Source organism: Actinoplanes palleronii, from assembly GCF_016862315.1.
Classification (GTDB): Bacteria; Actinomycetota; Actinomycetes; order Mycobacteriales; family Micromonosporaceae; genus Actinoplanes; species Actinoplanes palleronii.
The window spans coordinates 1-57,671 of sequence record NZ_BOMS01000011.1 but is presented as its reverse complement, the minus strand read 5'-3'; the positions used below and the strand labels follow the sequence as shown (position 1 = coordinate 57,671).

Genomic DNA, 57,671 nt, shown 5'->3' with positions numbered 1-57,671 from the left:
AAGGGGTCGCAGGTTCAAATCCTGTCAGCCCGACCAATCAAAACAGCAGGTCAGGGCCGGTGTCGCGGTAACGCGATCCGGTCCTGAATTGTTTCCGGGGTCCCTTTGGGAGAATTCTGGGAGACGATCTTCTCCCGGAGTAGCCGATCGAGTACCGCGACCGGCGAGCCGGGGGAGAGCAGTCGCCGGGCGTCGAGAGCGTCCTCCCACAGCTGTGTGAGCCCGGTCGTCAGCCGTCCGATCATCTCGGGTGTGACGTGCGCGTAGAGCGCCTGCACGGAGCTGTCGGAGTGCCCCATCTGGGCGTCCATCAGCGGCGACGGGGTGCCCATCAGGATCATGATTGTCTTGTAGGAGTGCCGCAGTCCGTGCGGTGTCAGGCCTGACGCGAGCGGGAGCCAGCAGGCATCCGCCCGGGTGGACGCTGCTCGGCCCCGGACCGGAACACCCGGCCACGGTTCGCCCACGACCGGCACCGGGCGGGCGACCTTCGGAGCTTTGGCCGGGTACCGGCCTGTCGCCGCAGGTTGGAACAGCCAGGTCGCAAACCCGTTCCGCCGGTAGTGCGCCGCTGCCGCACCTGTCGGGGCACTGCGTACGAAGCCCAGCCGGGCGATCACGTCCGTCACGGCGTTGCGGGTCACCTCCGCGACGGTCTCCGGACGGTTCAGCACGTTCGACACCGTCCCGGTCGACACCCCGGCAGCCCGCGCCACGTCGACCAGCTTCGGACCGGTCCGTCGCGCCGCTCCGTTGGCGGTGCCGTAGCCGCCGAACGCGTACCGCAACCCGTGGCAGGCACAGGGCTGCGGCGCAGTTCGAGAGATGAGGTCCGCCTGCAAGTCGCTCAGCCAGGTCGGCACGTGCACCGTCCGGTAGGAGTCGTCCTTGGGCGGGCAGCGGTGCAGCACGCCGTTGTCCAACTCGTAAAGCTGCCACTCGACCTGGACCACGCCCGGCCGCAGGAACCCCGTCTCCAGCCCGACGAGCTCACCCCAGCGCAGCCCGGTGAAACCGAGCGTCACCGCCGCCACGAACTCGTCGTCTCGCCCGGACAGCAGCGCCAACCGCTCCGCCAGCAGCACGATGCCGAGAGCCGTCGTGACCGTCTTCTCCGGCCCACGGCTCGGCGATCTGCCCGCGCGCTTCCCCCGGCCCCGCCGCTGGGCGGCCGGGTTCGACTCCCGCAACCCCTCATCCATGGCATCGGCCAGGATCAGGTGCAGGATCCTGCGCCACAGCCGCACGCTGGACTCCGCGTAGCCGAGCGACCGCTCGTGTTTCTGCCAGCGGGCCACGTCGGCGCTGGTGATGGCCGCCACCGCGTACTCCTGGAACGCTGGCAGGATGTGGTCCTCGATCGCGCGGCGGTAGTTCTGCAGAGTGGAGACGGCCAGGTCGAGCCGGTCGAACCATTCGTTGACGTAGTCGGCGAACAGCGTCCGCCCCGCCGCCCGGGGTGGCCGGCCACCGTTGCGGACGCGAGCCTCCGCGTCGTTCGCGGCCTGTTCGGCGTCGCGTCTGCTCCGGAACTTGACCGTCGCGCCGGTTTCATCGACCACCGTCAGGTAGCTGCCGGGCCCGGCCTTGTAACGGCCGCGCCAGTAGCTTCCGCGGTTCTCTGCGAATCCCATGTCTCTCCTTCCCCCTCGCTGTCTCTAGGCCGCTTCGCCGGACCCGCCGCCCGCGCCCGGCGAGGAACCCGGGCAACCAGGCGGCTGGTGCTCTCCGGTCTGGCTGGGACGGCCGTCCGCCTGGTGCGGCCCACCACGGGCGTCTCTGCTGGCTGAACCTCGGTCAACCGGGCGATCTCGGCGACGTGTTCCTCGGTGAAGCGGCAGCTGCCGCCTATCCAGCAGTACGGGATCCGGCGGTTCCGTGCCTGTTCCTTCACCCACCAGTGGGAGCAGCCCAACCGCTCCGCCACGTCAGCGGCACGGTAGAACGTCAGGCGCTCCGTTGCTCCCCCAGCCATGGGTTCGCCTCTCCTCTCCGGTCCAGTGTCAAGGTGGCCTTGACGGTCGATGGCCGTTCACGCGGCCAGGCTGGTCAGGTAGTGCCTGGCGGCGTTCTGGTGTTCTCGGGCCATCGCGGCGGAGGTGTTGGCGAGCATCGCGTCGGCGGGTGTCTGCCATCCGGCGCCCACGAACTGGAGGAAATTGACGACCAGCGTGGTCGGCGTCTCGCCCACGTCGACGTGTTCCGGCCCGGCAATCCGGGCACGTTGGAAAACGACGCGCCGGTTGCGCAGCAGGGCGAACGTGATCGAGTAGTGGCGGGATTTGGTGAGGAAGTGGCCGCCGAAGCCGAGCATGTGCGCCCACCGTCCGAGCCGCCGGAACGGGCTGCTCTCCGGTACCGGCCACAGTGCCTCCCGGCCGCGCGCGGCGCAGGTCGGGCAGACCCAGCGGTCGCTGTGCTGGCCGCAGCGTTTGCAGGTCCAGCGGGCGTGAGCGAGTCGCCAGCAGGCGTCGACGAGGCGTTCGACATGGGTGCCGCGCTGGTCGGCGTACAGGTCGATGGTGTCGGTGGTGATCCGGCCGGAGGTGTGTCCGGTGACCTCGGTCGACTTGGTGGCGTACTTGGCGAGGTACGCGGCGACCTGAGCGTCGGTGACCTCTCCCAGCGCGGCAACCGTGATGACCTTCGTCAGGACCTGGTCGCCCCAGCCGATGCGCCAGCCGCCCGGCTCGTGCGGGTGCGGGACGGTGGCGAAGACGACCGTGGTGGCGGCATGGTCGACGGCCGCGACGAGGTCGTCGGCGTCGAGGGCCGCCGGTGGCGCGACGGTGGAGTCGGGCCGGTCGGGGTCGAAGCCGTCGAGGCGGATGATGGCGTGGAAGTGCGCGACGCCGCGCCGTTGCATCTCGGCTGCTTTGCCGAACGACAGCCGCACCGGCAGCACCCAGCGGGTGCGGATCGTGCCGTTGCGCTCGTAGGTCATCGAGACTTTCGCCACGCCGCGTTCCCGGCACAGCTGCTCGATGTAGCGGCGGATCGTGATGGTCGTGCGCCGCCACAGTTCGCCCGCGTACAGGTTCCAGACGACCTGCCCGGCATGGTCGTAGCAGTCCAGGCACAGCGGCGTGCCGAGCCGGGGGTCGGCGAGGTCGTGGCGGGCGAAGCAGGCCAGCCGTGCCCCGTGCGGGCAGACGGTCAGGTCGCGGCGGGCGTGGCACGGCTCGGCCCGGCAGTCGCACTCGGTGCGGCGGGCGCAGGTGTGCTTCTTGACCCGCCGGGTGTGGACCTCACCGAACGATGGCGCGGTGAAGGTCGGGAACACCGCCGGGTGGCGCGCTACTTCGGCCGGTACGCCTTTGCCGCCGACGAGTCCGGCGCGGACCAGCTGGTAGGCGTCGTTCTGGTAGCGCTTGGAGCAGGCGGGGCAGACGCTGGCGCGGCGGTTGCCGCAGGGCTTGTAGATGGTCCCGTCCGGCATGTCTGCGGTGTGGCGCAGGTCGAGGATCCGGCCGGTCGCGGCTTCGATGGTGGTGAGGGTTCCGGCCAGCCGGACCGGCCGCGTGCACGCGGCGGCGGGTTGCACGTGCGAGAGCCAGGCGGGGAAGTCATCGCGGGCAGCGCGGGCGACCGCTTGCAGGCGCAGTTCGGGGGAGCGGCGGTACAGGACGAGGGTGGCCAGGTCGGCGCAGGCCGCAGCAGGTGCACATTCCGGGTGCGCCCTCATATGTCAACGACACGACCCCTGGCGACAACGACACGAGTGGGCCGGACTACGCCACGGAGGCGACCCGATGATGAGACGAGTAATGACCGGCGTCGCCGTCGCGCTTCTGCTGGCGGCCTGCGACTCACCAACCGAACCCGGCCCCGGCGCCTCGACGTCGCCACCGCAGTCGCCACTCCCTCCAGCGTCCACTGTCCAGCGTGCGACAGAGGCCGAACTCGCCGCGGTCTGTGACGCGCTGGACAAGGCGCTGACGATGCCGGACGACGAGGCTGTCCAATACGGTGCCAAGTTCAAGAACATGGCGCCGCCAAACTGAACCTGTTGACCAGCAACAACCCCAATGAGATGCGGTCTAAAAGACCGGCGAGCGTTCAGGCTCATCGTCGCTGGAGGGCCAACTGTCGGCTCCGGCAGGGGATCGCGGGTATCGGTGCGCCTGGCCCGGACGATCTGGCCGCTATCGGGCCTCAGTTACTAGCTGGTTCGACGGGTAGCGGCAGTGCAGTATCTAAGGGCTCTGGGCGAAGCTGCTGGGGTGAAACTGCGGACCCTTAGCTGCTTGCTGACTCGTCAGTTCAATCACGTAGAGGTCTACTCAGCTGGAGAGGGTTGATGCCGATCATGGCGACGTCGCGCAGCGTAGCGACTTGATGCCGTACGAGTGTTCCAGCGCGTCGTGTTCCATCCCTAATTCTCTTGCGCGCCTAAGTTCGGTAGGGTTGCGTGACTCAGAACAGAGAAACTACGACTTTGCTGTAGAGCCGGGTGGCGTAGTTTCTGTATGGAAGGCGGATGAAGCGCATGTCTGATGCGAAGCGGAAGGCGGTGGTCCTGCTCAGTGGTGGCCTTGACTCCGCGACTGTGCTCGCGATGGCCCAGCACGAGGGGTACGAGGCCTATGCGCTGAGTTTCCGGTACGGCCAGCGTCATACCGTCGAGTTGGACGCCGCTGCTGCGGTCGCGAAGCAGTTCGGTGTCCGTAACCACGTCATCGCCGATATCGACCTGCGGGCCTTCGGCGGTTCCGCCCTGACCGATGACAGGATCGAGGTGCCGCACTATGGCAGCGCCGATGACCTAGGTCAGGACATCCCGGTCACCTACGTGCCGGCGCGTAACACCATCTTCCTGTCCTTCGCTCTTGCCTGGGCGGAAACTCTCGACGCTTCCGACGTGTTCATCGGTGTGAACGCGCTCGACTACAGCGGATACCCGGACTGCCGGCCGGAGTTCATCGCCGCTTACGAGACGATGGCGAACCTCGCCACGAAGGCGGGTGTGGAAGGCCGCCAGCGGCTCCGGATCCACACACCGCTCATCACACTGACCAAGGCAGAGACGATCCGCCGCGGGCTCGAGTTGGGCGTCGACTATTCCCTGACGCACAGCTGCTACGACCCGGTCGATGGGCGGGCGTGCGGGACGTGTGACTCGTGCCTGCTTCGGGGCCGCGGGTTCGCCGAGCTTGGTCTCACAGACCCGGCCCTGGCGCCCGCTGCAGAGTGATCAGTGGTGTACCGGGTCAAGGAGATCTTCTACACCCTGCAGGGTGAGGGTACTCACGCCGGACGACCGGCTGTGTTTTGCCGGTTCACGAGTTGCAACCTGTGGACCGGTAGGGAGAAGGACCGGCGTCGGGCTATCTGCCAGTTCTGTGACACCGACTTCGTCGGCACGGATGGTCCCGGTGGGGGACGTTTCCGCACCGCGGCGGATCTGGCCGCCGCGGTGGCACGGGCTTGGGAGGGCGAGCCGCACGAGCGGAGTAAGCCCTATGTCGTCTGCACCGGTGGCGAGCCGCTGCTGCAACTCGACGATGATGCCGTGCGTGCTCTCCATAACGTCGGGTTCGAGGTGGCGGTGGAGACCAACGGAACGCAACCGGCGCCGGCCGGTCTCGACTGGATCTGCGTCAGCCCGAAAGCCGGGGCACCGCTTGTGCTGACTCGCGGGCATGACCTGAAGCTGGTCTTTCCGCAGGTGGGTGCCGAGCCTGAACTGTTCGAGAGCCTGGAATTCGAGCATTTCATGCTTCAACCGATGGACGGGCCTGACCGGGTGGCGAACACCGAGGCGGCCGTCCGTTACTGCATGAAGCATCCGCAATGGCGTTTGAGCCTGCAAACGCACAAGTACATAGGAATCGCCTGATGGAAATTTTCCGGGAATTTACCTTCGAAGCCGCACACCGGCTGCCTAACGTGCCGGAAGGCCACAAATGTGCCCGGTTGCACGGCCATTCCTACAGGGTTCAGTTACACGTCACGGGCGAGGTTGACCCGCAAGCCGGCTGGCTGATGGACTTCGGTGACGTCAAAAAGGCGTTCAAGCCGTTGCACGCCCAACTTGACCACTATTACCTCAACGAGGTGCCGGGGCTGGAAAACCCGACCAGCGAGGTGCTCGCCCGCTGGATCTGGGACCGGCTCATCGGCCAGTTGCCGCTGTCCGCCGTGATGGTTCGCGAGACGTGCACCTCCGGCTGCGTCTACCGGGGAGAGCAGTGATGTTGCCGGACGTGCAGGGGCTACCTGACGAGCGGGGTGTAGCCCTGGACGAGGTCGGCATCGAAGGGCTGCGGTACCCGATGCTGATCGCCGACGGGCAGGGGGTTAAAAGGGAGACGGTCGCCACGGTCGATATGTCAGTCAGTGTCGGGGCGGAAGTCAAAGGCGCGCATCTGAGCCGTTTCGTCGAGGTGCTGCACGCCTGGCGGGATCAACTCGATCAGGCAAGTGCGCTGAGCCTGGCCGAGGATGTCCGGAACCGGCTCGGCTCAAGCAGCGCCCGGGTCCAGATGTCGTTCGCCTACTTCGTCGAGCGTCAGGCGCCGGTGACCGGGGCCCGATCGTTCTCCGAGTATCAGTGCACCCTCTCGGTCGGCGCGAGTGATAAGGGCACATCGTTCCTGCTGAAGGTTCGGGTCCCGGTGACCAGCGTCTGTCCCTGCAGCAAGGCGATTAGCGACCGGGGAGCACACAACCAGCGGGGCTACGTCACCATCGAGGTCGAGCCCGAGCCCGGTGCGCAGATCTGGTTCGACGAACTCATCGATGTCGCGGAGGCGTCCGGCTCGTCGCCGGTGTACGCACTTCTAAAACGACCCGACGAACGGCACGTCACGATGGCGGGATACGACAACCCGGTCTTTGTCGAGGACATGGCACGCCATGTTGCAGTCGTACTGCGGAGCGACGTACGTGTCACCCGCTTCCGCGTGCGCGTCATCAACGAGGAGAGCATTCACAACCACGCCGCCTACGCGCAGTTGGGGTGGACGGCGACCACCGACCACAGGGACGTGTGATGTCCGAAGTGGCGCCGGCCGCCTCACCGATCCACCTTATTGTCACCTGCGCCAACCGAAAGAAAGTAGTGATACCGGAAGGCCTCCGGCTCGGAGATCTGCGGGAGTACCCGCCGGCAGAACGCTTCCCGGTGTGGGCGGAACGCCTCGCCACTACCACCACATTGGGCATTCCTGCGTTCGACCTTTACGCCGGAGAGCACTGGCAGGCCGTTCGAACCCTCCAGCAGACTGTGAACGACACCGCCAGTCTCTGGGTCTGCTCCGCGGGATACGGCTTGGTGCCGATGGACGCCGACCTCGCTCCGTATGCGGCTACTTTCGCGCCTGGTGAGCGTGACTCCGCAGGCTCGTCGCTGTTCGCGATGCGGGAATGGTGGCGACAGTTGACCCGATGGCAATGGCCAGCCGAGTATGCGCCACGGTCGTTCGCTGATCTGGCCAGGCAGGATCCGCGGGCCACCATCATCGCAGTGCTGTCCGAGTCATACATGCGGGCATGTGCCGACGATCTCCGGGAAGCGGCCACCTGCTTGGCTGATCCGGAGCAGTTCGCAATTCTGGGCCCGCCCAATCGGTGCGCGGAACTTGATAAGTTCGTCGTGCCGGTCACCGCCACGCTACGCCCTGTGGTCGGCGGCAGCATGCAAGCGCTCAACGTCCGCGCTGCCACGCACCTGCTGACCTTAGCGGGCAGCAACCTGGGATTCAGCGCTCTGCGCAAACTTGCCCAGGAGAGCACTGAGTCGGCTCCGCCGGATCCTGGTCGGCGGCCGGCGGGGAAGAAGTTGAACGACCACGAGGTGCGTAACTACATTCGTCAAGCCCTTGGTGACGGTGACGGGGTTGGGACAGCCACTCAATTACTCCGTCGGCTGCGTTCCTCAGGGCAATCCTGCGAACAGGCTCGTTTCCATGCGCTGTTCGCCGAGATCCGAGCGGAGGCAGTGTGACCGCGGATCCCTCGGCCAAGAAACTGGTCCGACGCGCGCTCCGGATCGAGCAGACCGGTAAATATCCGATGTTCATGTTCGCGTTGCGGGCTGACGAGGTTCTGCAGATCGCCGAGATATCCCGTGTGAGCCGGGACGAGGCCGGCAACCTTATTGGGTATCAGCGGCCGGAAGTACGCCGGCACGTTGCCGAGATCATCGAATACCTCAACACCGAAGGCTCTCTGTTTCCCAACCCCATAATTCTCGCGTTGTCGTCACGAAGCCGTTTCGAGTCGAGCCGGGGCCCAGGGGCCAGCGACGGACTTTCCACCTCCGGCAGACTGACGATCCCGTTGTCAGCGGAGGGAAAGCCCAAGCCCGCTTGGATCGTGGACGGTCAGCAGCGCGCTCTAGCTCTATCGCGTACCGACCGCAGCGACTTTCCGGTTCCGGTGACCGCCTTCGTGGCCGACAGCGTCAGCTTACAGCGCGATCAGTTCCTGCGGGTCAACAACACCCGCCCACTGCCCCGCGGGCTGGTCACCGAACTGCTTCCCGAGGTCGACAGTCCACTTCCGCCACGGCTGGCGATTCGAAAAGCGCCCGCGGCACTGTGTGACGTGCTCAACACGGATCCTAGTTCGCCGATGCACGGGTTGATCAAACGGGCTTCAACGGCACGGGATCAAGCGCCCCACGCAGTCATAGCCGACACCGTGGTCGTCAATATGCTGAACGAGAGTCTGGTCTCGCCGTCCGGTTGCCTATTTCCCTACCGAGATGTCAGCCGAAACGAGACCGACTTCGACGGCATTCTGCAGGCTCTCTTCACCTACTGGTCGGCCGTCCGGGACACTTTTCCGGACGCCTGGGGTAAGCCGCCGAGTAAGAGCAGGCTGATGCACGGTGCCGGAATTCGTGCGATGGGTCGGCTCATGGACCGCATTCTCGGGGTAGTCGATCCGCGTAGTCCTAAAGCTCCCGAGACTATTCGTCAACACCTTGCGCTTATCGCACCGTATTGCCATTGGACTGAGGGTAAGTGGGATGAACTCAACATGCACTGGAACGAGATAGAAAACATGCACCGGCATATTCAAGAGTTGTCCAGTTACCTGATTAGAATCCACCGGAATTCTCGGGTGGAATTGGCATGAGGTTCTTCTTTCCTGACAGTCAAGACCAAGTCAATCCCAGCTTTAACTTCCTCACCGAGGAGCATGATCCGTTCCGCGTTCGACAGCGCGACGATCTCTATGCTCACGAGGTACTGACCGGTGCCCCCTTTGATGGCCTGCTCGTCTCCAAGGCCATCGTCGATGGCCGGGTCGGCAGTAGCGCCGGCAAGTACACCGTTGCCCAGAGGCACCGCCTCTATCGGGAGGGCGCACGTCGATTCTTCCGGCTCGACCACGGCCACACCCCCCTCAAGATCATGGGGGACTGTGGGGCGTTCTCCTACGTTTCCGAGGTGGAGCCGCCGTACACGGTGGACGAGGTGATCGACTTCTATCACGGGTGCGGGTTTGACTACGGGATCTCCGTTGACCACGTCATCTTCCAGTACGACCCAGCCGCTAGCAGCGAAGCGGCCAAGAAACAAGGCTGGGTGGATCGCCAGCGGATCACGCTCGAACTCGCGGAAAAGTTTCGTGACCGCTCTGATGCGCGCGGAGTCAAGTTCACCGCGTACGGAGTGGCACAAGGCTGGAGTCCGGAGTCGTACGCCGCAGCGGTGGAGAAGCTGCAGGACCTCGGTTACCAACACGTCGCGCTCGGCGGGATGGTGCCGCTCAAGTCACGGGACATCCTGGCGTGCCTGGATGTCGTGAAGCCGGTACTCAAGGACGGTACGGAGGTCCATCTGCTCGGCGTGAGCCGATGCGACGATGTGCCGAAGTTTGCCGAGGGTGGCGTTACCAGCTTCGACAGCACCTCGCCGTTCCGGCAGGCGTTCAAGGATGACCGGGACAACTTCTACACGCCGTGGCGTACCTATGTCGCCCTGCGGGTGCCGCAGGTGGACGGCAACGCCAAGCTGAAGGCACGCATCAGGTCCGGTGAAATCAGCCAGGGCAAGGCGATCGACCTGGAACGCAAGGCGCTGGACCAACTCCGCCGCTTCGACAAAGACGATACGGACGTGGAATCTGTCGTGGAGGCGCTGCGAGAGTACAGCGACCTTTGGGACGGCAAGTCCGACCGCAGCAGCCAATACCGTGAGACACTCACCGACCGTCCCTGGCGAGACTGCTCCTGCGACCTCTGCAAGCAGCACGGCATCGAGATCGCGATCTTCCGTGGATCGGAACGCAACAAGCGACGTGGGTTCCATAACCTTTACGTCTTCGAACAGCAACTCCGCGCACGACAAGCAAGGAAGGACCCCGCGTGACCGAGACCTCCGAGCGTGACACCACCGGTACGGTGACCGAACTCCGGCTTCCCACGCTGAAGATCGACCAGGGACGCGGGCGTAGCCTTTTCACCTTCGCCGTCGACGGCAAGCTGGTGCCGCAGATCGCCACGGTCTCCCGAATCCGTCGTGACGCGAACACTGATCTGCACGGCTACCAGCGGCCCGAAGTGCTCAGCCATGTGGCGGCGATCCGCCGGTACATCGAGACCGACGAGAGCCCTCTGCTACCCAACGCCATCGTGATCGCGTTTGACGAGCGGGTCCGTTTCGAGCCGGCCGCCGGCGACAGCGCCGGCGTGCCGACCTATGTCCAGGCCGGCACGCTGGTTATCCCGCTGACCGACGGCCCCGACCACGAACGGCCCGGCTTCATCGTGGACGGACAGCAGCGCTGTGCGGCGATCCGGGACGCCCGGGTGGACCGATTTCCGGTCAGCGTCAACGCGTTCATCACTAGCGAGACCGCCGACCAGCGTTCCCAGTTCATTTTGGTCAACTCAACGAAGGCGCTACCCAAGGGCCTGATCCACGAGCTGCTGCCGGGCGCATCCGGCGCCCTGCCCACCTCGCTGCGGGTTCGGCAACTGCCAGCCACCCTGCTTGAGCGGCTCAACTTCGACCAGGTGCGTTCCCCGCTTTACCGCATGATCCAGACACCCACCAACCCCGGCGGGTACATCAAAGACAACTCCATGCTGCGGATGCTGGAGAACAGCCTCTCCGACGGTGCGCTGTACCGCTACCGCAACGACGATGGCCTACCCCGCACCGGTGAGATGCTCTCGCTGCTGTGCAATTTCTGGGCCGCGGTGGAGCAAGTCTTCCCCGATGCATGGAAGCTACCGTCCCGAAAGTCCCGCCTGATGCACGGCGCTGGCATCATCAGCATGGGCTACCTGATGGACGCGATCAGTCACGTCCGGGACAACGGCCACGAGCTCGTCAGCACCGAGGAGTTCGCCGCAGACCTCAAGACTGTGGTCGAGGACTGTCACTGGACCGAGGGTGAGTGGACCTTCCTCGACGGTGTCGTCCGCAAGTGGAACGACATCCAGAACACCCCGCGCGACATTCAGCGGGTAGCAGATCTGCTGCAGAATCGCTATCGCGTACCCCAGCTGCGCTGAAACCACACCGCGGGGGCCGCACTGCGAGCCCCCGCCGTGCGGTGTGGTTTCAGCGCGCTGCTCCGGCCCGAAGCAGCGACAACGAGTCCACGCCCGCCACCATGCGGATGACTGCGGTCGCCGGCGCCTCGGCACGGATAAGAGCGACCGCCAATAGGTGTCCAAGATCCGGACAGGGTAGGCAGTCTGGGATAGCAAACAGGCACGGGAATCGATCATCAGAGTTCCTATGCTCAGTGATCGATGGAGTCCCGTGCCTGCTCTGCCATCTTCGTTGCTTGAGGCGATCTTCGTCCAGTTCGCCGCGCTGTGCCCGGAGCGACCCGGGTGCGACCCGGGCCATCCTCTCGGTTGTCACCGCCGGGCGATCCCGGACCGGGTCGTGTTCGAGCTGGTCATCGCCGCTCTGATCCACGGGTCCGGCTACGAACGGGTAGCCACCGCCCAGTGCTCGGACCGTACGATCCGCCGCCGCCTGCACCGGTGGGCGCAGGCCGGGCTGGGCGAACAACTGCATGAACTGGCCCTGGATGCCTACGACCGGATGATCGGCCTGGACCTGTCCGACGTCAGCGCCGACGGCGCGATCACGAAGGCGCCGTGTGGCGGGGACCGGGCCGGCCGGTCCCCGGTCGACCGCGGCAAAGGTGGGATGAAACGCTCGACCGGCGTCGACGGCCACGGCATCCCCTCGGGATCGTCGGCGCCCCGGCCAACCGGCACGACTCGCCGCTACTGCGTGACACCTTCGAGCGATGCAGCGCCCGACTGCGCCATCACTGGCCTGATCAGGTCACCGCGCACCTGGACCGCGGGTATGACAGCAAACGCACCCGGGACCTGCTCGACGAGATCGGCTACGACGCGCAGATCGCCCGCAAGGGCATACCCGCACCGATCCAGATCGGCTATAGGTGGGTGGTAGAGCGCACGAACTCGTGGATGAACGGTTTCGGCAAGATCCGCCGCTGCACCGACCACAACGCCCAGGTCATCGACTTCTACCTCTACCTGGCTGCCGCCATCGTCACCGTACGTCAACTCATCCAACGAGCACGCACCCTCTACCGCTGGGACACCCGGCCCACCACCCGCCGCCTCAGATGACGCCTATTGCCGGTCGCTCTTAGCTCTGCTGTGTCCGTGTGGGTGACACAGCAAGTGGCCATGTGCCTTTACAGAATCATGATCACCAACGGTTCGCGCCGGTCCGGCATAGGCTTCCGAATCTCGCCTCTGAGGCATCCAAGATCCCAGCTCAACAGCACTTCAAGTGACTACGCACAGCCCCGGTGCGGGTGCTCGTCCTGACCATTAGTGGCGACGAGTGGGTTCGCCCATGGGATCATTCGCCGGATCGGCCCGATGTGCGCTTTGCACCATTTGAATTTTTTGTCATGATCGACAACCTCGCGAGGTGCAGTTGAGGCGAACTATCACCGAGACGGCCGACGAAAACTGTCAGACCTCCTGCGTAGCATTCATCGCCTCAGGAGGTGGCATGCAAGCAGGAGCACAGTGGACACCGCCCGGCGTCGTATTCGTCGAGGTGGGAGGCTGGCGTGTCTAGGGCGTCGGCAAGCAGGGGAGTGTATGACTTTCCGAAGAACCGGTTCACCACGTTCGCCCGGGATGCGGAGTTGGGGTGGGGCCGGCTCTCTCGGGACGGCTCTTGGATCCACTTCTTTGATTCCCCAACCCGCCCTGAGCTAGCACACCCGGCGGAGGGCCGTCAGTGGTTCGTTGAACCACTGACGGCCCAGCAGCGGGTCTGGTGGTTCGACGGAACAAGGTGGCTGGTCGGTCGCATCTTCGCACCCGCCGACGCGAGTCGGTCGGCTTACGTAGTGGAGTTCCCGAACCACACCAACATCGCCGTTCCGTCTGACGAGTTGCGAGTGCGATGGAACCGCCCATTAAAGCACCCGCTGGATCTACTGGTCGCAGGCACGGTGGAGACACGCTTCTTCCATGCGCATCGGACGGCTTTCCTGAGCCAGGTTACTTGGCAGCGAACCGCAAGTATGTCCTTAGGTGGACTACTTTCGTCTGCGGTCGAACTGCATGATCACCAACTCGGTGCCGCGAGACGAATCCTTGCCGATCCCATACCGCGATATATCCTGGCTGACGAGGTGGGTCTGGGTAAGACCGTAGAAGCTGGAATGGTTCTCCGGCAGCTACTGCTTCATGGCACAGAGGGCGACCATGAAGCACTCGTGCTTGTACCCGACAGCCTGGAAGAGCAATGGCGTGTCGAACTGAAGTCGAAGTTCCGGGCTCATCGCTTGCCGGCCAAGGTGAGGGTTATGCCCCACTCGCGGATAGCTGAGGTTCCGATCATCGAACGCAGTCTAACAATTGTTGATGAAGCCCATCGATTGACTTACGGAGTGCTGAAGGAAAGAGACGACGAACGCCGTCTAGACTATGAAATTTTGGTGCGGGTAGCAAAAGCTTCGCGGGCGTTGCTGCTTCTCAGCGCGACTCCGGTCCGGAGCAACGAAGACGGCTTCCTTGGCTTGCTGCACCTGCTAGATCCTGTTACCTATAAACTCGAAGATATTGAAGGTTTTCGGCGCCGGGTGGAAATGCGTGACGTACTGGCCGAGACCATGTCGGCGGTCGACCCCGAGGAGTCGCCGAGGTATCTCCGTGAGCCGCTTATGGAACTTCGGGAGCTTCTTGCGGGAGACGAGACAGTGGCGGCGTACGTTGCACGTTCGCTAAAGGCAATCGCGGGTGAGGACCGTTCCGAGCTAAGGCGTTCAGTCGCCTCTTTACGTTTCCATGTTTCCGAGGCTTACCGCATTCACAGGCGTATGATCCGAAATCGGCGGCCGCAGGCAATCAAGGCCGGTTACCCGGCCCGCGGGCGGGAACACTCCCCGCAATGGCGTTTGTTGGATACAGATGCACGGCGCAGGCTTGTCTTCGAGGCTTTGGAGGACTTTCGGCTTGAGTTGGAGGCTGATTGTACAAACGAAGAGGAGCAACTGGCAGCGGCTAATGCACTGCAGTGCGTCCTTGGCCGTGCGTTAGCACCCGCCGAAGCACTACGCGACATCGCGATCGTTGCGCGAGGCCTTACCGGGCATGACCTGTCAACTGCAGAGCTTGATGCCATGCTGCCTGTCCTTCAGTCTGCTGCTGGGCAGCGACTGGCGACGTCAGTTGAGCGTATTCTTGAGTTGTCCACCACCGACACCATCGTTGACCTGACCGCCGACTGGGCAGTGCTGCGTATAGGGTCAAACAAGAAGTTCGCCATCGCTTGCTCCTTTCCTCGTACGGCGGCAATTTTGTCCGAATCACTAGCGAAGCGCTTCGGAGCACATCGCATCTCATCATTGCTCGAGGGCCAAACGTACGATGATCGGGCGTCGTTGATTCGGGGTTTTGCTAGAAGCGGCGAGAAAAATCTATTGGTGATGGACCGCTCCGCGGAAGAAGGAACAAATCTCCAGTTCATCCACGAAGTGCTCCACGTTAATCTACCTACTTCTATTTCTCAAATCGAACAGCGGCTCGGCAGATTTGATCGGTGGGACGAGTATGGCGTCCCGATCCTCTCGACGGTCGTCACCGGTTCTGATGACCTGATCGGTCAGCACCTTGGGGCTTGGCTTCAGTTGGTCGACGAGGCCTTCGCGGTCTTCACCGAGTCGACAGCCACCCTCCAGTACATCCTCGCGGATTTAGAGCGCGACTTCTTCCGATCAGCGTTGACAGATTCCTTCGCCGAAGCATCGAATTCGATCTCGGACAGAGCGAAGAATCTTGAAAAACAGCGCAAACGCATTATTGGCCAAGAGGCGCTTGATAGCATCGAAGACCGATCCCACGACAGGAAGTTGGGCGACTTACTCGGTAATGTCGACAAGCAATCCGCGAAATTTCAGGCCGCAGTCCACGGGTACATTGTCACCATGTTGGGGTTCACCGAAGTATCGGAAGAGCCCGGAACCATGAAGTTCGGAATATCGCGGAGACATCCCCCACTGCTGCCTGAGGAGGAAGCAGTGCAGATGCGAGACAAACTTTTCGACCTTCCTTACGTGGCAGACCGGATCGAAGCTGCCGAGGCATCTTCCCCCCGCGGACTTCTGCGATGGGGCGAGCCGCTAATCGACACCTTCGCCCAGTACGCAGAAGTTGATGACCGCGGTCGAGCCTTCGCGGTGGAACTGGTTCGGCAACACCCACGTCCTGAATCAGATCCCCTCATCCTGCTTTGTTTTGACTTCGTCGTCTCCGCCCGTCAGTCATTCAATCTTTCGCCTCACCTCACCCGCGCTGCTACCACCCGGATTACATCGTTGCTACCGACAACGATAGAGCGAATTTGGTGGATGCCAGGCTATGGTGAGTGCCCAGCGTCGATGATCGCCAACGTTGAGCGCACCAGACGTGACGGTATGCCCGAAGGTGTCAACCTCGGGAGTCGCCCTGAGCGATTCCGTGAGCTCACCGGCGGTCTTGACTGGCAGGAGACTTGTGAGCGAAGTCTTGCTGAGGCGTTGGCTGCGGTCCGCAACCGAGACAACGTAGTACAGCGATCCGCGGTTGCGGCTGACGCGGCTTGTACCAACGCTGAACGAGAACATGCCATCCGCGTGGCGCGCAACGAGCGGCAAGGAGATGGTGCCGAGGAACAGGAACTTTCGGCCGCAGTAATGGCGGCAGTGCGAAACCCGGAAATCGAGCTAGACAGTTGCGGCACAGTGATTATTACATGGGTCCCAAAGGTATGAATCATTTCACCCTTCGTGAACTTGCTGCTGATGACAGGCGCTTAGCACGCCGATTGACGGGTGCCGGCGTTACGCACGCTGAACTGCTTGTCCTCGTGCGTAGCGCGCTCGTGGCTAAAGACTACGGCGCGGTTCGGAGGAACGAACTGCCGGCCGTGACCGACGAGGAGTGGCGTGTCCACGGCTTCAGGCGAAGGGACGACGGAGCCTGGCAGGTCGAACATTGGTTGCCGACCTGGCTCGATCATTGCGGAACGCCACCGGACGAGGCTCCCTCCCGCTCCCTCCCGCGGAGGGTTGCCACCAAAGTCAGTGCAGACGAGTTCTACCGCCAGTCAGTAAAGTTCGATGAGTACACAACTGTGGGCCAACGTGACTGCGTTCGGGCCGTAGCCGTAGCCGGCCCGGGTGAATCGGTGATCTGTGTCCTGCCGACAGGATCAGGAAAGACTGAGGTGGTGCTCAGCAGAGCTGTCAGGAATCGCCCCAGGCAGACCGTGCTCGTGACACCGACCGTATCCCTCGCGATTGATCTTGAGCGTCGCGTGCGAGACCTCACCGGCGAGCAGTTGACCTTCGCATACCACGGCAGCCTGCCGGCGGTTGAAAAGACTGCTGTCGCCCGTGCGTTCGGGGACGGGGACCAGTGGCTGATCATCACTTCCCCTGAGGCCGCGTGCACGGTGCTTGCACCGCATATCGAGCGATCCGCAGCCGAGGGCAGGCTGGATCTCATCGCGATCGACGAGGCACACATGGTGGCGGAGTGGGGCGACGACTTCCGCCCGGCATTTCAGATGGTCGCCGGCTTGCGAAATCAGTTGCTCTCTACCGCGCCACCGAGTCGCATGCCCAGGACGGTGATGTTGACCGGCACGCTGGACAAATACGCCGCAGACGCCCTTTTCCGATTGTTTCCAGGTCCGAAAGGAACCACGCTAATCACCGCTCAGGCCACCCGGCCTGAACCTGCTTGGTGGGTGGCCTTCTGTACTAGCGAGGAGATCAAAAGGCAGCGTTTCATTGAGGCATGCCGACATCTTCCGCGTCCGATTATCGTGTATACGACGTTGCACTCGTCCACGAGGTCCACGACCGTTCGTGATGCCGAGCGATGGCTTAGTGAGGCTGGAATACGGGTTTCCACGGTCACGGGCTCGTCCTCCCTCCGGCAAAGAGCCGCTGCAGCAGATGCACTAGCGTTGCGAGGGGATCCTGATCAAGACCGGGACGTAGTGATCGCGACGTCGGCATTTGGGCTTGGCATTGACATCCCATCCGTCCGCTCTGTAGTACATCTGTGTTTGCCCGAGTCTGTAGACCGTCTCTACCAGGAAGTAGGGCGAGCAGGACGAGACGGTAGGGCATCAGCATCGGTCGTCCTGTGGACTCGTGCGGACGAAGAGGTTGCCGCAGATATGGCTGACGCGCGGCTTATTGGCGCGGAGAAAGCCTGGCTGCGGTGGCGGCAGCTACGTCTGGGAAGCGCGGTGGGCGACCGCCTACATATCGATCTTTCGGCAGCGCACGATGCTGTAAATCACCCGTTTAGTGACGCCAATATCTACTGGAACACGCAGACGTTGAGCCTCATGGAGCGATCGGGCATGCTAGAACTCGATCGTTCCTCTCTACCGACAGTGCCGCCGGACGCGAGCGAGGAAGAGGTAGATCAAATCTTCGCTCAGTACCGAAGGACGGCAACCGTGCGCCTCCACGACGGGTCGCTGACAGACGAGGCGCACTTCAAACGCCGAATCGTCGAAACCCGCGCCGAGAGCAAGCAAGCCGGAATGGCCTCGTTCGCTACCGCGGCTGCCCTGTTGCGCGAGTCTTCGTTGTGCTTGAATTCCACACTAGCCGATTACTACGGAATTAACATTGGCGGGGACCTTCTTGCAGTTGCCACACAGTGCGGGGGCTGCCAAAAGTGCCGACTGTCGGGCCGGAGTCCGCGGCAAAGCAAGACCGTATCTGTCATGAAACTCGGTAACTCAAGGCGTGAGGCCTCGCCCGCTTTGCGGCGGTTGGCCTCCACAGGGCGCCTGGCAGTTAGAGTGAAGGGGTACTCGCCAGCCTCGGAAACGGAACTGTTGACGAGGCTCGTCGGGCACGGCATTGTAAGACTGATCTTAGATACGGGAACTGTCACACGGCCTAGACCTGCGATCAATGATATTTGGTGGCATCTAACCCCACAGGAGTTCCTTCATGACTGGCAACAATTCACCCTGCCAACGGTACTTCGCGTTACGCCGCAGATGGGCCGATGGGCAGGCCTGACACTCCTGCTCGACCGGCTCGCCAAATCTCCGTTTGCCGTGGTCGTGACGCCTGAGGAGCAACTTTCGCCACACGATGACCGGCTACTTCTCCATGAGAATTGGGGCGTCACTTACGAGATCGATCACATTTTGAGGATGCTGTAGATGGCCCTATTAAACCCACCGGACATCGTGCCTGAGGCGATGCGCTACTTGATCCGTGCCTTGTTCGTGGTCCCAGGTCAGACGCTAACCGAGTCTGAACTGAAAGACCTTGTAGCTCCACCAGGGCTGCTTGAGGCGATGGCTGCCGTCGCGGTTCAGGACGATGAAGCGTCAGACGATGAAGACAGCCGCGGGACGAAAACAACAGGCGCAACCATTGTCGAGGCATCGCTCGGAGCGTTGAAAACTCTCGACATGGTAAGTGGAGGACGTGAACGTTTGGGACTCGGCCCCGACGCCTCCTCGCGCTGGAAGCAGGCCCAAGACGTCGCCGCTAGCGAGTTCGCTAGTGGAGTTCTTTCGAGTCTGCTTACTCGCTATGAATTGACAGGATCTCCTACCGCCGGCGCGGGTGACCTCGTCCATGGGCTTTCCCTGCTGTACGCGGCACCGGATCCACTTGAACCGTTCAACTCATTCGACTCTAACCGAGGACGAAGGTTCGTCGAATGGCAGAAAGAAAAGCTAGGTGACGACAATAGTCGATGGCCACTCTACAACCGTGAGCGCTGGATTCCCCTTCGTCGGTGGGCGGTATACCTTGGTGTCGGACGGCTCCTAGGATCTGCGCTTCTCCCGGACGCGAGCACAGCGGTTGAGCGATTCTTGCCGTTACAGATCCGCGAGTATACCATCGAAGAATTCGTGCAGCAGTGTCAGACGATGTTGCCATTTATCGATGCGAGTGGCTCAGTCTTTGGTCACGACGCCGAGGAAGGCGCAGATCACGCTGTTTTATCGCCAGGATTCTCGCTGACCTTGATGGCACTCAAAGCGAAGGGCATCGTAAAGCTTTTTGGCCGGAGTGACGTCGGTGGCCGAACGCTCAGGATTCGCTCGGACCGTGCCCTCGACCAACGAGTGACGCATGTGTTATGGGAAGGTGTCCAGACCGACACTCGGAGGTCTTCGTGAACAATATTGTCTGCTGGAAGCGTGACCGGATCCAGTACGCTACGGCTATCGATGTTGGTGGCCTTGAGGTTGACGATGCGCTCGGCGATGCAGTCTTCGCCGCGATTCATCAGGAGATCCCGGTGTTGCACTACCGCGACGTCGGCGTTGGCGGCAGCACGTCAAGTGCCACAGAAGATGATGTCTTGAATACTTTCACGGCGCCGCTCTCATCGAACGAACCACGACTGGTATTCATCCGTGGCGGTCGAGGTACTGGAAAGAGTCATTTGGTCCGGTGGCTGAAGTCGCAGACTGGAAACCCTGCCTCCTGGCACATCGTCTATATCGAGAAGCGTAACACCTCACTCAAGCGTGTCACCGAGAAGATTCTGGCCGGAATCACTGGCGAACGAGCAGAAAAACTCCGCAGGCAATTGGCTCAGGCGTCGTCCGAAGTCTCGAGTAACGAGGAGGCTGTAAGTGCTCTAATTGCGCGGCTCCATCATCTCGTTAAGTTCGACACGGATCAGTCAATCAAGGGCTTGAACGGGCTATCTTCGGCTGAGCTTGAAGATCTGCGTGCCACGAGTGATCGTCTTCTGGGTGATTACACCTTTCGAGCAGTGTTAAGTGATTCGAGCGGCCCTCTTCTCCGTCTGGTCAAACTTGCACTCGGCGGCGCAGACCCGGGACAGAACATCGACGAGGAGGACCTACATCTTACGGAACGGGATCTGTATATAGATCCGGCAGATTTCGAAGACCTGGGTTCACAACTATACGAACTCGTCCGCAGAGTTCGGTCGGTAAGGCAATTGCGAACCGAGCTGGCCGCACTTTGGGATCACTATCTGCCTCGGGCAAAGGCTGAGGTCTTCACCGGTGCTAGCACCGACCTCCTAGAGGTCTTTGAGGACGTGCGGCGCGAAATCGCGTCGCGAGGGCTCGAATTGTGCGTCTTCATCGAAGACCTCGTGTTGCTCCACGGTATCGACAAACAGTTGGCCCAGGCTCTGACCATCCCCGCGAGCCGCGAACTATGCAAACTCAGAGCGGCTATCGCGGTCACAGATGGCTATCTCAGTTCTATGGATACCTTCACGGACAGGGGTATCCATTTCACGCTCGATCTAGGTTTGACGATGGTCGGAGAGCAAAGGCTGCGGGATTTCGTAGGCCGGTACCTCAACGCCGGCCGTCTCGACCATACAACGTTGGTAGAAAAACACCAGACTGGCAAAAGTACTCCCAACGGTTGTGCCGGCTGTCCGGTCCAAGAGTCCTGCCACCAAACCTTTGGCGCCAGCGACAGCAAGCATGGCTTCTACCCTTTCAACCGCCCAGCCTTGGACCGATTGATCGAACTCGCAAGCCCAGCCGGCTTTCTCCCTCGTGAGATTATCCGCCAGGTCTTGCGGGCACCCTTGGAGACGGCCGAGGATGAGATTCCTAAAGGTATCTTTCCGTCGGAAAATTTCGCTCGGCGTTTGGATGAGGTCCGCAGTTTCGTCCGGCCACCCGCGGTACGGCAAGCGATCAAGCGGCTCAGCCCAGCGACGGGAGAAGCTGAACTCAGTCTCCGCAACTTCTACGCCGAGATACCGCCACATGCAGATAAGCAACTGCACGGCGTCGCAGCATATCTCGGTATCAAACTCGTCGATGACGCTGCATTAGATCTCGACGTGGGTGGACGCGACCGGACTACGACGGTTGAGAAGACGAAACCAACTAAAGATGCGCCGGTCGATGAGATTGAGTTGTGGACCACAGGCTCGCGCCTCGGTGCTGCAACAGCACGCAAGGTTCGGAAGTGGATCTGTGAAGCCGTTGTCGGGATCCTCGCTGGTGGTTCCCACGGAGTCGAGGTGTGGAGCCCGAAGGCCTCAACAGCAGAGTGGTACATCGGTTCCCATCGGTTACGGATGTCCGACGTCAGCATCCCACGCGCACAAGGTGGCACAGCGGCGAAAGTTGGCGAAGTGACCTTCGACTTCGGCAGCGACGACGACGCAGCAGTCATCCTCACTGGCATCATCGCAGTCGTCGACGGTAAGGAGATCAGTTCGTCGCACCGAGGCCAATGGTTTCTCGACCTGCTGCCTAAACTCGATCGCTTCGCTGCGGAACTCGCAGCGGCTGGGCGACAAGGGCGTGAAAGGGTCATAGCTGAATCGGCGTCAGCGCTCATGACACTCCGAAACGAATCTCCAGCCCCGGGTTCGACAGTTCGTGAAGCTCTGCCACAGATGCTTCGGCCTAAGGCCCGGATGCTTGCCGAAGCTAGCAACACCGATTTGACGGCATTTTTGAAATCCGTAAAAATTGCGCGGCGTGATGCCCTGTTGGCGCTTCGGAACCAGGTTGTCGCCAGCAAAGGAAGAGGCGCGCCAGTCCTTTTCGACGTCGCCAGTTGCTACAAATACTTTAGAGCTGATATCGACAGCAAAGTGCTGACGATAAGATCCAGTGAAAGCACCTTGCCGGCCCTGGCCGACGTAGTCGCCAACCAGAATCGAGCCGCCCAACGCATCGGCGAGAGTTTGTTGGGCATAGTGGGAAAAGTTCGCGATTTGCTCCCGCCTGAGGAAGACGTGACAACGGTAGCTCGGCTGGTGATCGACCTTGCGAACGAAGCCCAAGCGCATGGCGTACTTGGCACTGCCGACGCGCGAGATCGTATTGTTGACGCCTCACGTGCTATTGATTCAAAATGCATGATTGACTATCGACGTTTCGCCAAAACGGAAGCAGACGTTAGGCCAGAAGATGTCTGGGATCTGATCGATGACCCGCGGCCCCGACTTCAAGCCTTACTAATCTTTGCGACCCTCATCGACCGGATGTTTGTGAACGTAGAGACCTACCTGGCGGGGAGAGTAGACGACAGCGAAGGAGTGGACCTGATGTCAGCGGCACAGGAACTGCGCGCCTTAGCCGACTCGGTCGACGTCACCCTGGAGGACGACACAAAATGAGCGATCGCAATGCGAGTGTGGTGGCCCGTGCGGAAGTCAACCTTGCCCGCCTGCGCCAGGCGCGCGAACTCGAAAAGGATCAAGAAACGTATAGTCGCGTTCGAAAGATCGTGCAACGAGCTGTAGAGGCACGCGCAGCGCTCGAAGCAGCACACACGGCTTGCCACAATCTTTCATCTTATTCCGTTCGTCCAGGTATCATAGCGGGCAACCTGTTCACCGATAGTAAGAAGGCCCGAACTGATCTGCGTCAGGCGGCGACGAACTCGCTCCGAGGGGCGGGGGTCGGTCGGGTAGATCGCCTGGTGGCCCCAGCGGTTCATGATGCTTTGAAGACGGCAGAGAATCTCGCCAAACAGCGACTGGTTGATCTCAATAAAGCCGTAGACGCATGGCGTAATAACCAACAGCCGGTGGGCATCAAGGCTGAAATAATCGATCTTCCGAACTTTCCCGGAAGTGCGCGGATTCGCCTCCAACGATGCGCGGCTGCGCTAACGAGGCCAGTGGCCGGACTGCCTGCCGATCAATTGCTAGGCAAGATAGAAGAGTTGCTCACTGCCATTTCAGACTGGCAAGCACTAAAAAATGACTACGACGCCGCCCTGGAAAGGGAGGGACCCGAGATTCGAGCATTCTTGTCACGCGCTGGTTCTGCGGATGGGGCCAGTTGGTCGCTGGTGACGCCCTTGGTGCGACGCTGGCTCGACAACGCGGAGGACGTTGACGTCGTGCGGATCCGGCTGACGTGAGCCAAACCAACCAGCGCGCCCTCGAGGCGCTCGATCTACTTGAAGATCTTGAGTCGCGCAGCCTTGCCTGGGGTCTCGTAGACGAGTCGTGGACTCATGATCAAATATGCGAGGTTCTGCGCGAGCGTTGGCCAGATCGCGATGCCGAGGTTACTGTCGACACGCTGATCGCCGCGTCACTGCTCGTCCAGTTGCCACGTGAGTGGCCGAACCGCTACCGCACTCGGATGGCCGAGTCTGTTCGGCTCTTCACGCGTTTGCGCCAGCTCTTTCCTCGAAGGCCATGGCAAGCAGGTGCACCGCTTGTCTCCGACTTCAGGTTTCTCCGTAGGTCTAGGTCGTTCCCCCGCCGGGACATTGCTCCGGCGGCGGTGCTCGACACGCTCCGCGAACAAGCTCTCGCCGAGCCTGTGCTCGCTGAGGTAAGTCGTGTCCTCGGGCAGAGGGAACTCGCCAGCTTCCAGGTGCAAGCGACGGCGGCGGTGTTGTCAGCTCTCGAACGCGACGACGACGCCGGCATCGTCGTGGGAGCCGGTACAGGTAGTGGCAAGACCCTTGCCTTCTACTTGCCTGCGATGGCTGCCCTCTCCGCGTCCACGAGTCATCGCGTCGTCGCGATCTATCCCCGGAATGAACTACTTAAAGATCAGTTCGCAACAGCAGTTCAGGAGGCCCGCCGGCTCCAACAGAGCGGCGGCCGAGCTCTGACTGTCGGGGCCTACTTTGGCCCCACTCCAAACTCTGAACGATGGGAACCAGATCCCCGAAGCGGCTGGCGCCGTAGCGGCAAGGATTGGATCTGTCCCTTCCTAACTTGTCCGGCGGAAATAGATCGTCGAACCTGCGGTCAGCCAATGCTCTGGCGCCGGCCGACTCCATCTAGCACCACGGGGTGGGGTTTCCTCGTCTGCGGCACATGCGGTGGTCGTGTTACCTCTGACGAGATCACGCTTACCCGTTCTGCTATGCGGGACAATCCGCCCGACATTCTATTCACCACGACTGAGATGCTGAACCAGCAGATGAGCGATGGTTGGACTCGGCACGTGTTCGGACTTGGTCCACGTGCAAGCCGACGCCCGTCCATGGTTCTTCTCGACGAAATCCACACGTACAGCGGCACAAGTGGCGCTCAAGCAGCGTTCCTGCTGCGTAGATGGCGGCGGCTCCTAGGCCGTTCTGTGACCTGGGTTGGGCTCAGCGCTACCCTCAGTAATGCGCAAACATTCTTCGCGGATCTCTGCGGCCTAAGACAGGAGGATGTCACCGACATCCGTCCGGCCGAGAACGATTTGCGCCGACACGGCAGCGAGTATCAACTTCTTCTGCGTGGTGACCCAGCGTCCCAAACGGCGCTGCTGTCGACCTCTATCCAGTCATTGATGTTGCTGCGTCGTGTATTGAATGAGACCGGATCGCCGCTCGATGAGCCCTATGGAACCAAGGTTTTCGCCTTCGTAGAGAACCTGGATCTGGTCAACAGACTGTATCGGCAGTTGCTAAGCGCCGAGGGTCGAAATCCTATAGGCCGGCGGGATCAGCGTCTTGACGTACTAGCAGGGCTTCGTATTCCCATCTATGCTGAGAGCCGAATTGTGATTGATGACCCGGTCGAGTGGGACGAAAACGGGCAGCATTGGTGGCTATCCGAGCGGCTCGGGTTCAGTGACCGGTCGCTCGTAGTATCCCGCACTTCGTCCCAAGACAGCGGTGTCGATGCTGGGGCCGACATCGTGGTCGCCACTTCATCGCTCGAGGTCGGCTACGACGATCCACGCGTGGGCGGTGTGCTTCAACACAAAGCACCGCGAGACGTGGCACAGTTCCTGCAACGTCGTGGTCGAGCCGGGCGAGTACAGAGCCAGCGCCCCTGGACCGTTGTTGTCCTCTCCGACTACGGCCGCGACCGTCTCGCCTTTCAGGACTACGAAACACTCCTCGACCCGATCGTTCCGGCTAAACGCCTTCCGCTTGGGAACCGGTCGGTCAGGAAGATGCAAGCCGCAATGTGCCTAATCGACTGGCTAGCTTTGCGCCTCAATGTCTCTGGGCACTACCGATGGTCGACTCGGCGGGTGCTGGTACAACCTTCGCAGGACCAGCAGCAACAGGTTGATGCGTGTACTGCCCTCCTCAAGGAAGTTATTGATGGCGGCGCTGCACGTCAAGATCTTCTATCGTTCGTTGGCACTAGCCTCGGGCTGGCACCAGACGCGGTAGCTATTCTCTGCTGGGAACACCCTCGATCTTTGCTCCTGGAGGTAGTTCCCACGGCATACCGGCGGCTCCTCAGTCGTTGGAGCACAACACAACGGGGCGTGGCTCGTGAGGGTACGGACATTTCCGGGAGGCAACCCCTACCTGAATTCATCCCCCCGACGCTTTTCAGCGATTTAGAATTGCCAGAGGTGGACATTGAGCCACCGCAGAATTACGACCAGGCGGCAGATACCAGCATTGCCGTTGCGGTGGCGCTCGGCGAACTTGCCCCGGGACGAGTAACACTTCGGTGGGCTGTGCAAAAAGTACGCGGTCTCTGGATCGAGCCCGGTTCGGCGGGCGTGCTCGAACTGAGCGATGGACTTGCTGCTGAGGCTGAAATTTTGACATCTGTTCCAGGTCTCGATAACACGGCAGTTCCGCTGGTTAGGCCGAGGACGATTCGGCCAACTGTGCCTCCGCCAGAGGTCCGCCCGCAGTCCAGCGGACGGTTACGCTGGCGACTCCTTGTCGATAGCGAGACAGGTGGAATTTCTGTGCCGCGGCCTCGCAATAGCGCTCTTGGGGAACTTCTGCCACAGATGAGTGCCCACTTGAGTGTCGGCACTGGACCGTTGACAATGTGGCGCTACGCGCTTGATGCTGAGTCTGAAGTTGTTCGGCAGACTGGGCGGGAGCGACAGACGATCACATTTACACACGATAGCCAGCCGGCGGCTGTCGGATTCGAGACTCGGGTAGATGCGATATCTGTCGAGGTACACGTTCCGGCGTGGAAAGAATCTGTACTGTCCGACGACCCGGTGCGACTCCGTCAATTGCGTAGTGATCGGTTCCTCTATTGTTGCCAAGAAAGGTTAGCTCAACAACAAGTCGGTCCGTTCCTTGCGGGTTGGGTAGCGGAGGTTTCGCTTGCTGCAGCGTCTCGCAGCATCCTAGACGGTATCGGTATCGACAGTCTTGCAACCATCGGGGACGCAGCTTGGAGGTCGCTTGCTGAGTCCGTAGTTGACGCGGTACTTGTCTCGCTGCCACGCGCAACCGATGACGAGGTGCCCTTGCGTCAAGACGTGATCGACGTCTTTGCCAACGCGACTCATCTTCACGCTGTGAGGGAAGCGCTGCCCGTTCTTGGTCAAGCGCCAAACAGCAACTGGATGCCCTGGATCAGGGCTCGTTTCCTTCAGACTATGGCGGCTGCCCTCCACGCTGCATCTCAGCAACTCTGCCCGGATTTCAATGTTGACCTTGACATGTTGGTAGACGTTGTGGATGACGGCGACAAATCAGCGACCGTCCTTCTCAGCGACACCGTGCCCGGCGGAGGTGGACTCGTAGAGAACCTCACCAGGCGTATTGCTGACGATCCGCGACGGTTCGACCGCCTCGTCGCGTCGGCGGTTGAACCATCCGACGTCGAAGAAGTGGATCTTTCCCTCCGACGTACTCTGACTCTTCTAGATGTTAATTCCACCGTCGGGACTGCCGCAGCAGAGTTCAGGTCCGCAAGCGGAGGAAGACTTGATACCTGGCAAAAGCTTCTCGGGGTTCTCCGGGATGAAGGCGTTGCACTACCCCACGCTGCTGTGTCAGGTCTTTCGACACGAATCTTCCGCCCAGGGTCGGGAGCCGCAAGCGATGCCCTCATCAGGGCATTGTTAAAGCGATGGGACGAGATCGACGAAGCCGTCGGATTTGCCGTTGATCACCGCGTAGCATGCTTCTTCTTGGCGAGCGAGAACGAGATCCAAAATCTCCTGTCGCGGATTCGTTCCGCATCAACGGGAAGCCCGGAGGAGCACGTACATTCTGTTCTCCAAAGCTTGTTGTGGGTGCGCGGGGTTGCGCGGCGTGCGGAAGCTCTTCGCACCGGAAACAAGTTCGTTTTGAACCCGCCGCGCACGGAACGGACTCTTGTCAGAGGAGTCCTGCCAAGCGGTTCAGGAGAGGTGGACGTAGAGTCTCTCGAATGGCGCGACCGTTTGACCGAAGTTCTTCGGGTGTGGGGGGAGGCTAGACTTGCGAGTGCCACCGGAGACGGCAAATCCCTGGCGGAGGCAGTCCGCCAAATTTGCACAGTTCCTCTGGAAATTGACTGGTTGCTTGTCTATCCGCAAATAGCCGGAGTTCTTCGAGATAATGGGCGCACTGTAATCCTTTTGAAGCTACGCGAGGCCGCCCAATGACGGACAGGATTATCCACCGAACTGCAGCATCCCCCAGTCGTGAGATTGCCGACTGTCTACAGGCACTCCTGGTTGGCGAACTTTTGATGCCTGGTTCAAGGCTTCTAATAGTCTCGCCCTGGATATCAGATTTTCCAGCGCTCGATAACTCAAATGGCAACTTCGATACTTTCGACTCATCATGGATGGCGGCAAGAATACCCTTTTCTGCTGTGCTGGGGACATTATTGCGTCTGGGAGTTAATGTGCGGATAGCTTGCGGTGCGGGGAGTAGAGAGACTGAATTTGTTCAACGACTCCGGCAGCGGTCGGGCGCCGACGGAACTCAGGATAGTTTGGTAGTGCGCCAGGCTGACCGTGACCACCGTGTATTCGACCATGAGAAGGCTATCGTTGCCGACTCTTGGGTAATGTTTGGCTCAATGAACCTCACATATCGCGGCGTTACTCTTAATGGGGAAATCGTCACAGTGTCTGTAAATCCCTCAAAAGTCGCGAAACTTGCGACCGAACTGTCGGGGCTGTTTGCATGACAGCACAGGAGCAGATGGATTCCTGGCAGCGCTTCATCGCTTCGTTCTATTCGGGACCCAATACTATCGAGACAAAGCGGGCGACCGTGAGTTCGCTGATTGAGCAGGGTCGACAGGCATGGCTCGCTCAGCCTTCGCGTCCGTTGTTACTGCCCGCTGAACTGGGTAGTTGGCCATGTTGGTACGTCATATGTCCAGATAGAGCTCAGGCGACCTGGATCCGTGACCTCATACGCGCGGCGGCGGGGTCGTGGATCGATTTCGATGGCCGCCCGATACCACCCGATTCCCGGAAAGTGCTAGACCCCCCAGTCAACGAACTGCTCGCCGGAACGGGCGTGGCCTACCGCTTCCTGACCGCACGTGACTCCGTCTCCAACGAGAAGGTCCTGGCGGCCCTCACGCAACTAGGGCGGACGCTTACTCATAGGCCCTTCCGGCGCATCGAACTAACACCTCATTTGGGGCGACTTCTAACGGATTTCTCTGGCGCATGCGCCGCTGGCGCGGAGGGTCTTGCCGCCAGATCGCTCGGATTACTCGAGAATGACCACCGGATTTCTGGGATTAATCGTCTTTTTCTCAAGGTTCAGTTTCTGGCAGCGTTCGAGCGCTGGGAGGAGTTAGACGCCCTCCCGGAGTTGCGAGATCTTTTCAACATGGAAGATCGGCCGGCCCTCGTCTCGGACGCCCTGGCTCGGAGGGTGATTTCCGGCCTGCCCGAGTCGGTAAGTACACAGTATTTCCTGGAGAATGCCGAGGGAGCGCTGGTTCCTTCAGTAGCTGCTATCCGTTCGGCTGCCGGAGCCGCCTATTATGCTTTCTGGTCTCTGTCTAACGGAGAGAGTGATTCCCGGGTAACAGACCGTCTTAAGGTTTCCGGCTGGATTGACGCAGCAAGGCGTCGATCCGATCTGGCGGAAATCCTGGCAGGAAATGCTCAGCCAGTTGACGTCTCGGCGGAGCCTTTCAACACAGGTGCAGTGCGTCAGGCGCTTGGTGAGGGAAGAGTGGACGCCGCTGTGGAAATCCTCCAGCGCGCGTCTCCGGCTGAAGATCTTTTGCCCCTGTTGCTTCAGGCGTTCGTAAAAGGCATGAGTGAACAGGCGTTCACACTGCTGCGAGAATGGAAAAATGCTCTCGGCCCTGCGCTAGTCGAGAAACACCTTGCGCAGGTTGGTCAATCTCCGGCATCCGCCGCGCTCGACCTAAGCCTGGCCTCCGCTGTTACTAGAATTTTTGGCGGCAGCCTGCCGGCGACCGACCGCGAACGGGAAATGGAGATCCTTCGAGGTAACTGGTTGGCGGAGGTGATGCGGCCGGGGCAGCTTCAAAATGTCATCGAGGTAGCGATGGAGCTATTGAACAGCGGCCATGAGTCGGCCGTCGAATTGGTCGATGCCTTGCTCGATCTTGAGATTGATATCGTTAGAACTGGGCAATTTATGGTCGGCTTGGAGGGTCTCCGAGAGTTGGTTATAACGGCATGGGTCATCGTAGATGAGTCCGGCCAAAAGCGCCGGGCGGAGAGAGTTCTCGATCTCATCAGTCGAACCTTAGACGCAGGCATATCTCCGTCGGATTACAAGCGCATCGTTGAAGATCTCCTCGGGCGGTGGGAACCTTTCCTGACCGCAGCCGGCTTCTCGTTCAGCCTTGAGACAATCGAAGTTCTCGCCGCGTACCGCCCAGCCGGCATTGATGTACTGGACACGTTCGCTGCTGTCATTCTGAGTCGGGTTAGCATTCACGATCTTAGGCGTCTAGATCGCTCGTCCATTGACACGGCCGTATCATTGGCGCCTGAGTTTGGCCTACAGGTTCCCGTTCTTGAACAGGCAACATTTGCTGTCGCCGATGAGCTACCCGCAGCGGACCTGCAGGGGTCCGTCGCGATTTACAGCCTGATGGAGGCTGCTACGCGCCGCGCGCGTGACATTCTGATCCAGCGCTTCCCTGGTCTGCGGGTCGTCATGGTATCCGACAAAGTAGCAACTGATGCTCTCAGGAATGCTGCTGACACCTCAGACCTGCTGGTCATCGCCGACCGAGCGGCGACACATGCTGCGACCGACGCCTTACGCCGTGCGCGGGGAGGCCGGCCACTCGAATACGCCACCGGTAAGGGAACAGCGAGCCTAGTCGATGCTGTCCTACGCGGTGCGCAGGCGCTGAGTTCCGCATCACCGTAACCTTGCGGGACCTTGTTGCGTAATTCGCGGCGCGCCGTTGGTGGTCCGTGACGTTGCTGTGGTGTTGCGGGTGCCGATAATGTCATCCGTGCTGGTGAAGTAGCATGCTCGTATTCGTGGAGGAGTTCGTCGAGTCGATCATGTCGGTGGACGCGTAGACGAGGGAGGGCTGCCGGCTCGGTGGTCGGATCGGGCAGTGCTCGCAGGGAGCCGGGTGAAAAGCCGAGCTCATCGGCGTGACTTCGAAATTTCCCCAGCAGCGCAGTCGTCGATCGGCGAGCCCGTAGCAACGCACTCATCTCAGCTATGTGAGTATGTGTCGCCGCAAGGGAGACTGTGGCGAGCCCAGTCGTCTTCGACGTACGGGAGATCCTGAGTTCCGCGCTGGAGCCCGTGTCCACGAGCGTGGCGGCGGCAGCCTAGTGACGTGAGTCGTTAATGCGGGTGCAGTAGCGGGCGATGGATTCGAGGATCTGGTCGGCGGTCTTGGTCCAGACGTAGGGCTTGGGGTTGTCGTTCCAGGTCTCGATCCAGGCTCGGATGTCGGTGTTGAGCTCGCGGACGCTGCGGTGGGTGCCGCGTTGCAGTTTCTTGGTGGTCAGTTCGGCGAACCAGCGTTCGACCAGGTTGAGCCAGGAACTGCTGGTCGGGGTGAAATGCAGGACGAACCTCGGATGCGCGGCCAGCCAGCGTTTGATCGCCGGGGTCTTGTGGGTGGAGGCGTTGTCCAGCACGACGTGCACGTCCAAGGACGCTGGGATCTGCTGGTCGAGGGTGACCAGGAACTTCTTGAACTCGATCGCCCGGGTGCGGGCGTGTAGCGAGCCGATGACTTTGCCGGTGGCCAGGTTGAGGGCGGCGTAGAGGCTGGAGGTGCCGGCCCGGACGTAGTCATGGGTGGCCCGCTCGGGAGTGCCGGGCATCATCGGCAGGATCGGTGCGGTCCGGTCGAGGGCTTGGATCTGGGATTTCTCGTCCACGCAGAGCACGACGGCGCGTTCGGGCGGGTTCAGGTAGAGGCCGACGACGTCGCGGACCTTGTCGATGAACTGCGGGTCCTTCGACAGTTTCCAGGTGTCCTGGCGGTGTGGTTGTAGGCCGAACGCCCGCCAGATCCGCGAGACCGTGGTCTGGGAGAGGCCGACGTGAGCGGCCATGGACCGGGTGGACCAGTGGGTGGCGTCCTTCGGGGTGGTCTCCAAGGTCGTGGTGATCACCCGTTCCACGTCGGTGTCCGCGATGGTGCGGGGCCGGCCCGGGCGTGGTTCGTCGACGAGTCCGCCCAGGCGGTGCGCGGCGAATCGGTTACGCCATTTGTGGATCATGTTCCGGGAGACCCCGAGCTGGTCGGCGACCTGCGCGTTCGTGTCGTCCGGAGAGTCGGCGCAGGCCAGCACGATCCGGGATCTCGCGGCAAGGGCCTGGGCTGAGGACGGCCGACGTGACCAGGCGACCAACTGGTCACGCTCGTCGTCGGTGAGCACGATGGGAACTGCTACCGGAGCAGGCATCCGTCACACGTACCCACCGACATCGATTTAAAGACTCAGGACACTAGCGCCGGAGCGAGCCGAGAACGGCCCCGCAGGAGACCGCGCGGGCCCGTTTCCAGCATGCCTCGTCACTCGGCGGGCGCGCCCAGCTTGATCACCACCGTCCGGCCTTGCAGCAGGTTGGTCTCGAACGACCTGCCTTTCCGTAACTCCTCCAGGTGTCCGGTGACGGCGGCGACGGGGTTGGTGAAATGGATCGTGTAGTAGTCGGTGGGTGATCGTGATTCGACGAGCCAGGTCAATGTCCGGGGGTCGGGATGCGGATGCTTGCGCCCGTCGGTTGAGATGACGTAATGCGAAGCGTGGATCCTCCTGAAGAACTCCGGGGAGACGTTCTTGGCGCTGCCGTGATGTGGCAGCTTCAGGACGTCTGCCAGCAGCGGGCCGTCACCCAGGAAGCCTCCGGACGCCAGGCCGCTCAGCACGTGATCACCGCGGGCGTCACCGGTGAGTAGGACGGTTCGTTCGCCGTAGGTGACGAGTAGGCAGATGCTGGACAGATTCGGGGCGCTGCGGTCCTCGATCGCCGCGGCGATTACCGCCGGATTCTTCGCCTGTTCCGCGGCTCGCCACTTCTTGGCGAGCGCGGTTAGCGCCGGCTGATCCGGGGCGATGACGTCGACGTGGACGTCTCCCGGGAGTTGCACGCTGTCGCCTTGCCGGACCACTCGGTCGAAGGGGGCGTTGCCCGTCAGTTGGAGCGCGGACCGCAGGCGATGTACTTCGCGACCTTGCCGATAGCTGGCTCCCACGGTGCCGGACGGTTGCCCCCTCTCCGTCGCCAGCCAGGGCGCTGAGCTGACACCGGGGGCGACGGCCTCCGCGACGTCGTCGACCGAGTTGAACCAGAGCCGCTCGATGCGGACCAGGGGTGCCTCCCCGTCGCGTCGGGACCGGTTCAGCTCGTTCAACAGGCGGATCACCCCGGCGACGTGGTCGTCGTCGACGTGGGTGACACAGACGATCTCCACCGAGGCGGACCGGGGCAGCGCCGCCAGTCGTGGCCGTAAAGCCTGGTCATAGACTTTTGAGGGGCCGCCGTCGACGAGTATCGCGTGCCGGTCGCCGGCCCAGGTGAGGACCACGCAGTCGCCGTGATGGGCGTTGAGGAACTCGACCGCGAGCACGGCGTCAGATCGACTGGAGCGCGCGGAGGACGTCGACCAGACCGTGGCCTTGGAACGCGCGTTCCCGCGCCAGATCGGTCGCGGTCGCACAGAGGATTTGTTTGACCCGCTCCGGGCGGCCGACGAGCTCCCGGTGGCGCGCCATCAGCATCGCCGCGGCACCGCTGACGTGCGCGGCTGCCTGGCTGGTGCCGTGCATGGCGATCAGACCCTCGTCGGGGATGGGCCCGTCGATGTCCTCCCCTGGCGCGAGCAGGTCCGGCTTGGGACGGCCGTCCGCCGTGGGACCCCGGCCGGAGAAGTAGCTGACCCCGTGGCGGTGCGGATCGCTGCGGTGGGTCGACCCGACGGTGATGACGGCATCAGCGTTGCCGGGGTCGGAGATGCTGGTCGAGCGGTAGCCGGTGCCGGTCGTACGATCGTGTCCGGCGTAACCGGCGTTGCCTGCCGAGGCGACCACCACGACGCCGGAACGGACTAGACGTTCGGCCTCCTGGCACACCGGGGTCCAGCCGCACGAGTGCGTCGCCACGTCGTGCGGTACCGACAGGCTCAGATTCACCCCGGCGATCACGAGCCGGCCAGCCTGATCGTTCAGGTATCTGATCGCCTGCAGAGCCGCGACGATCGAGAATTCGGCGCCGATGCCGTCGTCGTTCAGTACGCGGAAGTCGTAAAGCTTGATCGTGGGACACAGTCCCCGGAAGTTCCGTTCGGACCACGAGCCACCCAGGATGCCGGCCACATGGGTGCCGTGAGGATTGCCCGGCACTCGGAAGGGCACCTGCGGTGACATCGACGAGGTCGTTCTGCGGTCGGCGTCGTTACGCATATTGATCTCCACGAAGGGCAGTGCCGTTCGCCAGTCGATCAGGCCCCACCGCATGGCCCTGTCGGCGAGCACTCGGCGCGCGTCGACAAAGTCGAAGGCCCGCAAAACTCGGTGTGCCAGCGAGAATGGCTCGTCCTGAGGGCCGGCGAAGGCGGGATGGGTAGCGTCGATACCACTGTCGACGACCGCCCAGCCGATCGCCGTGGTGTCCACGGAGAAGAGCTGTTCCGCCGCGTCGGCTTTGACCGTGGCCCGTGACCGGGTGGCCTCGCCGAAGGCGGGACGATTCGTCGTTACGGCCGCGACCGGATAACGCCGGCGCCGGTCGACCACGGCGTCTGCCCGGCTGGCCGCGTCCCGCCGTGGTCTCTGCCGGTCGACGATGGCCGTCTCCACCATCTCGGCCACCGACGCCGCCACCCACGCCTCGCGTGCGGGCCCCTCGAAGACCTCGTCCGGGCTGGCGCCGACCGGTTCGGATGCGGACCGCACCACCCCGGACAGCAGGTTCAGGAACCATCCGAGGCGCGCATTGTGCTCCCGGCGACGCTCCGGTTCGTCGGGTTCCCAGGCGAAATCGGACGGGTGCCATCCGTTCAACACAGCCAGCATGATGGGTTCCATCCCATAGTCCTGTGCCAGCCGGAGCAGGTCTGCGAGGTTCGTCACCGGCAGGATGCGACGCACCAGATCGGGCAGGCTGAGAGACGCGACGACGAAGCCGCCGGTGGCGATCGGCCGGGCCCTGTCGAGGTTCTGCAGCCGCTCGACGACGTCCCCGGTGCCGTGGTCCTCGTGGATGCTGAGGATGAGGTCGATGCGTCGGTTGAGTCCCCATTCCGACGGTTTCGAGAATTCCAGCCACACGTCGAACTTGACGGCGCAGTCGGTGGCCCAGGGCGGGGGGACACTCTCGTCGCCGTTGAACAAGGCGGTCAGTTCTTCTCTGGTCAAGCGGGACTCCAGCGCGGGAGGGACGGTCGCTCCTACATCCTGCCCTGTCGTGGGTACCTGCTCACGTTTCGGTGTGATCGAGTTGTCCGCTTCGATGGCCTCGGAGTCCTGGCTCATGGGGAGCGTGTTGGGAGCACGACGCTGACCAGACCACGTCGCTGAACTCGGCTGAGGTACCAGCGGTGGGAGAGCAACTGCTCCTCGCCGGTCATGATGCTTGCCCTGTTCAAGGCTGTCCTCAGTGATGGTGGGGAGCACCACCACGATGAAATCGGGCTGTTCGGGATGTGCGGTACAGCGCTGCTCCCAAAACCGGTGATCGGGCGGGGAGCAAACGGAGTTGAAATCAGCAGCGTCGAACAGCGCCGCATGGCGTTCAGCAGCGTCGGGCGACGGCAGCTGAGCAGGCCAGATCCGTATTGTCGCTGTTCAGTGGCTTGATCGGGCTACGTTCACACAGGAGTGTTCCTGGGCGAGCATTCGGCAGGGCGGACTGTTGCAGGGTGGTACGCCGACCTGGGCGGCGCGAGGCCAGCGCAGTAGGCAGGCGACGCAAGCCGCGTTATCCGGACCGGTCGTGTGATGCCTGATCGATAGCGATGCGGGGCGCCTGGGGTGGCGGCGGCCCCCCATTTACCCCCCGAAAAACCCGGCTTGTGGTTCACAATCAGTGACAAGCGATGATCACCGCTGTGCGTCGTATGTGCAGCTCATTGCCAGTGCGCGACAACCGATGACAACCTCGGTATGGTTGCGGTTGGTAACAAGGGGTCGCAGGTTCAAATCCTGTCAGCCCGACAGAGTAAATTTGCAGGTCAGAGAGCTGGTCCGTTTCATCGGACCGGCTCTCTGTGCATTCTGGGGACCACGGCGGTCAAGTGCGCTGGCCGTGGTGCGCCTTGACGCGAGCCAGCGCGACATGGCGGGTGTCGTAGCCTCGCGGGATGATCGACAAGACGGCGCCTGCGGAGGGTTCCTGGGTAATTGATGCCGTGCCCTGCGCGCAGCGAGACGATGGGGTTTTGTTGGCGCGCTCATGCCGTCTTCTCCGTTGAAACCGGCGGGGTCGTTCTTGGTCAGCGTCGAGGGTGAGATCCTGATGATCCCTTACCCATCTACGGTCCCGAGCTTGGCGCCGGTGACCTGGCAGTGCTGTCGGAGAACCAGCGGACCCTCATGCACTGCCTCTACACGCGTCACCATGACGGTCGGGTCCGCCAGCGCCACGTGAGATCAATAGTCGGCGAAGTCAGTCCGTGGGTGGCGCCGTTCGTCGTTCAGCTGGTCGGCGAGTACGTCTTGAACATCTTGATGGACATCCGAAGTGGTCTTGTAGAGGTCGACACTCCTGGAACGCAGATGCACGCCGCGTATGGGCGATTCGGCGCCGCCAATCCAGAGTTTATTGCACGTACCCGTCAGCGAGTCGCGAGCTACTGGCACTGCTATTACCGCAATGTCTGGACTGATAGGAAGTTCTATCCGGGTACGACCGTCATCGACTCTGTGAGGGCGGCGGTCCGTCACTTCCAGCCCGTAGGGCGTGTCGCCGGCCCGACGAGAGCTGCTGGCGGGCATCCGGCCGACGGGGGAGTCGCCCACTTACCCATGGAAGCATCCGGGACATGACCCGCGACATACCCGCCGACCTGTTGGAGATCGTTGAGGCGGTCCTGCCCGGCACCCCGCTCCGCTCGGCGCGCCTCGCCGCCCATGGCAACATCCATGACGTCGTCCTGCTCCCCGGAACCGCCGCGGTCCGGATCAGCCGCCGGCAATCAGCCGTCGAGGCCATGCCGCGCCGGATGCGGCTGCTCCAAGCGGTCGCCGGCGCCGGGCTGCCGTTCGCCGTCCCTGAGCCCCTGACCCCGGTGATGACGTTCGGCGAGCGGGCCGCCGTCGCGGTCTCCTGGGTCGGCGGGGCCGGGCTGCCCGAGGGGAAGGGGAATCCGGAGCGGATCGGCGAGCTGCTGCGTGCGCTGCGGGAGGTGCCTGTCACCCCGGAGCTGAGGACCGAGCTGGACGGGAGTGAGGGAACGGCCGGCTGGGCGGATCTGCTGGAACGCGACGTCCTCCCTCGCCTGCCCGGGAAGTGGCGTACCGAAGGCCGCGACCGCCTCGATCGGGCCCGGGCGCTCGAACCGGTCGCCGGGGCGCTCGTGCACGCCGACTTGGGCGCCGAGAACGTGCACTGGGATGAGGCCGGCCGGCTGGTCGGGGTCCTGGACTGGGATCTCGCCCTGGTGTTCGACCCGGCGATCGACGCGGCCTGCATGGCCTGGCACGGCTGGGAGAACGTCCGCGGAGCGGTCGACGACGCCACCTACCGGCGGGCCCGGGTCTGGGACGCGCTGTTCGGCGTGGAGCACCTCGTGGCGGCGCTCAGCGGCCGGCCGCTGGCGAACGTCGACAGCTACGTGACCCACGTGGTGGCGTGGCTGGAGCGCAACGGCGTGGCCGGCCCGAAAGAAAGCAGCTGAAGCGCAACAGTGTGGCTGGCCCGGAAGAAAGCATCTGAAGCGCAACGACGCACGACCCGCGCCGCGCGGAGAAAGAACTCCGCGCGGCGCGGGTCAGGACTACTTGAGGAAACCGATGTTCTCGTAGGCGACGCTGGCGAAGCCCTTGGCGCCGAAGTTGGCCAGGTCCTTTTTCGTCGCGATCAGCTCCGGGCGCTGGTAGAGGGCCAGCGAGTGGACCTCCTGCCAGATCTGGGCGTCGGCCTGGTTGGCCAGCGTGGCCGCCTTGGCCGGGTCCAGCTCGGCGGTCGCGTCGTCGAACGACTTGTCCAGCTCGGCCGAGCCGACCCGGGCGTAGTTCTGCTGGATGTCCAGCTCACCCTTGGCGTTCTTGACCGGGTTGGCGTAGATCGACTTGGAGGAGCTGACCGGGAACTGGGTCCCGATCCAGGCGAAGACCGTCATGTCGAAGTTGCCGGGGGTGACGTACTTGTCGAAGAAGTCGTCGATCGGCACCGAGTTGATTTTCACCTTGACGCCGGCCAGGGCCAGCATGTTCTGGACGAGCTGGGACTCCTGCTGAGAGGCCTTGGCACCGGTCGGGATGACAAAGTTGATCTCGAGGTTCTTGCCGTCCTTCTGCCGGACGTCGCCGTTGAGCTTCCAGCCCGCGGCGTCGAGACCCGCCTTCGCCTTCTCCAGGTCGTACTTGCCGACGTCGCCGGTGTTGTCCTGGTAGCCCGCCTGGTTGGACATGAAGATGTGGTTGTTCAGCGCGGTCGGCGTGATGCCGAGCGGGCCGAGCAGCGCCTTGGCGATGGCGGTGCGGTCGATGGCCTCGGCGATCGCCTGGCGCACCTTGACGTCCGAGAGGGTGGCGCTGGTGCCGTTGATGGTCAGGTGCCGGAAGTTCGGGCCGGCGGCCTGGCGGATCTCGGCGGTGGAGATCTTCAGCGCCCGCTGGTAGGAGTCCACGTTCGAGCCGATGTCGACGAAGTCGATCTCGCCGTTGGCCAGCGCGTCGACCTGCGCGTCGGGTTCGATCGCCCGGTAGACGATCTTGTCGAGCTTGGCCGGGTCGCCCCACCACTTGTCGTTACGGACGACCGTGATGGTCTTCGCCGTCGCGTCCACCGAGGCGAACTTGAACGGGCCGGCCGTCGTCGTGAGCGGCTGCTTCGCCCAGCCCTCGTTGAAGACCTTCGCGTCCTTGTTCGTCGACGCCGGGTAGAACGGGACGAACAGCGACTTCCAGTCGGCGAACTTCGTCTTGAAGGTGACGATCGCCTCGCGGTCGTCCTTGCCCTTCACGATGCTCTCGATGTTCTCGTAGCCGTTGGACGCCGAGATGTTGTAGGCCTTGTCCGTGCCGCTGGTCGACTTCCACTGCCAGTAGAGGTCCTCCCAGGTGATCGGAGTGCCGTCGTCCCAGGCCGCCTTCGGGTTGAGCTCGAACGTGACGACCTGCTTCGGGTCGGTCGTGAGCACCGGCTCGGAGGCGAGGTAGTTCTTGTTCCACACCGGGGAGGCGTCGGCCTCGTAGGTGTACAGCTGCGGCAGCATGCTCAGCATGACGTTGCTGGCGTCGACGTCGGTGCCGTCGAGCTCGTAGTAGTTGAAGTTCGCCGGGAAGCCACTCGTCGCCCAGGTGAACGTGCCGCCGTCCTTGAGCAGGTCGCGCGACTTCGGGTTGATCTGATTCTCGCTCGCCTTCGGCGGCGGCGCTCCCTGATCGGTGCTGGTGCTGCTCGCCCCACTGCAGGCGGCGGACCCGAGCAGGGTCGCGACGACGATCGGCGCAAGGAGTGCCTTAGCACTCCGGAGTGTCCTCACCAGTTCCTCCACACATTAGCGTCGGAAGTCGACGCGATAAATTCATTTCCATCGGTACGCACGGACAGCCGCGTGACCGTCAGATCACCGCGGCGGGTGCCGGGTAGTGACACGCCACCTCGTGGTCCTCGCCCGTGGTCTCCGCGCCGGTCAGCTCCGGGGACTCGTCGAGGCAGCGCCGTCGCCGGTCGTCGTCGAGCTGGTGGGCGAACGTGGAGCACCGGGTCCGGAACCGGCACCCGGAGGGCGGATTCGCCGCGCTCGGCAGGTCGCCGGTCAGCAGGATCCGCCGGCGGCTGCGCTCCTTGACCGGGTCCGGCAACGGGATCGCGGAGAGCAGCGCCTGGGTGTAGGGATGCGTCGGATTCTCGAAGACCTGGTCGGCCGTGCCGATCTCGACGATGCGCCCGAGGTACATCACCGCCACCCGGTCGGCGATGTGCCGGACCACGGACAGGTCGTGCGCCACGAACAGGTAGGAGAGCCCCAGCTCGGCCTTCAGCCGGTCGAGCAAGTTGATCACGCCGGCCTGGATCGAGACGTCCAGCGCCGAGACCGGCTCGTCGAGCACCAGCACCTTCGGTTCCAGGGCCAGCGCCCGGGCGATGCCGATCCGCTGCCGCTGCCCGCCGGAGAACTTGGCGGGGTACCGGTCGGCGTGCTCGGGACGCAGCCCCACCAGGCGCAGCAGGTCCCGGATCCGCCGGTCGCGCTCCGCGGCGGGCACGCCGTGGGTGATCATCGGCTCGGCGAGGATGTCACTGACCGGCAGCCGGGGGTCCAGCGAGGCCATCGGGTCCTGGAACACCACCTGCAGGTCGCGCCGGATCGCGAAGCGTTCCTTGCCACTCATCGCGGCGGTGTCCTTGCCGAGCACCGCGATGGTGCCCGACGTGGGCTTGGCCAGCTCGAGGATCTCCATGATGGTGGTGGTCTTGCCGCAGCCCGACTCGCCGACCAGGCCGAGCGTCTCGCCCTCGCGGATGTCGAAGCTGACCCCGGCGACGGCCTGCAGGCTGCCGGCCTTGCGCCGCAGCAGGCCGCCCGTGGTCAGCGGGTACTCCTTGACCAGGTCACGGACCTCGAGAACCACCGGACGCTGTTCCCGGGGCAGCCGCGCCGCCGGAGGCGCCTCCGGCACCGTGGTGGCGACGAAGACGTCGGTGTTGGTCAGTCCGTCCCGGGCGATCTCCTCGCTGCGGTGACAGGCGGCCAGGTGCCCGGCGTCGTCGGAGACCACACCGAGCAGCGCGGGCTCGGTCTGCTCGCAGCTGTCGATCCGCATCGGGCAGCGCGGCGCGAACGGGCAGCCGACCGGCAGGCTCACCATGGACGGCGGGACACCTTCGATCGGCGTCAGCGCCTGCCGCTCGCCCGCGTCGAGCCGCGGGATCGAGCCGAGCAGACCCATCGTGTACGGCATGCGGGGTTGCTGGTAGACGGTCTCGACCACGCCGGACTCGACCACCCGGCCCGCGTACATGACCATCATCCGGTCGGCGAACCCGGCGATCACCCCGAGGTCATGGGTGATCATGATGATGGCCGCGCCGGTCACCTCCCGGGCGGTCTGCAGCACCTCCAGGATCTGCGCTTGGATGGTGACGTCGAGCGCTGTGGTCGGCTCGTCCGCGATGATCAGCGCCGGGTCGTTCGCGATCGCCATCGCGATCATGACGCGCTGGCGCATGCCGCCGGAGAACTCGTGCGGGAAGCTCTTCGAGCGCTGCCGGGGGTTCGGGATGCCGACGAGGTCGAGCAGCTCGATCGCCCGTTCGCGGGCCGCGTCCCGGCGGAGCCCCTGGTGGACCCGGATCGTCTCGGCGATCTGGTCACCGACCGTGTAGACCGGGGTCAGCGCGGAGAGCGGGTCCTGGAACACCATGGCGAGCCGGCTGCCGCGGATCCGGGAGATCTGCTTGTCGCCGAGGCCGAGCAGCTGCCGGCCCTGGAACGTCGCGGAGCCGGTGATCGTGGCGGTGCCCGGCAGCAGGCCCATGACGGCCAGCGACGAGACCGACTTGCCCGATCCGGACTCGCCGACGATACCGAGCACCTCGCCGGGGCGTACGTCGTAGCTGATCCCGCGGACCGCGGTCACCGGGCCGGCGCCGCTGCGGAACGTCACCGACAGGTCCTCGACCCGCAGCAGCGGCTCGACGCCGTCGGACTCGCGGCTCCCGGCCGGGCCGGGCGCGGGCACCGGGGCCACCATCGCGTCGGTCACTTCGCACCTTCGATCTCGGAGTTCGGGTCCAGCGCGTCCCGCAGGCCGTCGCCGACCAGGTTCACGGCGAGGACGAGCAGTACGAGGACGCCCGCGACGAAGTCGAACTGCCACCAGTTGGTGAGCGCCGCGCCGGCACCGTCGGCGATCAGGGTGCCGAGCGAGACGTCCGGCGGCTGCACGCCGAAGCCGAAGAAGGAGAGCCCGACCTCGGCCAGGATGATGCTGCTGACGCCGACGGTCGCGTCGATGATCAGCAGTGATGCCATGTTCGGCAGGATGTGCCGGAGGATGATCTTCCAGCCGGGCACGCCCATGAACCGGGCCGCCTGGACGAACTCGCGCTCCCGCAGCGACTGCGTCAACCCGCGGACCACCCGGGCGGTGATCATCCACTGGAAGCCGGCCAGCAGCACGATGAACAGCAGCCAGCTGCCGTCCCGCAGCGCTGACGAGAAGATCGCGATGATCAGGAAGCCGGGCAGAACCAGCATCAGGTCGGTGACCACCCGGACCACCGTGTCGGTGGCGCCGCGGAAGTACCCGGCGAAGGCGCCGGCCGCGGCGGCCAGGGCGGTCGAGAACAGCGCCCCGAGCAGGCCGATGACCAGCGATTTCTGCAAACCCCGCAGCGTACGGGCGAAGACGTCCCCGCCGGTCTGGTACGTACCGAACCAGTGCGCGGGACTCGGCGGCGACTGGAACGCCTGGAAGTCCAGCTGGTCGTACTTCCACGGGTAGAAGATCGGTCCGAGGTACGCGAGGGCGATCAGCAGCAGGACCACCACGACGCCGGCCACGGCCAGCCGCTGGCTCAGGAAGCGCCGGAGGACCAGGCGGTTGCGCGAGACCGAACGGCTCACGACGTCGGTGTCGGTGACGGTATCGGTGACGACAGTCATCTCGGCCCCCTCAACTCGCCCGGACCCGCGGGTCCAGCGCGGCGTAGACCACGTCGGAGAGCAGGCCGGCGATCAGGACCAGCACGGCGACGAAGAGCGTCACCCCGGCCGTCGAGTTGGTGTCGTTCTTGGTGATGGAGTCGACGAAGTACTCGCCCATCCCGTGCCAGCCGAAGATCTTCTCGGTGAAGGTCGCCCCGACGAAGAGCAGCGCGAACTGGTACGAGAAGAACGTCGCCATCGGGATGAGCGCGGTGCGCAGCCCGTGCCGGGTCAGCGCGGACCAGCGCCGCAGTCCCTTGGCCTGAGCGGTGCGCAGGAAGTCGCTGCCCAGCACGTCGAGCATCGAGTTGCGCTGGTACCGGCTGTAGAACGCGAACCCGTTGACCCCGATCGCGAGCACGATGGTCGGCAGGACGAGGTGCCCGACGCGGTCGCCGATACCCGCCCAGGACCAGGTGTCCATCCCGGGAGTGATTTCACCGGTGGTGAACAGCAGGGGTGTCGACTCGTTGCCCGACACCTGGTTGAACCAGATGCCGGCGTTCTTCACCAGGACGGCGAGCACCACCGTGGGGACCGACAGCAGGACGAACGAGATGACGGTCAACGTCTGGTCCGACCATTTCCGCTGTTTGATCGCCCCGTACGCACCGGCCACCACGCCGAGAAGAGTGCCGAGGATCGAACCGATCAGCATGAGCCGCAGACTGACCCACATCCGCCGGCTCATTTCCGTGTTCACCGACTCACCGTCGACGGTCTTACCGAGATCGCCGTGCGCGACGCCCTTCGCCCAGGTGCCGAATCGCTCGACGAGCGGTGTTTTGTCGTTCATGTTGAGCTCGGTGAGCCGCTGATCGACGACCGCCTCCGCGGGGGCCGGGTTTCGCCCTTCATACCTGCTCCGCGGATGTAGTTGCGTGGCGGCGAGAAGGTACGCGACCACCGTCGCGACCATCGCCAGTAGCACGAGGTAACCCACCCTGTGCAGGAGGAACTTGCCCATTACGCTGTTGCCTCCGAGCCGGGGCGCCGATATCTGGGCGGGACGTTAGCAGAGCGATTAATGGCCGCCAAGATCGCTACAGAAGTCGTTGCCGCAATGACATTCGATATGACCCCGATACTCTCGGGTGACCAAATGTTTCGCGCTCGATTCGCAACCATTAACGATACGGATGACACTTCCGCCGGAACGCCGGACGTGTGATGATCACCGGTTTCAGTTACTTCCCTGAATATCCGAGCCACCGGCACGCCGGGCCTCAATTCTACAATGGACGAAATGGTTTTCAGGCGCGGCGTGGCGCATTAATCGGCGAGTATCACTGGATGGCCGGTCGGCGACGGCCGGGTGGATCCGGAGCCGCCCAAGCAGTGGGCGCCCCTCGCCGTCCTGCTGATCAGTGCCGGTCACCCTCTGTAACTGTGTGGAATCGTGGCGATGTTGTGGGGCGACGTTCCGCCGGACACCGCGGACAAGCCGGTGCACCGCTACGTGGGTGCGCTGCGCCGGCTGTTCGAGCCCGGGCTGACCGGCCGGGGCGCCTCGTCGGTGCTGATCCGAGGTTCCGGGGGGGCTACCGCCTGGACGCCGAGCCCGCGGCCGTGGACGTGCTGCGATCCCGCGAGTTGCGCCGGGCGGCAGAGAAGGACGGAACCGGGTGCAGGTCACTACCGCAGATGCAGGCCTACACGATCGCGTCGGTCGGTTCCTGCAGCGCCGGGTCCGGCACGTCGATCACGCGCACATCGCCGGCACGTACATGAAGGTGGCACGCATGGAGAAAAATCCGTTTCCTTGAGGGCGGAGTGGGTCGCCGCCGCGGGGGCGACGACGACGCCCACGTGGACCCCGGTGCCCCGGTGTAGGCCGAGGCCACCCATAGCCAGCTTCAAGCTAGGGACCTGCGGTCTGATCATGACCGGCCGCCGTCACCCGCTGCGCCGATGTCCAACCGCGTGGCGGTTGGCCTGCTACTCGGAAAGTAGCTGGTCGGGCACCATGCCTGCGAGATGGAGCGGGCGTCTCCGATCACGGGCGTGTTCGCCGGCACGATGAGCCTCGCTCAGGTCGAACTCCCCGACAATGCCATCTACGAGGAGATACCGAACGTCGAAGTCGGGACCTTCGGCCCGGGTCGCGGCGGGTCCACTGGTTGAGGATTTCGCTTGCCGGGTTTCGCATTCGAGTGCGGTAACCGCGTCCCCGCGACGATCGTGTGGACAAAGGGGTTCCGGCTCGGGAATGAGCGTTATGTCGCGGACGGCCGAACAGGCGGGACGGGCGCTGCTGTCCGTCGGGGGTTTGCCGCGGCGCGCGGAGGTGTCCGACGGCGGGCGCGGCCCTGCACCAGATCAGCGGGTGCGGAGCCGGCAACCTGAACCATCCGTTCACCAAAGGACAGGAAGCGACATGAACCCCACCTCATTGATCACCCTGGTGGACGAACATCTCGCGCTGGCCCGCCAGGCCTCCAGCGGTCGCAGCGCCCACACCGTGTACGGCGGCCATGCCCGCACCCTGCGCCAGACGCTCATAGCTCTCGCCGCGGGCCAGCGCCTCGACGAGCACGAAAATCCTGGCGAGGCGACGCTGCAGGTCCTCCACGGCCGGATCCGGCTCACGGCCGACACCGCGTCGTCCGACGGCGTCGCCGGCGACCTGCTCACGATCCCGGACGCCCGGCACGCTCTGGAAGCTCTCGAGGACGCCGCCGTGCTACTGACGGTGGCAAAAATATGGAAGGTCTCGTGAGCGGGCTGCGACGTCGGCGTCGGAGCAGAATCCTGTTCTTCGTTGTTTGAGGCACATCAGGCCGACCAGCGATCCGTCTGCGGTGACCACGGCCACGCGTCGGATTCTCCGGCTGATCATCAGGCCGCGCACCACAGCAGTCGGAGTGTCCGGTGACACCGTACGGTCCACGAGCGTCGACCAGGCCAGGGCCGGACCGAGGGTTCCCGGTGGCGGGAGGTCGGTCCGCGTCAAGGTCCCGGCTAGCCTCCTGCCCTCGGTCAACAGCACCAGGTGCACATGGTCGTTGTTCAAGGCCGCCCGCGCTTGCATGATCGAGGCATCGGCAGGAAGTGTCTTCGGACGCCGAAGCATGACCTCACGGACCGTCGTCTCGGTCTCGGTGGTGCTCCCGTGAAGGTCAAAGGTGCTCTCGTGAAGGTCAAAGCCGTGCTCGTCGGCATCAGGCAGGCGCGTCTGGGGATTCATGGGGAGATGCGGTCCCAGCCGCGCCGCGGCCGGTGGCTGCCCAGCTGTTCGTCACGGGTGCGGTAGACGATGTAGGGGCGGGTCAGGTAGCCGACGGGTGCGCTGAACACGTGGACGAGCCGGGTGAACGGCCACAGCGCGAAGAGGCCGAAGGCGAACAGTGCGTGCAGCTGGAAGCCCAGTGGCGCCTGCGCCATCAAACTGGCGTCAGGTTGGAAGGCCAGGAACGAGCGGTACCAGACCGAGACGCCCTCGCGGTAGTTGTACTCGCCCCCGATGGTCATGATCGAGCCCGCGATGGTGTTCCACATGCCGAGCGTGATCACGATCGCGAGGAACGCGTACATGACCTTGTCCATGCGAGTGGTCGCGGAGAACACGGGACCGACCGTGCGGCGGCGGTAGATCAGGATCACCATCCCGACCAGCGCGGCGACGCCGGCGAGCAGACCGCCCGCGACGGCCACCACGTGATAGGTGTGTTCGCTGATCCCGACCGCGTTCGTCCAGGACTGGGGCACGAGCAGACCGATGACGTGGCCACCGACGACGCCGAGCATTCCGAAGTGGAACAGTGGGCTCCCGATGCGCAACAGCCTGCTCTCGTAGAGCTGGCTCGACCGGGTGGTCCACCCGAACTTGTCATAGCGGTAGCGCCACACATGCCCGACGACGAAGGTCGTCAGGCAGACGTAGGGAACCACGATGAAGAGGAACTCGTTCATCGGCGTGCTCCTGGGAATGAGGGCATGGACAAGAAGGTCGGTTTCGGTGCGGCGCCCGCGCTGAACTGCGGCGCGGCGAACGGCGCCAGCCCCACTTCCTCTTCCGGAGGGCCTTCGGCGGCGAGGCGGCGTACGGCGTCGCGCTCATCGCCGCGCAGGGCCGGCAGGGTCGCGGTGACTGCGTCGATCAGGGCCGCCCAGGGGGAGCCCAGGTCGGTGAGCGAGGCGCGCAGCAGCTCGAGACCGGCCCGGTGATCGAGCATCAGGCCTCGACCTCGCTCCTGGTCCACGGTCGCCGCGAACTCCAGCACCACGCAGAGGTGATCGGGTAGCTCCGCGTCGTCGAGCTCGTAACCGGCGCTGAGGTAGGTCTGCTTGAACCGCAGCAGGGCAAGCCCTCGCTTGCGGGTGTCCCCGTGGGCGAAGTAGGTCAGGAACAGGTTGCACCGGCGACGGTTGTCGAACGTCTCGACGTACTCGGCCTGCAGCTGCGGTAGCGGAGTCTGTTCCAGGTGGTCCGCGAACCCGAGGATCGAGTCGGCGATGGTCGCCGGCAGGCTCCGGGCGGCGCCGCGGATCAGGTCGAGACGCGCCAGCGTTGCGGGGTTCGGATAGTCGAGAAGCAGCGACACCGACTGCCAGACGATGGTCAGCTCGTGCGGCGCGAGGCCGGCTTTCGGTCGACGGCTCACGAGTCGGTCTTCTTCGGCGGGAACAGTCCGGCGGGCGAGCCCTTGCCGTCCCAGTTCAGGAGGTTGACGCGCTTGTCCTTGTCGGCGGGCGACGCGAGCGTGTCGGCTGTCTGGCGTTCCTGGAGCATCTGGAAGTTCTCGACGGCGATCGGCGTCGGTGCACCGGAGCCCTCGCCGAAGAGGTCCTGCTGCCCGCCGCCGTACGCGGAGACCGAGCACTCGGTCGCCAGTTCCTCCAGGGAGTGCGCCTGTTCGGCGTGCGCGGCAGGGATGACGTAGCGCTCGTCGTACTTGGCGATCGCGAGGAGCCGGTACATGTCGTACATTTCTTCTTCGCTCATCCCGACCGCGGCCGGGATGGCGCCGTTCGGATCCCGGCCCATGTTGATGTCGCGCATGTAGCAGCGCATGGCGGCCAGCTTTTTGAGTACGGCGTCGACCGGACCGACATCGCCCGCGGTGAAGAGTTCCGCGAGGTATTCGATGGGGATGCGCAGGGCGTCGATCGCCGCGAACAGGTTGCCCTTGTCCTCGGCATCCTCGCCGGTCTCCTGGACGACGTCCACCACGGGGGACAGCGGTGGGATGTACCAGACCATCGGCATCGTGCGGTATTCCGGGTGCAGCGGCAGTGCGACCTTGTAGGTGTTGATCAGGGCGTAGATCGGGGAGCGCTGGGCGGCCTCGATCCAGTCGCGGGCGATCCCGGCCTTCTCCGCCTCCCGCATCACGTCGGGGTCGAACGGGTCCAGGAAGACCTCACGTTGCGCCTCGTAGAGACCGTGGTCGTCCTCGGTCGCCGCCGCCGCCAGCACCTTGTCCGCGTCGTAGAGCATCAGGCCGATGTAGCGCAGCCGGCCGACGCACGTCTCGGAGCAGACCGTCGGCAGACCGACCTCGATGCGCGGGAAGCAGAACGTACACTTCTCGGCCTTGCCGGTCTTGTGGTTGAAGTAGATCTTTTTGTACGGGCAGCCGGACACGCACATCCGCCAGCCCCGGCACTTGTCCTGGTCGACCAGGACGATGCCGTCCTCGACCCGCTTGTAGATCGCCCCGCTGGGGCACGACGCCGCGCACGACGGGTTGAGACAGTGTTCGCAGATTCGCGGCAGGTAGAACATGAAGGTCTGCTCGAACTCGAACTTCACCTTGTCGGCGATCTTTTTCAGCATCGGGTCGCGGTGCGCGGTCGCGGTGGATCCGCCGAGGTCGTCGTCCCAGTTGGCCGACCACTCGATCTTCATGTCCTTGCCCGAGATGAGCGACTTGGGACGGGCGACCGGCGTGTGCTCCTGAGCCGGGGCGTCGGTGAGCGTGGAGTAGTCGTAGGTCCACGGTTCGTAGTACTCCCCGATTGAGGGGAGCTTGGGGTTGGAGAAGATCGTGAAGAGCTTCTTGAACCGCCCGCCGCCCTTGAGCACCAGCCGGCCGCGTTTGTTGAGCTCCCAGCCGCCCTTCCACTTCTCCTGATCCTCGTACGTCCGCGGGTAGCCCAGGCCGGGGCGGGTCTCCACGTTGTTGAACCAGATGTATTCGGTGCCGGTGCGGTTGGTCCACGCCTGTTTGCACGTCACCGAACAGGTGTGGCAGCCGATGCACTTGTCGAGGTTCATCACCATCGCCATCTGGGCCATGACGCGCATGTCAGTACTCCACGTTCTGTGAGCGCTTGCGGATGACCGTGACCTCGTCGCGCTGGTTGCCGGTCGGGCCCAGGTAGTTGAACGCGAACGTGAGCTGGGCGTAGCCGCCGATGATGTGTGACGGCTTCACCAGGATCCGGGTCAGAGAGTTGTGGATGCCGCCTCGTTTGCCGGAGGTCTCGGCGATCGGTACGTCGATCAACCTGTCCTGTGCGTGGTACATGTACACCGTGCCCTCGGGCATCCGGTGCGACACGATGGCCCGGGCGACCACGACCCCGTTGCGGTTGACCGCTTCGATCCAGTCGTTGTCCTTGATGCCGACCTTGGCCGCGTCCCGGTCACTCATCCAGATGTTCTGGCCCCCGCGTGAGAGCGACAGCATGAACAGGTTGTCCTGGTACTCCGAGTGGATGGACCACTTGTTGTGCGGGGTCAGGTACCGCACCGTGAGCCCCTCCACCTCGCCGGCTCCCGCCCCGTCGGAGACGTTGCCGAGCGACGGTTCCGAGAACAGCGCCGCCATGTTGAGCGGTGGCCGGTAGACGGGCAGGCCCTCACCGAGCTCGGTCATCCAGTCGTGATCGAGGTAGAAGTGCATCCGGCCGGTCAGGGTGTGCCAAGGCTTCTTGCGCTCCACGTTGATGGTGAACGGCGAGTAGCGTCGCCCGCCGGACTCGGAGCCCGACCACTCCGGTGAGGTGATCACCGGCACCGGGGGGCCCTGGGTGTCGGCGAAGGTGATCTGCTTGCCCTCGTGTTCCTCGGCGAGGTCGGCCAGCCGGACCCCGGTGCGCTTCTCGAGCGTTGTGAACCCCTGAGTGGCCAGCTGCCCGTTGGTGGTCCCGGACATGGCCAGGATCGCCTCACAGACGTTGACGTCCTTCTTCAGCGACGGTCGCCCGTCGGCCACGCCACCACGCACGGCGCCGTTCTTGCGCCGCAGGTAGTCGACCTGCGCTCCCAGCTCGAAGGTGACGCCCTTGGTGGTGGCGCCGAGGGTGTCGACCAGGGGGCCGAGCGCGTTCATCTTCTCGGCGATCGCGCCGTAGTCGCGTTCGACCTCGACGAGTTTGGGCATGGTGACGCCGGGGATCGGCTCGCACTCGCCCTTCTTCCAGTCACGCACGACGCCGTGCGGGTTGGCCATCGCGTCCGCCGTGTCGTGGGTGAGGGGGACCGCGACGACGTCCTTGCGTACGCCGAGGTGGACGGCGGCGAGCTCGCTGAACTTCGCCGCGATGCTCTGCCAGGCGTCCCAGTCGGTCCGGGTCTGCCACGGCGGTGCGATCGCCGGGTTGAAGGAGTGCACGAAGGGATGCATGTCGGTGGTGTTGAGGTCGTGCTTCTCGTACCAGGTCGCCGCTGGGAGAACGACGTCGGAGAAGATCGTGGTGCTGGTCTGCCGGAAGTCGATCGTCATGAGCAGGTCGAGCTTGCCCTCGGGCGCCTCGTCGCGCCAGGTCACGTCGACCGGGCGCTGGTGCGCCGGCGTCTCGGTCGCCCGCACCGACGAGTCGGTGCCGAGCAGGTGCTTGAGGAAGTACTCGTTGCCTTTTCCGGACGAGCCGAGCAGGTTGGCCCGCCAGATCGACAGGATGCGCGGGTAGTTCTGCGGTGCGTCCGGGTCCTCGCCGGCGAAATCGAGCTCGCCGGACTTGAGCTGCTCCACGACGTACGCGCCCACCGGTTTGCCGGCGGCGGCCGCATCATCGGCGAGGTCGAGCGGGTTGCGGTCGAACGTGGGGTACGACGGCATCCAGCCCATCCGCGCGCTCTGGGCGATCACATCGGCCGTGGACTTGCCTGCCAGCTGCCCCTTGCCGGTGGTGGCGGAGAGGGTGTCGGCGCCGAACTGGTCGTACCGGAACTGGTTGGTGTGCAGGTACCAGAAAGCCGTCTGGATCATGTTGCGGGGCGGCCGGTTCCAGTCGAGGGCGTTCGCGATCTGCGTGTAGCCCGTGATCGGGCGGACCTTCTCCTGCCCGACGTAGTGCGCCCACCCGCCGCCGTTGACGCCCTGGCACCCGGTCAGGTTGGTCAGGGTCAGAAACGCCCGGTAGATCGTGTCCGAGTGGAACCAGTGGTTCGTGCCGGCCCCCATGACGATCATCGAACGGCCCCGTGACTCCTCGGCGTTCGCGGCGAACTCCCGCCCGATCCGGGCAGCCGTAGCGGCCGGGACACCGGTGATCACCTCCTGCCACGCGGGGGTGTACGGCGCGTCCGCGTCGTCGTAGCCGCGGGCCCATTGCCCCGGCAGGCCGTCACGGCCGACGCCGTACTGGGCGAGCAGCAGGTCGAAGACCGTCGTGACCAGGTGCCCGTCGACACGGCGGACCGGGACGCCGCGGGGCAGGTCAGCGGCCGCTCCGTCCGCGGTGTCGAAGCGTGGCATCCGCACCAGAACGGTCTGCTCGGCGCCGTCGAGCAGCGAGAGCAGCGGATCGACATCACCGAGTTCGAGGTTCCACCGGCCGATCCCGGCGTCGCCGAAGCGGTGACCGAGCGAACCGTTCGGGACGACCGGCTCACCGGTGCGCGCGTCGATGAGAACGGTCTTGAAGGCGGCGTTCTCCTGTGCCGCGTCGGCGGAGGCCAGATCGGCGGCCGTCAGGAACTTGCCCGCGGTGAACGCACCGTCACCGGCATCGTCGAGCCGCACCAGGTACGGCAGGTCGGTGTAGGTCTTCACGTACTCGGTGAAGTACGGCGTCTGCCGGTCGACGAAGAATTCCTTGAGTACGACGTGGCCCATCGCCATGGCCAGCGCGCCGTCGGTGCCCGGCTTGGCGGGCAGCCACTCGTCGGCGAACTTCACGTTGTCGGCGTAGTCGGGAGCGACCGCGATCACCTTCTGGCCGCGGTAGCGGGCCTCGGTCATCCAGTGCGCGTCGGGGGTGCGGGTGACCGGCAGGTTGGAGCCCCACATGATCAGGTAGCCGGCGTTCCACCAGTCACCCGACTCGGGAACGTCGGTCTGGTCGCCGAAGACCTGCGGGGAGGCGACCGGGAGGTCGGCGTACCAGTCGTAGAAGCTCAGCATCGAGCCACCGACCAAGTTGATGAAGCGTGCCCCCGACGCGTGCGAGACCATCGACATCGCCGGAATGGGCGAGAAGCCGGCCACCCGGTCGGGGCCGTACTTCTTGATCGTGTGCACGTGCGCGGCGGCGATGATCTCGCACGCCTCCTCCCAGGTGGCGCGCACGAGGCCACCCTTGCCGCGGGCGGACTTGTAGGCCTTCGCCCGCCGCGGATTCTCCACGATGTGCTCCCACGCGCGTACCGGATCACCGTCGTGCTGGCTCTTGGCCTCGCGGAACATCTGGAGAAGGACGCCGCGCACGTAGGGATAGCGGACCCGGGTCGGCGAGTAGGTGTACCAGGAGAACGCCGCACCGCGGGGGCAGCCGCGGGGCTCGTACTCCGGGGAATCCGGACCGACCGACGGGTAATCGGTCTGCTGGGTCTCCCAGGTGATGATGCCGTCCTTGACGTAGACCTTCCACGAACAGGACCCGGTGCAGTTCACCCCGTGAGTCGAGCGGACCACCTTGTCGTGACTCCACCGGTCCCGATAGAAGTCGTCGGCCTGCCGGCCACCCTGCTTCGTCAGCGTCCGGAGGTCATCGGAGACCGTGCCCTTGGTGAGGTAGCGACGGGTACGCACCAGGGCCTCGCTCAGCGGACCGTCCAAACCCGGCTGATCAGGGTGTCCCGAACTGCCGGTGTTGTCGCGGGCGTTCTGGCTGGGCGTCATGAGCTGGACATCTCCTCGTCGCGCCGATGCGCGGTTCGGCGTACGACGGTCAGGGTCAGTGGCAGGGAGCGGGCAGCAGAGTGCCGACCCTCGTGCGGATGGTGTCGATAGCGTCCCAGTCGTCCGGGTTCAGATTGGCGAGCGCGGCCGGGAAGACGCCGTCCTGCTCTTTGAGGATGTGCTCGCGGAGCAGTTCCAGGGTGGCGATAAGCCGGCCGGCCCAGGCCGGGTCGGTGGGCGTTCCGTGCGCGGCTTCACCGAGCACCGCTTCGATGTGCCGGTGGTCGGCCAGCAAGGCCGTGACGTGATCAGGGAAATCAGCGGCCAGCGCCGGGAACAGGCCGTGCTCCTCGACCTGCGTGTGCGGCTCGAGGACGGCCGTGATCCGGCAGGCCAGTTCTGCCATGCGCGCATTGTCGGTCGCCGCATGGGCGCCGCGGATTTCGCCGATGAGGTTGACGACCAGGTCATGTTCGCGGGTCAGATCGTCGATGGCGGTTATGGCCTGGCAGCCGCAGTACTCACACATGGGCGGTGCTCCCGTTGACCGTGGTGCCCCGGTCGGTCGATAGGCCGACGCTTTTGGCGACAGCGGTCACCGTCAATGCCAGCGCGGCGAGGGCGACGAACGCGAGGGCGGCCAGGCCGAAGGCGTACGAGTCGTACTGCTCGTACAGGGCACCCATGATCAGCGGTGGGACGAACCCGCCGAGGCCGCCTGCGGCGCCCACGATGCCGGTGACCGAGCCGACCTTGTTCTGCGGTGCCAGCAGGGCGACCAGCGCGAAGGTCGCGCCGCTACCGGTGCCGAGCGCCGCCGCCATGGCCAGGAACGCGATCGTGCCCAACGGCGCGAGGTTCGGGGTGAACGCCGCGGTGGCCGCCCCGACGACCACGACGGCGAGCGCCGAGGCAAGGACACGGGTGGGGCCGAGCCGGTCGGACAACCAGCCGCCGACCGGGCGCATCACCACGGCGAGCAGCACGAACCCGGCCATCCGGTTGGCCGCGTCGGCCGGGGCCAGCCCGTAGGCGGCCTTCAGATAGGCCGGAAGGTAGACCGAGAACGCGACATAGCCGCCGAACAGGACCGCGTACAGAGCTGCCGCCTGCCACGTGATCCGCAGCCGTGCGGTGTCCGCCAGCCGCTGCACCAGCGCCTCGGTCGGCACGATTCGGCCGGGCGCGTCACGTAACAGCAGCGCCGTCAGCGCGGCGTAGCTGGCCAGGGCGATCGCGGTGACGATGAACGGGGTGGCGATGCCGTGGGCGGTGACGAGTTTGACAGTGGTCAGCGCGCTGATCGCGGTGCCGCCCATGCCGACGCCGAACAGCCCGATCGCCAGACCCCTGCGCTGGGGCGGGAACCAGGCGTTGACGACCGGTACGCCGATGGCGAACGCGGTGCCGCCGATGCCGAGGAAGAACCCGCCGACCAGCAGTCCGGTGAACGACGAGTGCCCGGACAGGCCCAGATAGAGCACCGGGACGATGGTGGTCAAGGAGACCAGCGGGAACATGACCCGTCCGCCGAACCGGTCGGTCAGCGCACCGACCGGGATCCGACCCACGGAACCGACGACGACCGGCACCGCGACCAAGAGAGCTTGCTGGAACGCGCCGAGTTGGAGAACATCCTTGAACCTGGGTGCCAGCGGGCTCAGCAGCGCCCAGGCCCAGAAATTGACCGCGAACCCGACGGCGGCCAGGACGAGCGTCACCACCCGCTGCCGTCCCGTCCCAGTCGCTGGTACGGCGCCGTGCGTACCAGCGCTGGGTTGTCCTCTACTCATCGTCGTCTCCACGTCTCGTTCGCGTCGCTGGTATCGATGTCATCGACTCAGGCCGTCCGATATGACGCCTCGGTCAGGATTCAGGCTCTCAAGCCCCGGGAGCAGGGCCGTTGGTCCCCAGTCGCGTGGGTCGGATAGCCCGGCACCAGGTGAGATTCGGTTCGCCGAACGAGGTTCAGGCTGGCTCCGCAACCCGTTCCAGGCGGATCTGCCACATCTCAGGCCCGGACTGCAGCCACCGGGCGTCGATCTGTGCGCCGAAGCGGTCGCCGATCTCCGCGAGGACCGGGCGGAGCGCGTGTGAGGCGACCAGGACGACCGTGTCGCCGGGCACCAGGGCGGCTACCGTGGACAGTACCAATCCGTGCCGCTGGTCGTGCTCGACTTCGCGCACGTCAAGACGGCGGTCGACACCCTGTGCCGTGCCAGAACCCGGTACATGCGTGGCAGGAGTGACCAGCCGGTGAGCCCGGACACGGTACTGGTCCTAAGCGGCGTCCAAACACTGATGAAGCCGGGCCAGTCCCTCGTCGATGCGGCGCGCGTCGATCATGCCGTACCCGAAGACGATGCCCGGCGAGTCGGGTGCCGCGGTGGCGATTTCCGAAAAGCCCGCCACCCCGATGCCGGCTGCCTGGGCCCGGACGAGCGCGTCGGCAACGGTGGCCTCCCGCACCGTCGCGCTCAGGTGAAGGCCGGCCGTGGACGGCACAGCCGTGAAATGCGCCGACAGCGGGCCGGCGAGCGCGGCCGCGATGCGTTCGTGGCGCTGCCGGTACACGCGGCGGACCCGCCGTAGGTGCTGGGCGAAGACGCCCTGCTCCACGAAATCCGCCATGGCGGCCTGAATCGGCAGGCCGGTGTGCCAGTCGGTGAGGAATTTGGCGGCGTGCAGGGCATGCCGCAGCGACGGCGGATGCAGCAGGAAGCCGAGCCGCAGCGTGGGCAGCAGTACCTTCGAGAACGACCCCACGTAGAGGACGCGGCCACTGCGGTCGAGGCTGCGCAAGGGCTCCAACTGCTGTTCGGTGTAGCGGAACTCGCTGTCATAGTCGTCCTCGACGATCGCCGCGTCGTGCCGTTGCGCCCACGCGAGCAGCTCGACACGGCGCCGCAACGACAGGGCCACACCAGTCGGGTACTGGTGCGACGGCGTCACGTAGACCAGCCGTGCGTCGGCGGGCAGCGCGTCGACGATCAGGCCCTGCTCGTCGATCGGTACACCGATCACCCGGGCGCCCTGCGCCTCCCACACCAGCCTCGGCGGCGCGTAGCCCGGTTCCTCGACCGCCGCCGTGGCGCCGGGTTCGAGCAGCACCCGCCCGATCAGGTCGAGTGCTTGCTGCACTCCGCAGGTCACCAGCACATCCTGCGGATTCGTCTCGATGAACCGGGCCGTCCGAAGGTGCCGGGCAATGGCGGTACGGAGCCCGAAATGGCCGGCCGGCTCGACGGGCATTCCGGTGCCCACCGCCGACAGCCGGAACTGGTCGGCCAGAAGGCGGCGCCAGGCCGCGTACGGGAACAGCCGCGCGTCGGGCGCACCGACCCGGAAGTCGAATTCCGGAGCCGTCCCGAAATCGGGCGGCACCGGCATCGACTGCAGCGCCGCGCGGGGGGTGAGCGGGCCGGACGGCAGCTGAGACAGGACCGGTTCCATCAGGGACAGTGTGGTGACGAAGGTCCCAGCACCGGCCCGGCTGGTCAGGTAACCCTCGGCGACCAGCCGGTCGTAGGCAGCCGTCACGGTGTTGCGCGAGACCTTCAGCTGCTCGGCCAACTCCCGGCTGGACGGCAATGCCTCGTTGCGGCGCAGTCGCCCGTCCAGGACGGCGTCGCGCAACTGCCGATAGATCTGGCCCGCCAGCAGCCCCGCGGCCCGGTCCAGCCGGACGGCTACATTCACGCCCGTAGATCCTAACTGGCACCGTCAAGACGCCCCCGAATTGGCTCTGGGATGTGAATACCAGGACTTTTACGGTGGTCGACAGCAGGCCGAGAGCGGTCGGCACTTGGTGAAACGACGGGGGTATCAAGTGAGACGACGTGCATGGAAGACACTGATCGCCGTGGCGGTCCTCGCCGGACTGACGGTTCCGATCGGCGGGGCCGCCCAGGCCGCACCGAGCCAGGACGCGGCGCTGGCGAAGGCGCCCAACGCCGCCGTCCGGCAGCAGATGCGCGACCAGCTCGACCGCGCGCCGGCCGGAAAGGTGACCGGGCCGGCCCAGATCACCTACGGCAACGGGGCGTTCGTCGTCGACTTCGCCCCTGAGGTCGGCGCCACCGGCGCGGCAGCGCTGGCCGCACCGAACTGTCCGCAGTACTGGGTCTGCTTCTACGACCTGACCAACTATGGCTATCCGCGCGGCAAGCTTCAGGACTGCGGCCAGCAGGACCTGGCGACGTGGGGTTGGCGCAACCGGGCCAACTCCGCCCACAACAACCACACCGTGTCGTCGCAGCTCTGGGACGTCGACGCCTACATCGGCTACGTCGACCTGGCGAGGGGTGAGGCCTTGGCGGACTTCGGCACCGCCAAGAACAGAGTCGACCTGATCAACATCAACTGCGGCTAGATCCGGCCGCCAGAACGTGGCCGGCCCATCGAGATGATCGGCCCATCCCGCAGTCCAGGACGCCACCGGCTTCCTGGACTGCGGGAAGCTCCCGAATGGGGGAGCAGCCCCTTTCTTCCTCCTCCCCACGGCGAGTAGGCGACCCCCGGAAACCCCCTGTGGCTTCTGTGCGCCACGCGCCGCCTGGTTCGCTTCTTCCACCCCCAGGGGTACGGCGTGAAGGTTCCGCCGCGACTCCCCGCGATACCGGCGCTCAACGCGGTCCGCGCCTGCTGTCCGCGTGTGAACACGGTGCGGACGGCAGCGAGAAGCGCCCGCTGCCCGCGACTGATCGCCTGGATCATGCCGGCGATCCGTCCAGTGAGGGGGTCATCCGCTCGGTCGCGGCGGTGTAGGTGGGACGTCTGAGCTGCCCCTGAGGTCGGCCACAGTGATTCCACAGGGCTTTCGTCTGCTCCGGTCCGGACACTCATCGGCAAGCCCGTCCTGGTGTGCCCGGCTTCGGCAACTGCTTCCCATCGGGACTGCCCCACGGGGGGACAGTCCCGGCTGAAAGCGGTTGCCGGGTCCGGCAGATGAACGTGCGAAATACCAGACACCGGTAGATCGGGCCTACGTGTTGCCGTTGTCCACATCGACTTTTCGCAGCCTGTGAAGTCAGAGTCAATAAAGGATCTAGCAGCTTGAACCTACGTAAATGGGCGGCACCCTTCATCGCGCTGGCGATGGTGGCAGCCAGTGCCCTTGTGGTAACTCCCGCCGAGGCCGGCGTCGCGACCCACACGACCACGATCGAGGACACCGACGCGAGTCACATGGTGTTCTCGGCCGGGTGGAGTGACTGTTCCGGCAACTGTGCCAACGCCGCGGACAACCATTT

39 protein-coding genes and 1 pseudogene are annotated in these 57,671 nt (G+C 64.1%); 22 read left to right on the top strand and 18 right to left on the bottom strand.

What is annotated here, in order from left to right:
* Nucleotides 1-50 precede the first annotated feature (50 nt).
* Complete coding sequence (locus tag Apa02nite_RS03360; RefSeq protein WP_203823789.1) at nt 51-1,634, bottom strand: tyrosine-type recombinase/integrase; 1,584 nt, start codon at nt 1,632-1,634, stop codon at nt 51-53.
* A 398-nt stretch (nt 1,635-2,032) separates the two neighbouring features.
* Nucleotides 2,033-3,685 carry a replication initiator gene (locus Apa02nite_RS03355; RefSeq protein ID WP_203823788.1) on the bottom strand — a complete coding sequence of 551 codons (1,653 nt, stop codon included), beginning with the start codon at nt 3,683-3,685 and terminating at the stop codon, nt 2,033-2,035.
* A gap of 82 nt (nt 3,686-3,767) precedes the next feature.
* On the opposite strand from Apa02nite_RS03355, the gene Apa02nite_RS03350 reads away from it, so the two are divergent.
* The 18 genes and pseudogenes from Apa02nite_RS03350 (at nt 3,768) to dpdD (ending at nt 30,477) form a co-directional block, all read left to right on the top strand.
* On the top strand, nt 3,768-4,004 hold the full coding sequence (locus Apa02nite_RS03350; RefSeq protein WP_203823787.1) for a hypothetical protein: 237 nt from the start codon (nt 3,768-3,770) through the stop codon (nt 4,002-4,004).
* Between the two features lie 476 nt (nt 4,005-4,480).
* Nucleotides 4,481-5,194 carry a 7-cyano-7-deazaguanine synthase QueC gene (queC, locus tag Apa02nite_RS03345; RefSeq protein WP_239164094.1) on the top strand — a complete coding sequence of 238 codons (714 nt, stop codon included), beginning with the start codon at nt 4,481-4,483 and terminating at the stop codon, nt 5,192-5,194.
* A gap of 6 nt (nt 5,195-5,200) precedes the next feature.
* Nucleotides 5,201-5,839: a 7-carboxy-7-deazaguanine synthase gene (gene queE / locus Apa02nite_RS03340; protein ID WP_239164093.1), complete on the top strand. Its 639-nt coding sequence runs from the start codon at nt 5,201-5,203 to the stop codon at nt 5,837-5,839.
* Nucleotides 5,839-6,195, top strand: coding sequence for a 6-carboxytetrahydropterin synthase QueD (gene queD / locus Apa02nite_RS03335; protein WP_203823785.1), 357 nt, complete (start codon nt 5,839-5,841; stop codon nt 6,193-6,195). Before queE ends, queD begins: the two co-directional genes overlap by 1 nt.
* On the top strand, nt 6,195-6,995 hold the full coding sequence (gene folE2, locus Apa02nite_RS03330) for a GTP cyclohydrolase FolE2 (protein ID WP_203823784.1): 801 nt from the start codon (nt 6,195-6,197) through the stop codon (nt 6,993-6,995). The genes queD and folE2 overlap by 1 nt, the downstream gene beginning before the upstream one ends.
* Entirely contained in the window at nt 6,995-7,948 is a 954-nt protein-coding gene (locus Apa02nite_RS03325; protein ID WP_239164092.1) for a hypothetical protein, read from the top strand. Before folE2 ends, Apa02nite_RS03325 begins: the two co-directional genes overlap by 1 nt.
* On the top strand, nt 7,945-9,087 hold the full coding sequence (gene dbpB, locus Apa02nite_RS03320) for a DGQHR domain-containing protein DpdB (RefSeq protein ID WP_239164091.1): 1,143 nt from the start codon (nt 7,945-7,947) through the stop codon (nt 9,085-9,087). The genes Apa02nite_RS03325 and dbpB (Apa02nite_RS03320) overlap by 4 nt, the downstream gene beginning before the upstream one ends.
* Nucleotides 9,084-10,325, top strand: a complete 1,242-nt coding sequence (dpdA, locus tag Apa02nite_RS03315; protein WP_203823783.1) for a tRNA-guanine transglycosylase DpdA — start codon at nt 9,084-9,086, stop codon at nt 10,323-10,325. Before dbpB (Apa02nite_RS03320) ends, dpdA begins: the two co-directional genes overlap by 4 nt.
* Nucleotides 10,322-11,476, top strand: a complete 1,155-nt coding sequence (dbpB, locus tag Apa02nite_RS03310) for a DGQHR domain-containing protein DpdB (RefSeq protein ID WP_203823782.1) — start codon at nt 10,322-10,324, stop codon at nt 11,474-11,476. Before dpdA ends, dbpB (Apa02nite_RS03310) begins: the two co-directional genes overlap by 4 nt.
* 253 nt (nt 11,477-11,729) lie before the next feature.
* Nucleotides 11,730-12,583: pseudogene (locus tag Apa02nite_RS03305) on the top strand (IS5 family transposase).
* A gap of 389 nt (nt 12,584-12,972) precedes the next feature.
* The gene (dpdE, locus tag Apa02nite_RS03300; RefSeq protein ID WP_307871932.1) at nt 12,973-16,230 is read left to right on the top strand and encodes a protein DpdE; all 3,258 of its coding nucleotides are present in this window, start codon (nt 12,973-12,975) and stop codon (nt 16,228-16,230) included.
* Nucleotides 16,227-18,659 (top strand): protein DpdF, encoded by a 2,433-nt coding sequence (gene dpdF / locus Apa02nite_RS03295; protein ID WP_203823780.1) that lies wholly within the window; start codon nt 16,227-16,229, stop codon nt 18,657-18,659. Before dpdE ends, dpdF begins: the two co-directional genes overlap by 4 nt.
* Nucleotides 18,660-19,634 (top strand): hypothetical protein, encoded by a 975-nt coding sequence (locus Apa02nite_RS03290; RefSeq protein WP_203823779.1) that lies wholly within the window; start codon nt 18,660-18,662, stop codon nt 19,632-19,634. It abuts the gene before it with no gap.
* Entirely contained in the window at nt 19,631-22,594 is a 2,964-nt protein-coding gene (locus tag Apa02nite_RS03285; RefSeq protein ID WP_203823778.1) for a hypothetical protein, read from the top strand. The genes Apa02nite_RS03290 and Apa02nite_RS03285 overlap by 4 nt, the downstream gene beginning before the upstream one ends.
* Entirely contained in the window at nt 22,591-23,346 is a 756-nt protein-coding gene (locus Apa02nite_RS03280; protein ID WP_203823777.1) for a hypothetical protein, read from the top strand. The genes Apa02nite_RS03285 and Apa02nite_RS03280 overlap by 4 nt, the downstream gene beginning before the upstream one ends.
* Entirely contained in the window at nt 23,343-27,752 is a 4,410-nt protein-coding gene (gene dpdJ / locus Apa02nite_RS03275; RefSeq protein WP_203823776.1) for a protein DpdJ, read from the top strand. The genes Apa02nite_RS03280 and dpdJ overlap by 4 nt, the downstream gene beginning before the upstream one ends.
* Nucleotides 27,749-28,285, top strand: a complete 537-nt coding sequence (gene dpdK / locus Apa02nite_RS52280) for a phospholipase D-like domain-containing protein DpdK (protein WP_203823775.1) — start codon at nt 27,749-27,751, stop codon at nt 28,283-28,285. Before dpdJ ends, dpdK begins: the two co-directional genes overlap by 4 nt.
* Nucleotides 28,282-30,477 carry a protein DpdD gene (dpdD, locus tag Apa02nite_RS03265; protein ID WP_307871931.1) on the top strand — a complete coding sequence of 732 codons (2,196 nt, stop codon included), beginning with the start codon at nt 28,282-28,284 and terminating at the stop codon, nt 30,475-30,477. Before dpdK ends, dpdD begins: the two co-directional genes overlap by 4 nt.
* Before the next feature lie 419 nt (nt 30,478-30,896).
* Here the strand turns inward: dpdD and Apa02nite_RS03260 are convergent, their stop codons facing one another.
* The 3 genes from Apa02nite_RS03260 to Apa02nite_RS03250 form a co-directional block, all read right to left on the bottom strand.
* A complete protein-coding gene (locus Apa02nite_RS03260) occupies nt 30,897-31,988 on the bottom strand; it encodes an IS630 family transposase (protein ID WP_203823773.1) in 1,092 nt (363 codons plus the stop codon).
* Between the two features lie 110 nt (nt 31,989-32,098).
* Nucleotides 32,099-33,157 carry a ComEC/Rec2 family competence protein gene (locus Apa02nite_RS03255; RefSeq protein WP_203823772.1) on the bottom strand — a complete coding sequence of 353 codons (1,059 nt, stop codon included), beginning with the start codon at nt 33,155-33,157 and terminating at the stop codon, nt 32,099-32,101.
* Between the two features lie 4 nt (nt 33,158-33,161).
* Complete coding sequence (locus tag Apa02nite_RS03250; RefSeq protein WP_203823771.1) at nt 33,162-35,060, bottom strand: S8 family serine peptidase; 1,899 nt, start codon at nt 35,058-35,060, stop codon at nt 33,162-33,164.
* Nucleotides 35,061-36,568: 1,508 nt separating this feature from the next.
* On the opposite strand from Apa02nite_RS03250, the gene Apa02nite_RS03245 reads away from it, so the two are divergent.
* A complete protein-coding gene (locus tag Apa02nite_RS03245) occupies nt 36,569-37,423 on the top strand; it encodes a phosphotransferase (RefSeq protein ID WP_203823770.1) in 855 nt (284 codons plus the stop codon).
* A gap of 99 nt (nt 37,424-37,522) precedes the next feature.
* Here Apa02nite_RS03245 and Apa02nite_RS03240 read toward each other — a convergent pair whose 3' ends face one another.
* The 4 genes from Apa02nite_RS03240 to Apa02nite_RS03225 all read right to left on the bottom strand — a co-directional run bounded on the left by Apa02nite_RS03240 (nt 37,523) and on the right by Apa02nite_RS03225 (nt 43,349).
* Nucleotides 37,523-39,235, bottom strand: coding sequence for an ABC transporter family substrate-binding protein (locus tag Apa02nite_RS03240; protein ID WP_203823769.1), 1,713 nt, complete (start codon nt 39,233-39,235; stop codon nt 37,523-37,525).
* Between the two features lie 79 nt (nt 39,236-39,314).
* Complete coding sequence (locus Apa02nite_RS03235; RefSeq protein WP_203823768.1) at nt 39,315-41,462, bottom strand: ABC transporter ATP-binding protein; 2,148 nt, start codon at nt 41,460-41,462, stop codon at nt 39,315-39,317.
* Nucleotides 41,459-42,364 carry an ABC transporter permease gene (locus Apa02nite_RS03230; protein ID WP_067684969.1) on the bottom strand — a complete coding sequence of 302 codons (906 nt, stop codon included), beginning with the start codon at nt 42,362-42,364 and terminating at the stop codon, nt 41,459-41,461. Before Apa02nite_RS03230 ends, Apa02nite_RS03235 begins: the two co-directional genes overlap by 4 nt.
* A 10-nt stretch (nt 42,365-42,374) precedes the next feature.
* Nucleotides 42,375-43,349, bottom strand: coding sequence for an ABC transporter permease (locus Apa02nite_RS03225; protein WP_239164090.1), 975 nt, complete (start codon nt 43,347-43,349; stop codon nt 42,375-42,377).
* A 1,434-nt stretch (nt 43,350-44,783) separates the two neighbouring features.
* On the opposite strand from Apa02nite_RS03225, the gene Apa02nite_RS03220 reads away from it, so the two are divergent.
* On the top strand, nt 44,784-45,125 hold the full coding sequence (locus Apa02nite_RS03220) for a cupin domain-containing protein (protein ID WP_203823766.1): 342 nt from the start codon (nt 44,784-44,786) through the stop codon (nt 45,123-45,125).
* On the opposite strand, the gene Apa02nite_RS03215 is transcribed toward Apa02nite_RS03220, so the two are convergent.
* From Apa02nite_RS03215 to pdxR, 9 genes are all read right to left on the bottom strand, one after another.
* Entirely contained in the window at nt 45,090-45,593 is a 504-nt protein-coding gene (locus Apa02nite_RS03215; RefSeq protein ID WP_203823765.1) for a CBS domain-containing protein, read from the bottom strand. The genes Apa02nite_RS03220 and Apa02nite_RS03215 overlap by 36 nt on opposite strands.
* Complete coding sequence (gene narI, locus Apa02nite_RS03210) at nt 45,590-46,318, bottom strand: respiratory nitrate reductase subunit gamma (RefSeq protein WP_203823764.1); 729 nt, start codon at nt 46,316-46,318, stop codon at nt 45,590-45,592. Before narI ends, Apa02nite_RS03215 begins: the two co-directional genes overlap by 4 nt.
* Nucleotides 46,315-47,010: a nitrate reductase molybdenum cofactor assembly chaperone gene (gene narJ / locus Apa02nite_RS03205; protein WP_203823763.1), complete on the bottom strand. Its 696-nt coding sequence runs from the start codon at nt 47,008-47,010 to the stop codon at nt 46,315-46,317. Before narJ ends, narI begins: the two co-directional genes overlap by 4 nt.
* Nucleotides 47,007-48,656 (bottom strand): nitrate reductase subunit beta, encoded by a 1,650-nt coding sequence (gene narH / locus Apa02nite_RS03200; protein WP_203823762.1) that lies wholly within the window; start codon nt 48,654-48,656, stop codon nt 47,007-47,009. The genes narJ and narH overlap by 4 nt, the downstream gene beginning before the upstream one ends.
* A 1-nt stretch (nt 48,657) precedes the next feature.
* Nucleotides 48,658-52,332: a nitrate reductase subunit alpha gene (locus tag Apa02nite_RS03195; protein WP_239164095.1), complete on the bottom strand. Its 3,675-nt coding sequence runs from the start codon at nt 52,330-52,332 to the stop codon at nt 48,658-48,660.
* A gap of 142 nt (nt 52,333-52,474) precedes the next feature.
* Nucleotides 52,475-52,948 (bottom strand): hemerythrin domain-containing protein, encoded by a 474-nt coding sequence (locus tag Apa02nite_RS03190; protein WP_203823760.1) that lies wholly within the window; start codon nt 52,946-52,948, stop codon nt 52,475-52,477.
* The gene (locus tag Apa02nite_RS03185) at nt 52,941-54,212 is read right to left on the bottom strand and encodes an MFS transporter (RefSeq protein ID WP_203823759.1); all 1,272 of its coding nucleotides are present in this window, start codon (nt 54,210-54,212) and stop codon (nt 52,941-52,943) included. Before Apa02nite_RS03185 ends, Apa02nite_RS03190 begins: the two co-directional genes overlap by 8 nt.
* A gap of 175 nt (nt 54,213-54,387) precedes the next feature.
* On the bottom strand, nt 54,388-54,606 hold the full coding sequence (locus tag Apa02nite_RS03180) for a DUF2249 domain-containing protein (RefSeq protein WP_203823758.1): 219 nt from the start codon (nt 54,604-54,606) through the stop codon (nt 54,388-54,390).
* A gap of 93 nt (nt 54,607-54,699) precedes the next feature.
* A complete protein-coding gene (pdxR, locus tag Apa02nite_RS03175) occupies nt 54,700-56,118 on the bottom strand; it encodes a MocR-like pyridoxine biosynthesis transcription factor PdxR (RefSeq protein ID WP_275412422.1) in 1,419 nt (472 codons plus the stop codon).
* 130 nt (nt 56,119-56,248) lie between these two features.
* On the opposite strand from pdxR, the gene Apa02nite_RS03170 reads away from it, so the two are divergent.
* Together Apa02nite_RS03170 and Apa02nite_RS03165 are read left to right on the top strand one after the other, a co-directional pair.
* On the top strand, nt 56,249-56,791 hold the full coding sequence (locus tag Apa02nite_RS03170; protein ID WP_203823757.1) for a peptidase inhibitor family I36 protein: 543 nt from the start codon (nt 56,249-56,251) through the stop codon (nt 56,789-56,791).
* A 683-nt stretch (nt 56,792-57,474) separates the two neighbouring features.
* Nucleotides 57,475-57,671, top strand: a 197-nt coding sequence (locus Apa02nite_RS03165) for a hypothetical protein (RefSeq protein ID WP_203823756.1), incomplete at its 3' end; no start/stop codon positions are given.

Bases quoted from the DNA above. Each gene is read 5' to 3' on its own strand.
- Apa02nite_RS03220 (WP_203823766.1), top strand. From the start codon at position 44,784: ATGAACCCCACCTCATTGATCACCCTGGTGGACGAACATCTCGCGCTG.
- Apa02nite_RS03260 (WP_203823773.1), bottom strand. From the start codon at position 31,988: ATGCCTGCTCCGGTAGCAGTTCCCATCGTGCTCACCGACGACGAGCGT.
- Apa02nite_RS03280 (WP_203823777.1), top strand. From the start codon at position 22,591: ATGAGCGATCGCAATGCGAGTGTGGTGGCCCGTGCGGAAGTCAACCTT.
- narH (WP_203823762.1), bottom strand. From the start codon at position 48,656: ATGCGCGTCATGGCCCAGATGGCGATGGTGATGAACCTCGACAAGTGC.
- Apa02nite_RS03215 (WP_203823765.1), bottom strand. From the start codon at position 45,593: ATGAATCCCCAGACGCGCCTGCCTGATGCCGACGAGCACGGCTTTGAC.
- Apa02nite_RS03230 (WP_067684969.1), bottom strand. From the start codon at position 42,364: ATGACTGTCGTCACCGATACCGTCACCGACACCGACGTCGTGAGCCGT.
- folE2 (WP_203823784.1), top strand. From the start codon at position 6,195: ATGTTGCCGGACGTGCAGGGGCTACCTGACGAGCGGGGTGTAGCCCTG.
- narI (WP_203823764.1), bottom strand. From the start codon at position 46,318: ATGAACGAGTTCCTCTTCATCGTGGTTCCCTACGTCTGCCTGACGACC.
- Apa02nite_RS03190 (WP_203823760.1), bottom strand. From the start codon at position 52,948: ATGTGTGAGTACTGCGGCTGCCAGGCCATAACCGCCATCGACGATCTG.
- dpdF (WP_203823780.1), top strand. From the start codon at position 16,227: ATGAATCATTTCACCCTTCGTGAACTTGCTGCTGATGACAGGCGCTTA.
- dpdD (WP_307871931.1), top strand. From the start codon at position 28,282: ATGACAGCACAGGAGCAGATGGATTCCTGGCAGCGCTTCATCGCTTCG.
- Apa02nite_RS03355 (WP_203823788.1), bottom strand. From the start codon at position 3,685: ATGAGGGCGCACCCGGAATGTGCACCTGCTGCGGCCTGCGCCGACCTG.
- dpdK (WP_203823775.1), top strand. From the start codon at position 27,749: ATGACGGACAGGATTATCCACCGAACTGCAGCATCCCCCAGTCGTGAG.
- queD (WP_203823785.1), top strand. From the start codon at position 5,839: ATGGAAATTTTCCGGGAATTTACCTTCGAAGCCGCACACCGGCTGCCT.
- Apa02nite_RS03350 (WP_203823787.1), top strand. From the start codon at position 3,768: ATGACCGGCGTCGCCGTCGCGCTTCTGCTGGCGGCCTGCGACTCACCA.
- Apa02nite_RS03250 (WP_203823771.1), bottom strand. From the start codon at position 35,060: ATGAGCCAGGACTCCGAGGCCATCGAAGCGGACAACTCGATCACACCG.
- Apa02nite_RS03290 (WP_203823779.1), top strand. From the start codon at position 18,660: ATGGCCCTATTAAACCCACCGGACATCGTGCCTGAGGCGATGCGCTAC.
- Apa02nite_RS03360 (WP_203823789.1), bottom strand. From the start codon at position 1,634: ATGGGATTCGCAGAGAACCGCGGAAGCTACTGGCGCGGCCGTTACAAG.
- queC (WP_239164094.1), top strand. From the start codon at position 4,481: ATGAAGCGCATGTCTGATGCGAAGCGGAAGGCGGTGGTCCTGCTCAGT.
- Apa02nite_RS03325 (WP_239164092.1), top strand. From the start codon at position 6,995: ATGTCCGAAGTGGCGCCGGCCGCCTCACCGATCCACCTTATTGTCACC.
- Apa02nite_RS03245 (WP_203823770.1), top strand. From the start codon at position 36,569: ATGACCCGCGACATACCCGCCGACCTGTTGGAGATCGTTGAGGCGGTC.
- Apa02nite_RS03185 (WP_203823759.1), bottom strand. From the start codon at position 54,212: ATGAGTAGAGGACAACCCAGCGCTGGTACGCACGGCGCCGTACCAGCG.
- dpdA (WP_203823783.1), top strand. From the start codon at position 9,084: ATGAGGTTCTTCTTTCCTGACAGTCAAGACCAAGTCAATCCCAGCTTT.